At 64.1% G+C, this 55519-nt stretch carries 57 protein-coding genes, 1 tRNA gene and 2 pseudogenes (2 of these 60 cut by a window edge); 29 read left to right on the plus strand and 31 right to left on the minus strand.

Going from position 1 to position 55519, the window contains the following annotated elements; genetic code table 11:
* Window positions 1-442, plus strand: partial view of a TraB/GumN family protein gene (locus NMB41_RS01815; protein ID WP_494380788.1) — the 3' end only. Its footprint begins 596 nt before the window's first position; 442 of the gene's 1038 nt are visible here — the last part of the coding sequence; its start codon lies off the left edge, out of view; it ends in the stop codon at window positions 440-442.
* A gap of 44 nt (window positions 443-486) precedes the next feature.
* Window positions 487-560, plus strand: a tRNA-Gly gene (locus tag NMB41_RS01820).
* Between the two features lie 90 nt (window positions 561-650).
* Here the strand turns inward: NMB41_RS01820 and NMB41_RS01825 are convergent.
* From NMB41_RS01825 to NMB41_RS01835, 3 genes are all read right to left on the minus strand, one after another.
* Window positions 651-1730 carry an acyltransferase family protein gene (locus NMB41_RS01825; RefSeq protein WP_494380789.1) on the minus strand — a complete coding sequence of 360 codons (1080 nt, stop codon included), beginning with the start codon at window positions 1728-1730 and terminating at the stop codon, window positions 651-653.
* A gap of 109 nt (window positions 1731-1839) precedes the next feature.
* On the minus strand, window positions 1840-2130 hold the full coding sequence (locus NMB41_RS01830; protein WP_494380790.1) for a hypothetical protein: 291 nt from the start codon (window positions 2128-2130) through the stop codon (window positions 1840-1842).
* Entirely contained in the window at window positions 2130-2852 is a 723-nt protein-coding gene (locus NMB41_RS01835) for a S24 family peptidase (protein WP_494380791.1), read from the minus strand. The genes NMB41_RS01830 and NMB41_RS01835 overlap by 1 nt, the downstream gene beginning before the upstream one ends.
* Before the next feature lie 115 nt (window positions 2853-2967).
* Between NMB41_RS01835 and NMB41_RS01840 the strand changes: the two genes are divergently transcribed.
* From NMB41_RS01840 to NMB41_RS01850, 3 genes are all read left to right on the plus strand, one after another.
* On the plus strand, window positions 2968-3231 hold the full coding sequence (locus NMB41_RS01840; RefSeq protein ID WP_494380792.1) for a hypothetical protein: 264 nt from the start codon (window positions 2968-2970) through the stop codon (window positions 3229-3231).
* Between the two features lie 72 nt (window positions 3232-3303).
* Window positions 3304-4203 carry an aldo/keto reductase gene (locus NMB41_RS01845; RefSeq protein WP_494380793.1) on the plus strand — a complete coding sequence of 300 codons (900 nt, stop codon included), beginning with the start codon at window positions 3304-3306 and terminating at the stop codon, window positions 4201-4203.
* On the plus strand, window positions 4200-4868 hold the full coding sequence (locus NMB41_RS01850; RefSeq protein ID WP_494380794.1) for a DUF6064 family protein: 669 nt from the start codon (window positions 4200-4202) through the stop codon (window positions 4866-4868). Before NMB41_RS01845 ends, NMB41_RS01850 begins: the two co-directional genes overlap by 4 nt.
* 104 nt (window positions 4869-4972) lie before the next feature.
* Here NMB41_RS01850 and NMB41_RS01855 read toward each other — a convergent pair whose 3' ends face one another.
* Window positions 4973-6091, minus strand: coding sequence for a succinylglutamate desuccinylase/aspartoacylase family protein (locus NMB41_RS01855; RefSeq protein ID WP_494380795.1), 1119 nt, complete (start codon window positions 6089-6091; stop codon window positions 4973-4975).
* 200 nt (window positions 6092-6291) lie between these two features.
* Here NMB41_RS01855 and trmB point away from each other — a divergent pair, with 200 nt between their 5' ends.
* On the plus strand, window positions 6292-6972 hold the full coding sequence (gene trmB / locus NMB41_RS01860; protein WP_494382916.1) for a tRNA (guanosine(46)-N7)-methyltransferase TrmB: 681 nt from the start codon (window positions 6292-6294) through the stop codon (window positions 6970-6972).
* Window positions 6973-7186: 214 nt separating this feature from the next.
* Here trmB and recQ read toward each other — a convergent pair whose 3' ends face one another.
* Together recQ and NMB41_RS01870 are read right to left on the minus strand one after the other, a co-directional pair.
* Window positions 7187-9010, minus strand: coding sequence for a DNA helicase RecQ (gene recQ, locus NMB41_RS01865; protein ID WP_494380796.1), 1824 nt, complete (start codon window positions 9008-9010; stop codon window positions 7187-7189).
* A gap of 15 nt (window positions 9011-9025) precedes the next feature.
* A complete protein-coding gene (locus NMB41_RS01870) occupies window positions 9026-9871 on the minus strand; it encodes an undecaprenyl-diphosphate phosphatase (protein WP_494380797.1) in 846 nt (281 codons plus the stop codon).
* 125 nt (window positions 9872-9996) lie between these two features.
* Here NMB41_RS01870 and NMB41_RS01875 point away from each other — a divergent pair, with 125 nt between their 5' ends.
* Complete coding sequence (locus tag NMB41_RS01875; protein ID WP_494380798.1) at window positions 9997-10548, plus strand: hypothetical protein; 552 nt, start codon at window positions 9997-9999, stop codon at window positions 10546-10548.
* A 217-nt stretch (window positions 10549-10765) separates the two neighbouring features.
* Here the strand turns inward: NMB41_RS01875 and NMB41_RS01880 are convergent, their stop codons facing one another.
* Window positions 10766-11023 (minus strand): YkgJ family cysteine cluster protein, encoded by a 258-nt coding sequence (locus NMB41_RS01880; protein WP_494380799.1) that lies wholly within the window; start codon window positions 11021-11023, stop codon window positions 10766-10768.
* 174 nt (window positions 11024-11197) lie between these two features.
* Here NMB41_RS01880 and NMB41_RS01885 point away from each other — a divergent pair, with 174 nt between their 5' ends.
* The 4 genes from NMB41_RS01885 to NMB41_RS01900 all read left to right on the plus strand — a co-directional run bounded on the left by NMB41_RS01885 (window position 11198) and on the right by NMB41_RS01900 (window position 14440).
* Complete coding sequence (locus NMB41_RS01885) at window positions 11198-11860, plus strand: TetR/AcrR family transcriptional regulator (RefSeq protein WP_494380800.1); 663 nt, start codon at window positions 11198-11200, stop codon at window positions 11858-11860.
* Window positions 11861-12053: 193 nt separating this feature from the next.
* Window positions 12054-12707: a protein-L-isoaspartate O-methyltransferase family protein gene (locus tag NMB41_RS01890; protein WP_494380801.1), complete on the plus strand. Its 654-nt coding sequence runs from the start codon at window positions 12054-12056 to the stop codon at window positions 12705-12707.
* A gap of 10 nt (window positions 12708-12717) precedes the next feature.
* Entirely contained in the window at window positions 12718-13041 is a 324-nt protein-coding gene (locus tag NMB41_RS01895; RefSeq protein WP_494380802.1) for a rhodanese-like domain-containing protein, read from the plus strand.
* A 40-nt stretch (window positions 13042-13081) separates the two neighbouring features.
* Entirely contained in the window at window positions 13082-14440 is a 1359-nt protein-coding gene (locus tag NMB41_RS01900) for a TolC family outer membrane protein (RefSeq protein ID WP_494380803.1), read from the plus strand.
* Between the two features lie 94 nt (window positions 14441-14534).
* On the opposite strand, the gene NMB41_RS01905 is transcribed toward NMB41_RS01900, so the two are convergent.
* The 4 genes from NMB41_RS01905 to NMB41_RS01920 all read right to left on the minus strand — a co-directional run bounded on the left by NMB41_RS01905 (window position 14535) and on the right by NMB41_RS01920 (window position 17235).
* Window positions 14535-15773, minus strand: coding sequence for a hypothetical protein (locus tag NMB41_RS01905; RefSeq protein ID WP_494380804.1), 1239 nt, complete (start codon window positions 15771-15773; stop codon window positions 14535-14537).
* 188 nt (window positions 15774-15961) lie between these two features.
* Complete coding sequence (gloA, locus tag NMB41_RS01910; RefSeq protein ID WP_494380805.1) at window positions 15962-16375, minus strand: lactoylglutathione lyase; 414 nt, start codon at window positions 16373-16375, stop codon at window positions 15962-15964.
* A gap of 101 nt (window positions 16376-16476) precedes the next feature.
* The gene (locus tag NMB41_RS01915; RefSeq protein WP_494380806.1) at window positions 16477-16908 is read right to left on the minus strand and encodes an OsmC family protein; all 432 of its coding nucleotides are present in this window, start codon (window positions 16906-16908) and stop codon (window positions 16477-16479) included.
* Window positions 16909-16911: 3 nt separating this feature from the next.
* Window positions 16912-17235 carry a hypothetical protein gene (locus NMB41_RS01920; RefSeq protein WP_494380807.1) on the minus strand — a complete coding sequence of 108 codons (324 nt, stop codon included), beginning with the start codon at window positions 17233-17235 and terminating at the stop codon, window positions 16912-16914.
* Window positions 17236-17365: 130 nt separating this feature from the next.
* Here NMB41_RS01920 and NMB41_RS01925 point away from each other — a divergent pair, with 130 nt between their 5' ends.
* The 4 genes from NMB41_RS01925 (at window position 17366) to NMB41_RS01940 (ending at window position 22027) form a co-directional block, all read left to right on the plus strand.
* Window positions 17366-18340 carry a DUF3667 domain-containing protein gene (locus NMB41_RS01925; RefSeq protein WP_494380808.1) on the plus strand — a complete coding sequence of 325 codons (975 nt, stop codon included), beginning with the start codon at window positions 17366-17368 and terminating at the stop codon, window positions 18338-18340.
* Window positions 18341-18470: 130 nt separating this feature from the next.
* A complete protein-coding gene (locus NMB41_RS01930; protein ID WP_494380809.1) occupies window positions 18471-19373 on the plus strand; it encodes an NAD kinase in 903 nt (300 codons plus the stop codon).
* 27 nt (window positions 19374-19400) lie between these two features.
* Window positions 19401-21065, plus strand: a complete 1665-nt coding sequence (recN, locus tag NMB41_RS01935) for a DNA repair protein RecN (RefSeq protein WP_494380810.1) — start codon at window positions 19401-19403, stop codon at window positions 21063-21065.
* A 533-nt stretch (window positions 21066-21598) separates the two neighbouring features.
* On the plus strand, window positions 21599-22027 hold the full coding sequence (locus tag NMB41_RS01940) for an organic hydroperoxide resistance protein (protein WP_494380811.1): 429 nt from the start codon (window positions 21599-21601) through the stop codon (window positions 22025-22027).
* Between the two features lie 40 nt (window positions 22028-22067).
* On the opposite strand, the gene NMB41_RS01945 is transcribed toward NMB41_RS01940, so the two are convergent.
* Window positions 22068-22211, minus strand: a complete 144-nt coding sequence (locus tag NMB41_RS01945; RefSeq protein WP_494380812.1) for a hypothetical protein — start codon at window positions 22209-22211, stop codon at window positions 22068-22070.
* A 431-nt stretch (window positions 22212-22642) separates the two neighbouring features.
* On the opposite strand from NMB41_RS01945, the gene hemH reads away from it, so the two are divergent.
* The 6 genes from hemH (at window position 22643) to NMB41_RS01975 (ending at window position 29459) form a co-directional block, all read left to right on the plus strand.
* A complete protein-coding gene (gene hemH, locus NMB41_RS01950; RefSeq protein WP_494380813.1) occupies window positions 22643-23746 on the plus strand; it encodes a ferrochelatase in 1104 nt (367 codons plus the stop codon).
* 652 nt (window positions 23747-24398) lie between these two features.
* Complete coding sequence (grpE, locus tag NMB41_RS01955) at window positions 24399-24965, plus strand: nucleotide exchange factor GrpE (RefSeq protein WP_494380814.1); 567 nt, start codon at window positions 24399-24401, stop codon at window positions 24963-24965.
* A 101-nt stretch (window positions 24966-25066) separates the two neighbouring features.
* The gene (gene dnaK / locus NMB41_RS01960) at window positions 25067-27010 is read left to right on the plus strand and encodes a molecular chaperone DnaK (RefSeq protein WP_494380815.1); all 1944 of its coding nucleotides are present in this window, start codon (window positions 25067-25069) and stop codon (window positions 27008-27010) included.
* Between the two features lie 118 nt (window positions 27011-27128).
* Window positions 27129-28262, plus strand: a complete 1134-nt coding sequence (dnaJ, locus tag NMB41_RS01965) for a molecular chaperone DnaJ (protein WP_494380816.1) — start codon at window positions 27129-27131, stop codon at window positions 28260-28262.
* A gap of 148 nt (window positions 28263-28410) precedes the next feature.
* Window positions 28411-29088, plus strand: a complete 678-nt coding sequence (gene can / locus NMB41_RS01970; protein WP_494380817.1) for a carbonate dehydratase — start codon at window positions 28411-28413, stop codon at window positions 29086-29088.
* Entirely contained in the window at window positions 29085-29459 is a 375-nt protein-coding gene (locus NMB41_RS01975) for a nucleotide pyrophosphohydrolase (RefSeq protein ID WP_494380818.1), read from the plus strand. Before can ends, NMB41_RS01975 begins: the two co-directional genes overlap by 4 nt.
* A gap of 6 nt (window positions 29460-29465) precedes the next feature.
* On the opposite strand, the gene NMB41_RS01980 is transcribed toward NMB41_RS01975, so the two are convergent.
* The 5 genes from NMB41_RS01980 to NMB41_RS02000 all read right to left on the minus strand — a co-directional run bounded on the left by NMB41_RS01980 (window position 29466) and on the right by NMB41_RS02000 (window position 34114).
* Window positions 29466-31187, minus strand: a complete 1722-nt coding sequence (locus tag NMB41_RS01980; protein ID WP_494380819.1) for a carboxylesterase/lipase family protein — start codon at window positions 31185-31187, stop codon at window positions 29466-29468.
* Between the two features lie 141 nt (window positions 31188-31328).
* Complete coding sequence (locus NMB41_RS01985) at window positions 31329-31631, minus strand: DUF4844 domain-containing protein (RefSeq protein ID WP_494380820.1); 303 nt, start codon at window positions 31629-31631, stop codon at window positions 31329-31331.
* 18 nt (window positions 31632-31649) lie between these two features.
* Window positions 31650-33104 (minus strand): NADP-dependent succinate-semialdehyde dehydrogenase, encoded by a 1455-nt coding sequence (gene gabD, locus NMB41_RS01990; RefSeq protein ID WP_494380821.1) that lies wholly within the window; start codon window positions 33102-33104, stop codon window positions 31650-31652.
* Between the two features lie 80 nt (window positions 33105-33184).
* Window positions 33185-33595, minus strand: a complete 411-nt coding sequence (uraH, locus tag NMB41_RS01995) for a hydroxyisourate hydrolase (RefSeq protein WP_494380822.1) — start codon at window positions 33593-33595, stop codon at window positions 33185-33187.
* A gap of 24 nt (window positions 33596-33619) precedes the next feature.
* Window positions 33620-34114 (minus strand): GlcG/HbpS family heme-binding protein, encoded by a 495-nt coding sequence (locus tag NMB41_RS02000; RefSeq protein WP_494380823.1) that lies wholly within the window; start codon window positions 34112-34114, stop codon window positions 33620-33622.
* Window positions 34115-34232: 118 nt separating this feature from the next.
* Between NMB41_RS02000 and NMB41_RS02005 the strand changes: the two genes are divergently transcribed.
* A complete protein-coding gene (locus NMB41_RS02005; RefSeq protein WP_494380824.1) occupies window positions 34233-34919 on the plus strand; it encodes a heavy metal response regulator transcription factor in 687 nt (228 codons plus the stop codon).
* 44 nt (window positions 34920-34963) lie between these two features.
* A pseudogene (locus tag NMB41_RS02010) lies at window positions 34964-36226 on the plus strand (heavy metal sensor histidine kinase); the annotation flags it as partial.
* Window positions 36227-36257: 31 nt separating this feature from the next.
* Here NMB41_RS02010 and NMB41_RS02015 read toward each other — a convergent pair.
* From NMB41_RS02015 to NMB41_RS02025, 3 genes are all read right to left on the minus strand, one after another.
* Window positions 36258-36317: a hypothetical protein gene (locus tag NMB41_RS02015; RefSeq protein ID WP_494382917.1), complete on the minus strand. Its 60-nt coding sequence runs from the start codon at window positions 36315-36317 to the stop codon at window positions 36258-36260.
* An 81-nt stretch (window positions 36318-36398) separates the two neighbouring features.
* Complete coding sequence (locus NMB41_RS02020) at window positions 36399-36710, minus strand: DUF1540 domain-containing protein (protein ID WP_494380825.1); 312 nt, start codon at window positions 36708-36710, stop codon at window positions 36399-36401.
* 110 nt (window positions 36711-36820) lie between these two features.
* Window positions 36821-38353 (minus strand): L,D-transpeptidase family protein, encoded by a 1533-nt coding sequence (locus tag NMB41_RS02025; protein WP_494380826.1) that lies wholly within the window; start codon window positions 38351-38353, stop codon window positions 36821-36823.
* Window positions 38354-38681: 328 nt separating this feature from the next.
* Here NMB41_RS02025 and NMB41_RS02030 point away from each other — a divergent pair, with 328 nt between their 5' ends.
* The 3 genes from NMB41_RS02030 to NMB41_RS02040 all read left to right on the plus strand — a co-directional run bounded on the left by NMB41_RS02030 (window position 38682) and on the right by NMB41_RS02040 (window position 42416).
* Window positions 38682-39440, plus strand: coding sequence for a gamma-glutamyl-gamma-aminobutyrate hydrolase family protein (locus NMB41_RS02030; protein WP_494380827.1), 759 nt, complete (start codon window positions 38682-38684; stop codon window positions 39438-39440).
* A 128-nt stretch (window positions 39441-39568) separates the two neighbouring features.
* Window positions 39569-40939, plus strand: a complete 1371-nt coding sequence (locus tag NMB41_RS02035) for a glutamine synthetase family protein (RefSeq protein ID WP_494382918.1) — start codon at window positions 39569-39571, stop codon at window positions 40937-40939.
* A gap of 64 nt (window positions 40940-41003) precedes the next feature.
* Complete coding sequence (locus NMB41_RS02040) at window positions 41004-42416, plus strand: aspartate aminotransferase family protein (RefSeq protein ID WP_494382919.1); 1413 nt, start codon at window positions 41004-41006, stop codon at window positions 42414-42416.
* 71 nt (window positions 42417-42487) lie between these two features.
* On the opposite strand, the gene NMB41_RS02045 is transcribed toward NMB41_RS02040, so the two are convergent.
* Window positions 42488-43948: a high affinity choline transporter 1 gene (locus tag NMB41_RS02045; RefSeq protein ID WP_494380828.1), complete on the minus strand. Its 1461-nt coding sequence runs from the start codon at window positions 43946-43948 to the stop codon at window positions 42488-42490.
* A 130-nt stretch (window positions 43949-44078) separates the two neighbouring features.
* Here NMB41_RS02045 and NMB41_RS02050 point away from each other — a divergent pair, with 130 nt between their 5' ends.
* Together NMB41_RS02050 and NMB41_RS02055 are read left to right on the plus strand one after the other, a co-directional pair.
* Window positions 44079-45566, plus strand: coding sequence for an aldehyde dehydrogenase (locus tag NMB41_RS02050; RefSeq protein WP_494380829.1), 1488 nt, complete (start codon window positions 44079-44081; stop codon window positions 45564-45566).
* Window positions 45567-45835: 269 nt separating this feature from the next.
* The gene (locus tag NMB41_RS02055; RefSeq protein ID WP_494380830.1) at window positions 45836-47173 is read left to right on the plus strand and encodes a glutamine synthetase family protein; all 1338 of its coding nucleotides are present in this window, start codon (window positions 45836-45838) and stop codon (window positions 47171-47173) included.
* Window positions 47174-47182: 9 nt separating this feature from the next.
* On the opposite strand, the gene NMB41_RS02060 is transcribed toward NMB41_RS02055, so the two are convergent.
* From NMB41_RS02060 to hda, 10 genes and pseudogenes are all read right to left on the minus strand, one after another.
* Window positions 47183-48058: an extracellular catalytic domain type 1 short-chain-length polyhydroxyalkanoate depolymerase gene (locus NMB41_RS02060; RefSeq protein ID WP_494380831.1), complete on the minus strand. Its 876-nt coding sequence runs from the start codon at window positions 48056-48058 to the stop codon at window positions 47183-47185.
* 79 nt (window positions 48059-48137) lie between these two features.
* Entirely contained in the window at window positions 48138-49361 is a 1224-nt protein-coding gene (locus tag NMB41_RS02065; protein WP_494380832.1) for a sensor histidine kinase, read from the minus strand.
* Window positions 49354-50055 carry a response regulator transcription factor gene (locus NMB41_RS02070; protein ID WP_494380833.1) on the minus strand — a complete coding sequence of 234 codons (702 nt, stop codon included), beginning with the start codon at window positions 50053-50055 and terminating at the stop codon, window positions 49354-49356. The genes NMB41_RS02065 and NMB41_RS02070 overlap by 8 nt, the downstream gene beginning before the upstream one ends.
* 37 nt (window positions 50056-50092) lie before the next feature.
* Window positions 50093-50608, minus strand: a complete 516-nt coding sequence (thpR, locus tag NMB41_RS02075; RefSeq protein WP_494380834.1) for an RNA 2',3'-cyclic phosphodiesterase — start codon at window positions 50606-50608, stop codon at window positions 50093-50095.
* A gap of 3 nt (window positions 50609-50611) precedes the next feature.
* The gene (panB, locus tag NMB41_RS02080) at window positions 50612-51469 is read right to left on the minus strand and encodes a 3-methyl-2-oxobutanoate hydroxymethyltransferase (RefSeq protein WP_494380835.1); all 858 of its coding nucleotides are present in this window, start codon (window positions 51467-51469) and stop codon (window positions 50612-50614) included.
* Between the two features lie 76 nt (window positions 51470-51545).
* Window positions 51546-51909 (minus strand): annotated as a pseudogene (locus NMB41_RS02085) (DMT family protein).
* A 4-nt stretch (window positions 51910-51913) separates the two neighbouring features.
* Entirely contained in the window at window positions 51914-52387 is a 474-nt protein-coding gene (gene folK / locus NMB41_RS02090) for a 2-amino-4-hydroxy-6-hydroxymethyldihydropteridine diphosphokinase (RefSeq protein ID WP_494380836.1), read from the minus strand.
* A gap of 3 nt (window positions 52388-52390) precedes the next feature.
* On the minus strand, window positions 52391-53842 hold the full coding sequence (gene pcnB / locus NMB41_RS02095) for a polynucleotide adenylyltransferase PcnB (RefSeq protein WP_494380837.1): 1452 nt from the start codon (window positions 53840-53842) through the stop codon (window positions 52391-52393).
* Window positions 53835-54509, minus strand: a complete 675-nt coding sequence (locus NMB41_RS02100) for an HAD family hydrolase (RefSeq protein WP_494380838.1) — start codon at window positions 54507-54509, stop codon at window positions 53835-53837. The genes pcnB and NMB41_RS02100 overlap by 8 nt, the downstream gene beginning before the upstream one ends.
* Window positions 54487-55215: a DnaA regulatory inactivator Hda gene (gene hda, locus NMB41_RS02105; protein ID WP_494380839.1), complete on the minus strand. Its 729-nt coding sequence runs from the start codon at window positions 55213-55215 to the stop codon at window positions 54487-54489. Before hda ends, NMB41_RS02100 begins: the two co-directional genes overlap by 23 nt.
* 260 nt (window positions 55216-55475) lie before the next feature.
* Between hda and purM the strand changes: the two genes are divergently transcribed.
* Window positions 55476-55519 carry the 5' portion of a phosphoribosylformylglycinamidine cyclo-ligase gene (gene purM, locus NMB41_RS02110; protein ID WP_494380840.1) on the plus strand. It continues 1000 nt past the right edge of the window, so only the first 44 of its 1044 coding nucleotides appear in the window; it begins with the start codon at window positions 55476-55478; its stop codon lies beyond the right edge, outside the window.

Raw genomic sequence — 55519 nt, forward strand, 5'->3', positions numbered from 1 at the left:
CAACCTGAAGTTCACCGATGCCACCTACCGCGTCGCCATCAAGGATCCGGGCAAGGCCGCGCGCGATTTTAAAAAATCGGCCATGGACGATGTGCCTTGTCTGCTGAAAACGATTGAAAGCCTCGACACCGACGTCGAGGTCATGCGTTCCTATGCCAATGCCTGGGCGAACGGGGAGCTGGACGAAATCCGCAAGCTGAACTTCACCGACCGGGCCAATGCCTGCGTCCACGCGCTGGGTACGGGCTCGCTGGGCAAGAATCAGCCTGAACTGAAAACCGCGCAGGAGACGTCGCTGGCGCAATGGGTGGCCGCCGCCGAAAAGGCGCTCGCCACCAACGCGAGCACGTTTACGGTGGTGCACATCAAGGAGATTTTCAATCCGAAGGGCGTGATTGCCACGCTGCAGGCGAAGGGGTATACGGTCGAGGCGCCGCAGTAGCGGCTTGTCACTGTCGGGCAAAACCGCGTAGAATGCGGCCAGATGCGGGTGTAGCTCAATGGTAGAGCAGAAGCTTCCCAAGCTTACGACGAGGGTTCGATTCCCTTCACCCGCTCCAATGAAAAGATGGCGCACAGCGCACGTGTTGGACATACAGAAAAGCCCTTGAATCGACCAAGGGCTTTTTTTCGTTCCGACGCAGCGCAGCCTAGGTGATGACGGTTGCTGGGTCGGCAAACTCCGCGGCTTTCTTCTGCTTGCGCAACGCCCATTTTTCGTTCAGGTAAAGCCGCAGCGGATTCTCAAGGCAATAAAACGAAACGGCTCCGCAAGCGAGCGCGCCAATCACTGCCGGCGCGAGCGGCATCTGGTGCTTTACATAGGCCTGGTAAAAAGGTTGTTGCCAGAGGTAGAGCGAGAACGAGCAGGTGCCGAACCAGCACAGCACTTTAGAGGACAGGACTTTCAGAATCATGGCAGGCGCCTGCGCGAGATGGTTGATCGAGTAGGCGAGCAGGAGCGGAGCGAGCGTGTACTTCAGGGCCGGGATTGCGGATCCCAGCCACGCAAAAAGCCAGTAGCAGATGACCGCTATCGCCAATACGAGCATGGGCAAGGGCGGCCATGGGTGTTTCAGCCAGGCGAATCGCGTATGGGTGAGCGTAATGCGGTATGCAGCAGCTGCCAGCAGCCCGAGGGCTGCAGCTTCGCTGCGACGATGCCAGGGACTCGCGCCTTCGGGTGGGCGTACTGGATAGTAGAGTGTAAAGAATATAACGACCAGGACACTCAGCCACAGAAAGACCAGGGAAGCATTCTTTCGCCCGAGCGCGCGCACGACGAGCGCGCCGACAGCTAAAAATACGTAGCTGTGTTCCTCAACGTTCAGCGACCACATGTGGCCGATCTGCCATGTCCCTGCATTGATGCTGACGTCGGCCGGGAAATAGGTTCGGGCAAACATGAGCGTTGACAGGAACTCGTCAACCGGTACCGCGTAAGCCCTGGATTGCAAGGTCGCCGCGTAGACGGCCATCAAGATGACGAAGACGACAAAGGTTGGAAGCACCCGACTGAATCGTCGGGCGAAGAAGTCCTTCAGGGGCACTTCTTTGATGAACAGGAGCCCACCCATGAGGTAGCCGGACAGGACGAAAAAGAGCTGGACACCGAAGTTGCCCGCCCATTTAAAAATGTCTTGTTGAAAGTGCGCGAAAAGGACGACGACGATAGCGAGGCCACGCCAGCCGTCAAGATAAGCGAGATGCGGCGTGTTGTTCTGATTCATCTTTTTCCCCGGATCTATTATTTCAACATGGTAATAGATTTCCAGAACGAAAACTTCATGCAAGCTCGATCTGTTGGGTTTACGTTGAATCACTACTGATCACTTCATGCTAAAACGGCAGCGGCCCATCCTTCCCCGACGCCGGCAGCGAAATATCGATCTCCTGGAATTCCAGCGTCTCGAGCTGCAGCAAGGCCAGCAATTCCCCCGTCTGGAACGGCGCGTAGGCCCGAAAACCATTTGGCTCGACCGAGACCAGCATGACAGGTTGAAACGGGAAATGTTCCGCCACTTTTTTTAACACCGGTTCCGCCGCACCTTTCACCGTCAGCGTCGAGTCGACGATCGCCACGACAATGGGCGAGCCGTGCGGTGCGAATTGCGTGACGCGAATCCGCATCAGATGCGGTCGCTTTCCTTGCGCACGACGCGGCCGATGATCAGGCAGGTGTCGCTCTCGCAGGCGCGGCGGTAATAGGTGCGCTGGTCCGGGTTGTCGGAGGCCAGCCACCAGCGCCCGCCATCCTTCTGCATGCGCTTGACGACGGGCTCGCCATTGAAGTTCACCGCGAACACCTCGCCCACGGCCGGCTTCTTGTCGGCGGTATTGATGACGACGATATCGTCTTCGTACAGCGTCGGCTCCATGCTCTCGCCCTTGACGAGGATGGCAATCAGGCTGGCCGGGTTCAGGCGCTTGCGCTCGACCCAGTCGCGGCGCATGCCGACCGTGCCGCCGTCGTGCTCTTCCGGCTCGGTCTGGAAGCCCGTGACGCCCGCGGAGAGGCGCAGCTTGACCATCGGCACCTGAATAAACGTGGAGTCGGTGGCGTCGGCGACGACCACGCGCATGGCGCCGGGGAAGAGCTCGACCGGGTCGCTGCCGCGCAAGCCCTCGATCAGGACGGCGGGCAGGCTTTTACCCGTGACCTTGGCGATCGCCAGCATTTGCTGCAGGTTGGGGCTGTGTTTTTCGGTCTCCCAATGCGAAATATTCGCCTTGGTATGGCCGCGCACCGTGCCGAGCTCGAAGGCCAGTTTCGTGCCCAGCGCTTCGCCCGACAGGCCGGCATCGCGGCGGGCCTCCTTGATCCAGTTGGCAATCATCGTTTTGAGTTCCATCGTGAAAGTGTATAGCAAATCTACACACGCGAGTATAGAAAATCTTGACCAATAAGTATAGTATAACTATACCGCGGTTGATTTAACTCAACGACACGAGGAATGGAGACAGGTAATGAAATACAAGATTTTGGAATTCCCGAACATGGCGGCCGTGTTCGCATCGCTCGGTACGGCGCTCACGCTCGAGCGCGTCGGCGTAGCCATCGGCATCGCCAGCGGCGTCGTGACGCTGGCCCTGAACGTGTTCTACATGCTCAGGAAAGATGCGCGCGAACAGCGCCAGGCCGAGCTGGCCATCCGCGAGGCCGAGGCACGGCTGGCGGCCTCTGGCGGGACAGTCAAACGTGCCGCTATTGAATCCTCATCCAAACTGTGATGACATGGCGTGTCAGCTGGTCAGCAGCCTTGAATGGGAGTGAGCGTGCAGGATATTTTCAATGAACGCAGGATGCTGTTACGCGCCATGCTCGCCGCAAGCGGCATTGCCATGTGCGGCCCGCTGCTTGCGGCGCCGGGCCCGCTCCTCACGCGCCCGGTTCCCTCGTCCGGCGAAGCCTTGCCCGTGGTCGGGCTGGGCAGCTGGATCACCTTCAATGTCGGCGAGGATCCCGCCGCGCGCGCCAGGGCAACCGAGGTGGTGCGCGCCTTTTTCGACGCTGGCGGCCGCCTGATCGATTCGTCGCCAATGTACGGTTCGGCCCAGGCCACCATCGGCCATGCGCTAGCGCAATTAAAACAGCCGAAGGCGCTGTTCTCGGCCGACAAGGTCTGGATCGGTGCCGGCGCCCGCGGACCGGCCCAGATCGAGGCCTCGCGCGGGTTCTGGGGCGTGCCGCGCTTCGATTTGCTCCAGGTGCACAACCTGCTGGCCTGGGAAGAGCACCTGCGCACGCTGCAAGGCCTGAAAGCAGCAGGACGCCTGCGCTATGTCGGCATCACCACCTCGGAGGGCCGGCGCCACGGCGAACTCGTCAAGATCATGGAAGCCCAGCCGCTCGACTTCGTGCAAATCAGCTACAACGTGCTCGATCGGGAAGTGGAGGAGCGCATCCTGCCGCTGGCGCGCGAGCGGCGCATTGCCGTGATCGTCAACCGGCCATTTCGCCAGGGCGATCTCACCGAGGCGCTTGCCGGCAAACCTTTACCTGGCTGGGCGGCGGAGATCGGCTGCACCAGCTGGGCCCAGGCTTTACTCAAATTCATCGTGTCGCACCCCGCTGTGACCTGCGCCATCCCGGCCACCTCGAACCCGGCCCACGCGCGCGAAAACATGCTCGCCGCGCGCGGCCCGCTGCCCGACCAGGCCCTGCGCCAGCGCATCGCCAGCGACGTAAAGCGGCTCACATGAGCGAATGGTGGACCTACACCTTGTCGGACCTGCTGATGTTTTCAAAGGCGACCTATTTTCGCCTGTTCGAACTGCACAACCTGGCGCTGTGGCCGGGCCAGGTGCTGGCGCTGGCCGCCGGCATCGCCTTGTTCGCCTGCCTGTGGCTGGGCGGCGCCAGGGCCGGACGCAGCGCCGCGCTCCTGCTGGCTATTGCCTGGCTGTATGTGGCCTGGGGCTATTTTGCCCAGCGCTACGCGACAATCAACACCGCGGCGCCGTTCTTTGCGCTCGGGTTTGCGGCGCAGGCCGTATTGCTGCTGTGGCTGGCAAGCCGGCGCCAGGCGCCGCGGCTGACGGACGCCGTCGGCTCGCTGGGCAAGCTGGCCCTGGGCATTGCCCTGGTGGCGCTGGTGATCTATCCGCTGCTGGCGCCCCTGGGCGGGCGCCCGTGGACGCAAGCCGAACTGTTCGGCCTCGCGCCGGACCCGACGGTGGCATTGACCCTGGCCGCCTTGCTGCTGTGGCGGGCGCACTGGCTGCTGTGGATCCTGCCGCTGCTGTGGTGCGCGCTCAGCAGCGCGACGCTGATGGAATTGCGCTCGGGGCAAGCCTGGGTGCTGCCCTTGTCGGCATTGCTCGCGGCCGGCGCATGGTGGCTCGCTGCCACCCGCGCCCACAAGTAGCGACGAACAATGGCCCCATGGCTGCGTTGCATCGTCTCGCCGTACTAGCGTACTGTCTTCGACGGTGCGCCTTGCCCTGGGGCCATTGTTCGCCGCTACGGTAATTACGAACCGAGCAGGTCGCCCTCCCTAAACGCCTTCTCGCCCGCAATCTTGCAAACGTGCATACCGCGCAGCAAGTGGCGGTGCGCCGTGCTCGCGAAGAACACGCCGGCGTGTTTCGGCCGCACCGGCGTCACCTCGCCGGTCACCGGGTTGACGATCTCGGCCACGGTTTCCTCGGCCTCGACCCGGTCGCCCAGTTTTTTCCGGAAGACCAGCACGCCGGAGTGGGGCGCGAACAGCGGCTCGACCGCCTCGAGCGGTGTCGGGGCGCACAGCGCTGCCGGCAGCGGCGTGACTGGCATATCCAGCACGCCATTCATTGCCAGGTATTGCAGCAGTGCCGCGGCATCGGGCTTGGCCAATTCATAGCGCACGTCGCTCTCGCCGCGCAGCTCGACCGTGATCGCCACGCCGGCCGGGGGAATCGCGACCTCGGGACCAAAATGATCGGCCAGCTCCCACCACAGGCGCGAACACGCTTCGTCGAAGGGCTCGCCGCCCGACTCGCGCGCCAGCAGCAGCGCGTGTGCGCCCATCAGGTCTGCCAGCGGCTGCACGGCCTCGGCCAATGGCTCGCCGCAGTACATGTGCAGCACGGCTTCGTTGTCGCAATGCAGGTCGAGCATGATGTCGGCGTCGATCGCCATGGTCAGCAGGGTTTTTTTCAGCAGTGCGCCACTCGTGTTCGGCTCCCAGCTGTCGAGCGACTCGCGGGCGTGCGCGCGGATCAGGGCGACGTTAGCTGCGGCATCCCGGCCCAGCTTGCCTTCCAGCGATTTCTTGAGGTCGGCCGCTACATGTTTATAGGCGCGATTGAAATTCACGCCGGTGGACAGATCGTAGCGGCCGAAGGGCGTGCCGTGGATGGTCTGCGACAGGCCGATCGGGTTGGCGGCCGGCACCAGGATGATCTCGCCCTTGATCCGGCCTTCGGCGTCGAGCCGGTCCAGTTCCTGGCGCAGGAAATGGGCGACCAGCATCGCCGGCACTTCGTCCGCGTGCAGCGAGGCCTGGATGTACACCTTCTTGCCGGCACCTGGCCTGCCGTAGTGGAAAGAGGTGAGCTGAAACGTCGCGACATTGTCTTCGATCGCGATCGGGTGTTTGGTCGAATGCACGGCGGGGCCTCGGCAGTATTGGCGTGGAAACGTCGATTATCGCGCAGATTGCCTTCTTGACCACACACCGGTGCAGCCGGCGCCACAGGCGGTTCTATCAGGTAATGTCGCGGAAACGGTAGGCTATAATGTCCGCCGTTCTTTCCTCACTCCTATTCCTCATGTCCGCAGACACTCCCGACAACGGCCCGGCCCGTACGATGCTTTACGACCCGCTTGACCACCGCATCCGCAGTTTCGTCACCCGCGCCGGCCGCCTGTCGACGGGACAGGCGCGCGGGCTCGAGGAATTCGGGCCAGCCTTCCTGGTTCCGTACAAGAAAGCGATGCTCGATTACACCGCCGCCTTCGGGCGCGCGGCGCCGACCATCCTCGAAATCGGTTTCGGCATGGGCGACACCACGGCGCACATTGCGCGCCAAATGCCCGAGAAAAATTTTATCGGCGTCGAAGTGCACACGCCGGGCGTCGGCAGCCTGTTGAAACAGATCGGCGAGCAGGACATCGCGAATTTGCGCCTGATCCAGCACGACGCCTTCGAGGTGCTGAACCACATGATCCCCGACGGCTCGCTGGCCGGCGTGCACGTGTATTTCCCGGACCCCTGGCACAAGGCACGCCACAACAAGCGCCGCCTGATCCAGCCGGCTTTCGTGAAACTGCTGTGCGAGAAACTGGCGACCGGCGGCTATATCCACCTGGCGACGGACTGGGAAGATTACGCGGTGCAGATGCTCGACGTGCTGGGCGCCGAGCCTGCATTGGAGAACACGGCCGAGGGTTATGCGCCGCAGCCGGCCTACCGGCCGCTGACCAAGTTCGAGAACCGTGGTCTGAAACTCGGGCACGGGGTGTGGGACTTGGTGTTCACGAAGAAGTAAGCACGTAGGGTGGGCACTCCGTGCCCACGCGAAACGCCGATTGATGTTGGCCTTGTTATCGCGCGGCCGCATGCGAAAGAAAACGCCTCCAAATGATCATTTGGAGGCGTTTTCTTTTTGCGTAGGGTTCAACAGAGGCCTGTGCCAACATGACGCAAATTTCGGCGTGGGCACGGAGTGCCCACCCTACGGTAGAGCCGGCCGCAGCAGGCCGTCACACCATCTCATTGATGATGCCGACAATATCATCCCCATACGACACCAGCTTCTTCTCGCCCACACCCGTCACGCCACGCAATTGATCCAGCGAGGTCGGCTTCACCTTGGCGATCTCGCGCAGCGTCGCATCCTGGAACACGACATAGGCCGGCACGCCGTGCTCGCGCGCGCTGCCCATGCGCCAGGAGCGCAGACGCTCGAAGATCGCCTGTTCGGATTTCGACAGCTCGAGTTCGTCGTAACCCTTCGATGCGGAAACCGAGGCGCGCTTCGGCTTGACCGGCTTCTGGTACTGGCGCAATTGCACCTTCTGCCCGCCTTTGAGTACAGGCCGCGCAGAGTCGGTCAGTTTCAGCGATTGGTAGGATTCGTGGTCGACCGTCACCAGCCCCAGCGCAATGGTCTGACGCACGATCGCGCGCCATTCCTGCTCGCCGAGGTCGTTGCCGATGCCGTACACGGACAGGGAATCGTGATGCCACTGGCTGATGCGGTCGGTCTGGATGCCGCGCAGGACGTCGATCACGTGGCCGGCGGCAAAGCGCTGGTCGACCCGGTAGATGGTCGACAACAGCTTTTGCACCGGCACGGTCGCATCAAAACTGATCGGCGGAATCAGGCAGGTATCGCAATTGCCGCAAGGACCCGAGCGCTCGCCGAAATAGTCGAGCAGGCGCATGCGCCGGCAGGACAGGGTTTCGCACAGGCCGAGCATGGCATCCAACTTCACCCCCAGCACGCGCTTGAAGGTTTCGTCGGCTTCGGATTCGGCGATCATCCGGCGCTGCAGCACCACGTCCTGCAGCCCATAGGCCATCCAGGCGCTGGCGGGTCCGCCGTCGCGGCCGGCGCGGCCCGTTTCCTGGTAATAGCCCTCGATACTTTTCGGCAGGTCCAGGTGGCAGACGAAACGCACGTCCGGTTTGTCGATGCCCATGCCGAAGGCGATCGTCGCCACCATCACGATGTTTTCTTCGCGCAGGAAACGCGCCTGGTGGTCGGCACGCTTCGCGTATTCCATGCCGGCGTGATACGGAAGCGACCGGATGCCGTTTTCGTTCAGGAATTCGGCCGTCTCTTCGACTTTTTTACGCGACAGGCAATACACGATGCCGGAGTCGCCCGGATGCTCGGTGCTGATGAAATCGAGCAGCTGCTTGCGGCCGGTCGTTTTCTCGACGATCGAATAGCGGATGTTCGGGCGGTCGAAGGACGAGACGAATTTACGGGCATCGTCCAGTTGCAGGCGGTGCGCGATTTCGTCGCGCGTCTGCTGGTCGGCCGTGGCCGTGAGGGCGATGCGCGGCACGTCGGGGAACTGCTCGTGCAGGATCGACAGCCGGATGTATTCCGGGCGGAAATCGTGGCCCCATTGCGACACGCAGTGCGCTTCGTCGATCGCGAACAGCGAGATGCGCGAATCGTGGAACAGATCCAGGCAGCGCTGCGTCATCAGGCGCTCGGGCGCCACATACACGAGGTCGATTTCCCCGGTGCGCACCAGGCGCTCGATGCGCAGGGTTTCTTCGAAGGTCTGGGTCGAGTTCAGGAAAGCGGCGCGCACGCCGACTTCCTCCAGTGCATCGACCTGGTCCTGCATCAGCGCGATCAGCGGCGAGACGACCACGCCCACGCCCTCGCGCAGGAGCGCCGGGATCTGGTAGCACAGCGACTTGCCGCCGCCGGTCGGCATCAGGACCAGGGCGTCGCCGCCGCTGGCGACGTGATTGACGATGTCGGCCTGCTGCCCGCGGAAAGCGGGGTAACCAAAGACGGTCTCTAGCAGGTGAAGCGCGCGCGCTTCCAGTTCGGTGGTCATGGGATTGCTTTCGGCTTATTCCGCCCAGTGCACCAGGTCGTAATGCGCGGTGACGAGCACGATGATGCCGAACACAATACGGTACCAGGCGAAGATCGTGAAGCCGTGCGAACTGATGTAGCGCAGGAGCCAGCGCACACAGAGGAAGGCCGAGATGAAGGCGGACAGGCCGCCGAGGCCGAACATCGGCAGGTCGGCCACCGACAGCAGAGCCCGTTCCTTGTAGACCGAGTACGCGGTCGCGCCCAGCAGGGTCGGAATGGCGAGGAAGAAGGAGAATTCGGTGGCGGCTTTACGCGACAGGCCGAACAGCATGCCGCCGATGATGGTCGCGCCCGAGCGGCTGGTGCCGGGAATCAGGGCGAAGGCCTGGGCGCAGCCGATTTTCAAGGCGTCGAGCAGGGTCATCTCGTCGACGGTTTCAACGCGCGAAGCGTGCGGCAGCCCTTTCGGCACTCCCTTCGGCTTGCGCTCGACCCACAGGATCACCAGTCCGCCGATGATGAAGGCGAGTGCGACCGGCACCGGCTTGAACAGTTCAGCCTGGATCGCACTGGCGAAAATCAATCCCAGCACGGCGGCCGGGAGGAAGGCGACCACCACGTTGGCCACGAATTTCTGCTGGCGCCGCTCGGTCAGCAGGCCGCCAAACACGCGCGCCAGGCGCTCGCGGTATTCCCAGATCACGGCCAACATGGCGCCGGCCTGGATCGCGATCTCGAACACTTTGACTTTGTCGCCAGTGAAGTTAAGGAGGCTGCCCGCCAGGATCAGGTGACCGGTAGAAGAGATCGGCAGAAACTCGGTAAAGCCCTCGACCAGGCCCATGATGATCGCCTTGATGGCGAGAAGAATATCCATGAATTGCTTTATCTCATAATGCAGGAGTGCGGGATGGAAGAAGGATGCAGGCGTCGCGTAGCGGCGAAGCTTACCACGAGCGGGGGGCGCACCGCTGAGTCAGGCAGCGGCGAGGCCCCCATTTCATGCAAGAGAAATTGAGCTTCTGCCATGTTTTTTGTGGCGGTGCTGATGACGTGCACGATATCGCGGCGAAGTGCGTCACGGCGCGATTGTGCGTGCTAGACTCAATCCATGAATCACTCTGCCGCTCAACAATGAGTATTGTTGCAATCCTGGTCTTGCTGGCGGTTGCATGGTCCGCCCTTGCCATCGGACAAATCCCCAATCCTTTCCGTGCCCGGCCCTCTCAGGTCCGTCTCTGGCGCCGCGCTTTTCCTTCGGCCTCCAAACGCCAGATCGGCGAATTCCTCGCCCTGTTCTCCGACGCCTTTTCTTTCCGCGCCACCGAAACCCAGAAGTTCCGTCCCGACGATCAATTGCTCGGCGTGTACCGCGCCCTGAATCCGGCCAGGTGGATCCCGGAAGCCAAGGAAGTCGAGCGCCTGGCGAAAGAACTGCGCAACCGCTACGGCGTGGCGCTGGCCGACATTTGGGACGAACGCATGACGCTGGGCGCGCTGTTTGCGCATGTGCAGCAGAAGAAGCAGGGCACGGGACATCACGGCGCTGCCTGACGTGCGGCTGGGGTGGGGCTGTTGCCTGTGACGCTATTGGTGTTTTGAATCCGCGTGGGCACAGGTGCCCACCCTACGAAATTGGCACCGGGTTCGGCCTTCGGCCTCGAGGCCAAGGGCCGAGCCAGCGGCCTGATCCGTAGGGTGGGCATTCATGCCCACGCGGATTCAGAACACCAATAGCGGCACAGGCAACAGCCCCACAAACCTCAAACAATCACCCCGGCGCCGTCGCCCGCTCCAGCGCATCCAGCCACAGCATCGCCTGCCCGCGATCATTCCCGCACATCTCCATCGACGGCTGCAAGCCCCCACAAAACGCCGGCCGTTCCGGCTTGCCGAACACGCGGCAGCGATTGTCCTCATCGAGTTGCACGCAACGCACGCCAGCCGGCTTGCCGTTGGGCATACCGGGAATCGGGCTGGTAATGGAGGGGGCGGTGCAGCAGGCACCACAGTGGTCGCGGCAGTTCATCGGGCAGGGCGGGGGAAGAGGACCGCGCAGTATATCGCGCGCATGGCGGCGCCACCAGCGGCAAGGCGGCCAGGCGCGCGTCTTTACAGGCAGGGGCGCAGACGAAGCCTGCTTGACTACCCCCGAGCCCGGGTCTATATTCGATAACTTAATATCAAGTTGTCGGACAGAAGCATGGAATGCCCTTTTGACACCAAGCCGCGCTGGGAGCGCCGCAAGGATGCTCGTCCACATGAACTGCTGGCGGCGGCGATCGATCTCTTCGTCGAACGTGGCTTTGCCTCGACGCGCCTGGAGGACGTGGCGCGCCGCGCCGGCGTCTCGAAAGGCACCCTGTACCTGTATTTCGAGAACAAGGAAGAGCTGTTCAAGGCGGTCGTGCGCAACAGCATCGTGCCCGTGATCGGCGAGGCCGAATCCTCGGTCGCCGAATTCCAGGGCCATAGCGCTGACCTCCTGCAGAACGTGATGATGGCCTGGTGGGAACGGATCGGCGCCAACAAGGTGTCGGGCATCGTCAAGCTCGTCACTGCCGAGGCGGGCAATTTCCCCGAGCTGGCCAAGTTTTACCAGGATGAAGTCATCAATCGCGGCACGCGCATGATTTCCAGCATGCTCGAACGGGGCATTGCGCGCGGCGAGTTCCGGCCGGTAAACGTCACCCAGATGACCCGGGTCCTGATTGCACCGATGCTCATGCTCGTCACCTGGAAGCATTCGATCGGTCCCTGCGAACGCGGCGAGCTCGAGCCCCTGGCCTTCCTCTCCACCTTCCTCGACATGGCCTTGCACGGACTGTTGCCGGCGGCCGCTATGGCTGAGCCGGCGGCGGCATGACGGCAGGCTTCGCCGTAGCGCCGGATTCCCGGCGTTCACCCCCCTTAAACTGCAGACTGTCGCAATTTCGCGCGATCTGGCGTCCGTCCCGATAAGATTGCTTCCTGAGAGCGGGCGTGTTTGCCTATTTCACACGCTCTGAGACAGTTCAACGATAAAATATCGGATTATTTCTTTCTCACCGAGTAACAAGATGAATATCGAACAAGCCCGCTTTAACATGATCGAACAGCAGATCCGCCCTTGGAACGTGCTGGACCAGGACGTGCTCGACCTGCTGCATGTCGTCAAGCGCGAACAGTTCGTGCCGCAGGCCTATGGCAACCTGGCCTTTGCCGACGTGGAAATCCCACTCCCGGGTGGCGAGACGATGTTCAACCCGAAGATCGAAGCGCGCATCCTGCAGGAACTGAACATCAAGAAGGACGAGAACGTGCTGGAAATCGGCGCCGGCTCGGGCTACATGGCCGCCCTCATGGCGCACAAGGCGCGTCACGTGACCACCGTCGAGATTTCTCCGGAAATCAAGGCGCTGGCCGAGCAGAACCTCGCCAGAGCCGGTGTCCAGAACGTCACCGTGGTCGAGGGCAATGGCGCCAATGGCTGGGAAAAGGATGCGCCGTATGACGTGATCGTCATCTCGGGCGGCCTGGAAAACATGCCGGACACCTTCCTCAAGCAATTGAAGGTGGGCGGGCGCATCGTCGCCATCGTCGGCCAGGCGCCGGCCATGCAATGCGTGCTGGTGACGCGCGTGTCGGAAGCTGCCTACGACACCGTGACGGTGTTCGAGACCAACGTCAAGATGCTGTCGGGTGCACCGGTCGTGTCGCGCTTCACGTTCTGAGGATCGAACGATGCAGCACATGACCGCGCTTGAACTGGCCGAGCGCCTCGCCGACCCGGCGCAGCCACGCCCGCTCTTGCTCGACGTGCGCGAGAACTGGGAATTCGCCACCTGCCATATCGCGGGCTCGACCCAGATCCCGATGCACCTGGTCCCGATCCGCGCCGGCGAATTGCCGGACGATCAGGACATCGTCTGCATCTGCCACCACGGTGCGCGCAGCATGCAGGTAGCCGCTTTCCTCGAGCGTAACGGCTTCGAGAACGTAACGAATTTAACGGGCGGAATACACGCCTGGGCCCTGCAGGTCGATCCGGCAATGCCGAAGTACTGACCTGTTTTCCATACTTTTGATGACTCCGACGGAGACCGCAATGCAGAAATCCCTCATCGCCGTGCTGCTGGCCAGCGCTTTCGTGTCGCTCAATGCGCACGCGATCGACCTGATCCAGGTGTACCAGCAGGCCCTGGCCAACGACGCCACCTATGCCAGTGCCCGCGCTTCGCTGGCGGCGGGACGGGAACGCGTTACCCAGGGGCGGGCAGGGTTGCTGCCGACGGTCGGCCTGTCGGGTTCGACGATCAAGAACGACAGCGAATTTACGCCGTTCAATGAAGGCGAGACCGTGGTCGTGGGCGGCGTCCCGACCGTGGTGCGCACCGGCGGTTCGAACCTGACCACCAGCGAATACACGCTGGCGCTGAGCCAGCCGCTGTTCCGCTGGGACCGCTGGCAGACTTATGAGCAGAGCAAGCTGGCGCAGGCCATTGCCGAAGCCCAGTTCGCGCAGGCCCAGCAAGACCTGATCACGCGCGTGGCGCAAGCCTATTTCGACGTGCTGTCGGCCCAGGACACGCTCGAATCGACGCGCGCCCAGAAGAGCGCCGTGACCGAGCAGCTGGCCTCGGCCAAGCGCAACTTCGAGGTCGGCACCCAGACCATCACCGATACCCACGAAGCGCAGGCCGCGTACGACCTGGTCGTGGCGCAGGAATTCGCCGCGGTAAACGACCTGGAAAACCGCCGCACGATGCTGCAGATGATCATCGGCGCCGAGCCGGGCACGCTGGCGCCGCTGCAAAGCGGCGTCACGCTGGCGCCGCCGCAGCCGGCCGTGGTCGATCCTTGGGTGTCGTCGGCTGAAAACCAGAACTACGGCGTGACGGTGTCGCAGCTGTCGCTCGAGTCGGCCATGCGCGACATCAAGCGCAACCGCGCAGGCCACCTGCCGACGCTCGACCTGGTCGCCGCCTCGACGCACCGCGACACCGGCGGCCGCATCGCGAACGCCTCGGGCGAAAACCGCAACAATTCGATCGGCGTGCAGTGGTCGGTGCCGATCTTCAACGGCTTTGCCGTCACCAGCCGCGTGCGCGAATCGATCGCGCTGGAAGACAAGGCGCGCAACGACCTCGAAACCACGCGCCGCAACGCGGCCCTGCAGGCACGCCAGGCCTTCCTCGGCGTGAACAGCGGCCTGGCGCAAGTGAAGGCGCTGCAGGCGGCGGAAGTGTCGAGCCAGTCGGCGCTGGAATCGAACAAGCTCGGTTACCAGGTCGGCGTGCGCATCAACATCGACGTCCTGAACGCCCAGCGCCAGCTGTACTCGACCCGCACCGATCTGGCGCGCGCCCGCTACAACACGATCCTGAACGGCCTGCGCCTGAAAGCGGCTTCGGGCTCGTTGCGCGAAGCCGATCTGGTGCCGGTGAACAATCTGCTGCAGAAATAATCGTGCACATAAAATTTGCATCCTGAGCCCGGGATGCAAATAAAAAACGGCGCCTGTTCAGCTCGAACAGGCGCCGTTTTTTCGTTGGCGCGCCTCATTGACGCGGACGCAGCAAGCCCAGTCCGCCATTCGTGCGCACGACAATGGCGCCATCGTCGGCTACCGCCAATGAGGCCACCAGCACCACCCCCTTCGGCAAGTCTTTCACGCGATCGTTGAGGTCGACCAGGCCATAGGCTTCGGTCCAGGCAATTGCGTGCTGGCTGCTGGCCGCCGGATCGACCGAGGAGCCCACCACCAGGCCGGCCTGGTTGATGGCGACCGCGTCCGAGAAGCGGCTGCCGCCCAGCGTGCCGAGTTCGCGCAGCGTCGTGCCGTCGTGCAGGAAGGCAATCTGGCGCGCATCGCGGTAGTACACGTAGCCGACCGTCCAGCCGCCGGCATTGATGGCCCGCGCTTCCGCACCCTGGGCGTCCGCAGGCAGGCCGAGGTCGTGCATGGTGCCGCCGTCGAAGCGGAAGGCGCGCAGGTCGCCGCCCGCATCGCGCGAATAGCCGACCACTTGCCCGGCGTCGTTGATGTCCTGCGCCAGCGAACTATGGGACAGCGTACCGAGGTCCTGGATCGGGGTGCCGGTGCGGGCATCGTAGAGGAAAGCGTGGTACCAGGCATCTCCCGGGCCATAGGCATACCCGGCTACCTGGCCGGTATTGTTGACGGCCAGCGAGAACGAGCTCGAGCCGCCGAAGGTGCCGAGATCGCGCATCGCCGCCCCATCGTGATAGAAGGCATGCCACTGGCCGCCGGCGGTGGCCGCCCAGCCGGCCACCTTGCCGCAGGTATTGATTGCGTTACCGTAGGAGTCAAGCCCGTCCAGTGTGCCGAGGTCGTGCAGGCTGCCGTCGTAGAGAAAGGCGTGCGGCAGCCCGTCCGGGGTCGTGGCCCAGCCGGCCACGTGGCCGCAGCGCGATACCGAAAACGCCCGCGCGCCATTCCCGCCGAAACTGCCGAGATCGATATTCGTCTTGCCATTGTAGAAGAAGGCGCGCGTGTTGCCCGCTGCGTCCCACGAGGTGCCGGCCACCAGCCCACCGTTGGCAATGCCCTGGCGCACCACGTCGCCGTAGACGATGCCGGGCAGGCCGAGCGGCGTGTAGTCGTATAGCGGACTGCGGTCGGCGTGCGGCGGCGGCTCAACCGGCGGCCTGGGGCCGGGATGGCCGCCACCGCCACCACCGCCGCCGCCGCAGGCGGCAAGCATGCCCGCCAGCGCGCATGCCGCGATCGCGTGACGGGGGAGGGAAGTTGCTGTTACCGAACGGGTAGAGAACATGGCGCGCTCCATTGACGAGTTGACGGTTCAGTCTAGAACTGGGCTCGTGCGTTCGTTCCCTCATTGTAGAGTTTGCTTAACGTCGGTCAAACGGATCGTTGACGAGGTGTAATAACGGGAAAAAGCTTCTGAAAAGAAAACGGCGCCGCAGCGCCGTTTCTTGATCTGGATGCGTCCCCGTCGAGGACTTAGCTGCTCAAGCCGCCTGGAACGCCATCATCCTTGCGCTGGATGAACTCGATCTTGTAGCCATCCGGATCGGTCACGAAAGCAATCACGGTCGAGCCACCCTTGACCGGGCCCGGTTCGCGCGTGATGTTGCCGCCGGCGGCGCGCACGGCGTCGCAGGTGGCGTAGATGTCCTCGGCAGAAATGGCGATATGGCCATAGGCGGTGCCCATGTCATAGCTGTCGGTGCCGTAGTTGTAGGTCAGCTCGAGTTCGGCGTGGTCCGGGTTGCTGCCGTAGCCGACGAAGGCCAGCGTGTACTTGTATTCGGGATTGTCGCTGGTGCGCAGCAGTTTCATGCCGAGTACCTTGGTGTAGAAGTCGATCGAACGCTGCAGGTCGCCGACGCGGAGCATGGTGTGCAGGAAGCGCATGGGAGTGGTCTTTCTGATGAAATCGAAAACGGCAATTTTATGCGGTCAGGCGATTCCTTGCCGGACGCGGCGGTTAATGCCGGCCCGGCGGGTGCGCTAGATCAATTTTCCAGGCGCGAGCTCAGCGTGATATTGGCATTGAGCAGCTTCGACACCGGGCAGTTTTCCTTGGCGGTGGTGGCGGCCTTGTCGAAATCTTCCTGGCTGGCGCCGGGAATCTTGGCAACGAGGTCCAGGTGGACGGCGGTAATCGTGAAACCGTCGCCCTCTTTTTCCATCGAGACCGTGGCCGTGGTGCGCAGTTCCTGGGCCGTCATGCCGGCCTTGCCGAGCTGGCCGGACAGGGCCATCGTGAAGCAGCCCGCGTGGGCCGCGCCGATCAGTTCTTCCGGATTGGTGCCCGGGCTGTCTTCGAAGCGGGTATTGAAACCGTAGGGCGCCTCTTTCAGCGCGCCGCTGCCGGTCGAGACCGCGCCCTTGCCATCCTTGATGCCGCCGCTCCAGACGGCGCTGCCATTACGTTTGATCGTCATGATTTACTTTCCTTGTTCGTTGATTGGTCGTGGAACCGGACGCACCACATCGTGGTCGCGCATCGATTCGTGGCGATCGGGTTGCGGGTTGGCCTGGCCGGTTGCACCGGCTTTCGGGTCGACCGCTTCGCTGATGCCGGGCGTGTTGCGCAAGTCGGTATCGACCAGGCCTTGCGCCAGGTCTTCGGCGGCCTGCTTCATGATGCCGCGCGGCTCGGCATCCTGGCCGTCGGGCGACTCGTCGCGTTCGTGTGGCGAACGCTTGACGCCGTCGTTTTCGATCTTCGCATCGGTGTTGACGAAGCGATCTTTGGTTTCAATAACCATGGGGCTCTCCTTGACTGACTCTTGCATGAATCCTAACGCGTCGTACCGTGCGCAGTCGCGCAATTGGATGATGCTTTTTTGCAATTAAATAGTTACCATGGTGTATACGTCATCTTGCCGGGAATGCGCCGTGAAAAACGATCTTCAGTTAGACCAGGCTACAGCCTGCCCGAATTGCGGCACCGTCATTGCCGGCAATTTCTGCCAGGGATGCGGCCAGGCGGCGCATTTGCACGTGCCGAGCGCGCGCGAATTCCTGCACGAATTCATCGCGCACTATGTCGCGCTGGAAGGAAAGCTGTGGAAGTCAGTGGCGCTACTGATGTTCCGCCCCGGACGCTTGACGCGCGATTACATCGAGGGCAAGCGCGTGCGCTATGTCGAGCCGCTGCGCCTCTACCTGAGCTTCAGCATCATTTTCTTTGCGATCTTTAAACTTGGCGGCGCCATCAGTATCGGCAACGGCGCACCGGACACCGCACCCGCGCGACAGGTGCAAGCTGAGCAGAAGGCAGGCAACGCGAGGGAGGCCACCGTCTCGCCGGAGCGGCGTGCGCAGGAACAGGCAAGGGAAGAGCGGCGACTCGCTCGCCTGAAGAACGAAGACCGGGAGCTGCTCCACTTCGGTGAGGGCGATGATGCCAAGGCGGAAAAATTCGCGGCGGCTATCCATCCAGCCCTCGGCAAGAAGGTCGCGCGCTTCCTGCAACTGCCGAAAAAGGAGCAAAATGACGCGGTGCTGCGCGCCCTGTCGAGCTACACCCCCTACGCGATCTTCGCCCTGATGCCGGTCTTCGCGGCACTGCTGAAGCTGCTGTATCTCGGCTCGGGCCGGCGTTATGGCGAGCACCTGCTGTTCGCACTGCACACGAATGCCTTTGCCTTCCTGGTGCTGAGCCTGTTTATGATCCTGCCCGACTTCATCCCCCTGGTCGGGCTCGGGCTTGGGCTGTGGCTGGTGTTTTACCTGCCGACCGCGATGCGCAAGGTGTACGGGGGCGGGCGCCTGCTCACTGCCCTGCGCTGGATCGTGCTCGGGAGCCTCCATCTTCTCTGCATCGTCCTCGCAATCAGTGCCGCTGCCGCACTGGCAATGGTCTCGTGATCTTGCGGGATCGCGTCCACCCCATCTATACTGTGATTTTGTACAGTATTTGATGCGCGGCCGGGTGGCAACGGCCGGGATTATCGGTTAATCTCCCAGCGTGTTCGCCCATCCACCGCCGAGAGACCCTATGCCCGTTTTCCCCGAATCGCAATCGATCATCGCGCTGGTGGTACGGCAAAATACCGCCGGCATCGAAGAGCCGGTCGCGAGCATCGTCGCTTTCCTTCAGGAAGGCGGGCACCGCGTGGTGTTCGAAGCCGATACGGCGGCCCATCTCGGCATGCCGTACGTCGAGACCATGACGGTCGCCGAGATCGGCGAGCAGGTGCCCCTGGTCATCGTCATGGGCGGCGACGGCACCATGCTCGGCATTGCGCGCCAGCTCGCCAAATACGACATCGCCCTGATCGGCATTAACCTCGGCCGCCTCGGTTTCATTACCGATATCCCGGTCGACCGCATGCTGCCGGCGCTGGGCGAAATTTTGCAGGGCAAAGCCACCGTCGAAAAGCGCACGCTGCTGGAAGGGCGCGTGATGCGCGCCGGCGAGATGATTTATTGCGGCGTCGCCGTCAACGACGTGGTCGTGGCGCGCGGCAGCGGCGCCGGCATGGCGGAATTGCGCGTGACGGTCGACGGCCACTTCATGTACAACCAGCGTTCGGACGGTTTGATCGTCTCCACGCCAACCGGTTCCACCGCCTACGCGCTGTCGGCGGGTGGGCCCCTGCTGCACCCCAGCCTGCAAGGCATCGTGCTGGTGCCGATCGCGCCGCACGCGCTGTCGAACCGGCCGATCGCCATTCCCGACACCAGCGAGATCGTGGTCGAAATCGTCAGCGGGCGCGACATTTCGGTCAACTTCGACATGCAAACCTTCGCGAGCCTGCAGCATGGCGACGAAATTTTCATCTCGCGCTCGCCCAACACCATCACCTTCCTGCATCCGGAAGGCTGGAGCTACTACCACACGCTGCGCGAAAAGCTGCACTGGCACGAATACCCGTCGAACGACGGCAAATTAAAGTAAACCGAAACCCGGGAGACCCCTTTCTTCATGCTGCGCACTCTGACCATCCGCGACTTCGTCATCGTCGACGCCATCGAACTCGAATTCGCCCGCGGCTTCTCGGTTTTTACGGGCGAGACCGGGGCCGGTAAATCGATCCTGATCGATGCGCTGCAATTGGCCCTGGGCGGACGCGGCGACGCGAGCATGGTGCGCGAAGGCGCGGCCAAGGCCGACATCAGCGCCGACTTCGCACTCACCGAGGCCGCCACCAGCTGGCTCGAGCAGCACGAGTTCGCAGTCGACGAGGGCGGGGCCCTGCTGCGCCGCGTGATCGACAACGCCGGCCGCTCGAAAGCCTATATCAACGGCATCGCGGCCACCGCCGGCCAGCTGCGCGAGCTGGGCGAGATGCTGGTCGACATCCATGGCCAGCACGCGCACCAGTCCCTGTTGAAATCCGACGCCCAGCGCGCCCTGCTCGACAACCAGATTGCGGTGCGCGATCCGCTAGCGGCCGCCGAAGCGCAGGAAGTGGCGCTTGCCTGGCGCGCCTGGCGGGCGCTGTCGCGCCAGCGCGAGGAATACGAGACGAACGCGAAGAACGTGCTGATCGAACGCGAGCGCCTCGAGTGGCAGGTCAGCGAGCTGGATAAACTGACGCCGAAGGCCGGCGAGTGGACCGAGATCACGAACGAGCACAGCCGCCTGTCGCACGCGGCCAGCCTGATCGAAGGCGCGCAGGAAGCGCTCGAAGCGCTGTCCGAAGCCGACCATCCGATCCTGTCGCAGCTGTCGTCCCTGAACACCAAGCTGGGTAAACTGGTTGACGTCGACGCCGAACTGCAAACCGTGCTCGACTGCATGGAGCCGGCCCGCATCCAGCTGCAGGAAGCGGTGTACGCGCTCAACAGCTATATCGACAAGGTCGAGCTCGACCCAAGCCGCCTGCGCGAAGTCGATTCGCGCATGGACGCGCTGCACAGCGCCGCGCGCAAGTACCATGTGACCCCGGAAGAACTGCACGAAGAACACGCGGCCCTGGCCGCCAAGCTGCGCCAGCTGGCCGACGCCAGCGACATGGACGGACTGAAACGTCAGGAAGCGAAAGCCGAAGCGGCTTACCGCAAGGTGGCCGATCGTTTGTCTGCGCGCCGCATGACGGCTGCCCGCGCACTCAGTGAGCAGGTCACGAATGCGATGCAGGAACTGAGCATGGGCGGCGGCCGTTTTGAAGTGGGCCTGAATCCGGGCGAGCCGGGCGCACACGGTGTCGAGGTCGTGGAATTCCTGGTGGCCGGCCACGCCGGCGTCGTGCCGCGCCCGCTGGCCAAGGTCGCCTCGGGCGGCGAACTGGCGCGTATCTCGCTGGCCATTTCCGTCATCACCTCGAACGCCACCACCACGCCGACCCTGATTTTCGACGAGGTCGACAGCGGCATCGGCGGCGGCGTGGCCGAAGTCGTGGGTCGCCTCCTGAAACGCCTGGGCCAGGAACGGCAGGTGCTGTGCGTGACCCACTTGCCGCAGGTGGCGAGCCAGGCCAATCAACACTTCCAGGTGGCGAAAGGTACGACCGGCGAAGGCCGCACGGTCTCGCGCATCGAGGTCCTCAACAACCGCGCGCGCGTGGAAGAAGTGGCGCGCATGCTGGGGGGGATCGAGATTACGGAGACGACGAGGAAGCATGCTCGGGAGTTGCTGGCGTCTTGATGCCAGCGAACTGTCTTAATTGACTGGGACGAATGCAAGAGGGCTGGCCCAGCTTGCAAGACAAGTCAGCCCGGCTTGCGAGAAGGAGGCGTAACTGCAGGGCGCAGTTCTCTCGCACGATAGCGCTCGGGCTCGCGGCGGAATTGGTCGGCCAAGGATGTTGCGTACCCGGGCGTCGTCCGGATTCGTGCAAGCTCATCCGGGTTGAGCCGAATGCTCACCTCGTATAGACCGATACTCCCGGCTACGTAGGTGAGCAACCAATCTGTGCCATCGTTGAAAACGACGAAATTCCAGGCTTGTTCCTCAAGCACTTCGGTACGCATCGTGGTCCCTGACTACTGTTGGACGGCGCATAAATTCCCACAGTATTCTTTTCCCGCAGGTAAATTTTTGCGTTTCCGCAGGCGAAGGGCTTCGCCGTATTCGGTACGGTTTCTTTGGTGGAGCCTGTTCAGGCGAGCACCGTACCGGGCGCTCCACCCCTCACACCTCTGCCACAATCTCCCTCCAACCCAACCACGGAGGTTCGCATGACCATCGACAAAGTCCTGTACCGCGCCAAGGCCACCTCGCAGGGCGGCCGCGAAGGTAGTTCCCGCAGCGATAACGGTGTGCTGGACGTCAAGCTGACGACGCCGAAGGAGCTGGGCGGCAATGGCGCCACCGGCACCAATCCCGAGCAACTGTTTGCGGCCGGCTACTCGGCCTGCTTCCTGGGCGCGCTGAAATTTGTCGCCGGCCAGGCCAAGGTCAAGCTGCCGGAAGAGCTGACCGTGACGGGCGAGGTCGGCATCGGCCAGATTCCGACCGGTTTCGGCATCGAGGTCGACCTGGCGATCAACGGTCCCGGCATGGAACAGCAGCAGTTGCAGGAACTGGTCGACAAGGCCCACATCGTCTGCCCGTATTCGAATGCCACGCGCAACAACATCGACGTGCGCCTGAAGGTCACGACCTGAGTTGTACGCCGTGCCTGGAAAACGCCGGCTGAGGCGTTTTCTAGCGCCGCAGTTTGGTCCTGGGCGAGCGCAAGACGCGCTGGACGACGGTGGCTTCCACCCGCATCAGCTGCATGAAGAGATGCGCCGCGCCAGTCCCGAAGACATCGCGCACCACCTGCGATCGGTAGACCAGCTTCGACATCCGCTGATCGCGGCGGGCGTAGGGCCGGGCGTCCCCCTCCTGAAGATGTTCTAGCACGGGTTCCGGCCCTGCCCACAATCGATTCCACGGTGATGATCCTTGTCAGGCCGGCAGGCAAAGGCAGCGGCAGAGCCAGGACAGACCATGGCGGCAAGTGGGGGAGCTTGAATTTTCATCGTGGGGGCGGGGACCGAATTGGGCAATCAGCGCATTACAAACGAATCCCGGCACCAGAACTAGGCGCGCGCCTGTAAGAAACGTTACGAAACGTTAAGGCGACCAGCCATGACCGCGGCCATGGACGCATTCCGTGCGCTAACACAACAGCAAGATTGCCGAACGGCTGGCTTTACGCGCCATTCGCAAATATCGGCTCGGCCCCTTAAGCAGCACACATATAATGAAGGCCCTGTGCCGCCTCTTGCTTGCTCATGCCTTTCAGAAAAGAACCCGCCCACACCCACGGCAACATCTCCCGCAGCGCCATTGTGCTGGTGAACCTCGGCACGCCCGATGCGCCGACCCGCTCGGCGGTCAAGCGCTACCTGAAGCAATTCCTGTCCGACCCGCGCGTGGTGGAAATTCCGCGCCTGGTGTGGTGGTGCATCCTGAACCTGATCATCCTGCCGTTTCGCTCCGGCGCCTCGGCGAAGAAATACCAGATGATCTGGACCCGGGAAGGCTCGCCCCTGAAGGTGCACACCCAGAAGCAGGCCAACCTGCTGGGCGAAGCGCTGGAGGAGCGCGGCCACGAAGGCGTGCAGGTCCGGATGGCGATGCGCTACGGTTCGCCCTCGCTGCCGGAAGTGCTGGATGAGTTGAAGCGCGAGAATTGCGACCGCATCGCCGTCCTGCCCGCCTATCCACAGTATTCGGGCACGACCACCGGCTCGATCTGGGATGCCGTCTTTGCCCACTACAAGGACATCCGCAACGTGCCCGAGCTGCGCCTGGTCAAGCACTACCACGACCACGATGGCTATATCGACGCCCTGCGCGACATCGTGCAGGCGCACTGGGACATCCATGGCCGCGGCGAGAAGCTGGTGATGAGTTTCCATGGCGTGCCGAAGCGCACCCTGATGCTGGGCGACCCCTATTTTTGCGAATGCCAGAAAACGGCGCGCCTGCTGGCCGAGCGCCTGCGCCTGGCGCCAAACGACTATCTCGTCACCTTCCAGTCACGCTTCGGCAAGGCCGAATGGCTGCAGCCGTACACGGCGCCCACCGTGCAAGAGCTCGCCCGCCAGGGCGTGCAGCGCGTGGACGTGATCTGCCCTGGGTTCACCAGCGACTGTCTGGAAACCCTGGAAGAGATCTCGATGGAAGTGAAACACGATTTCGAGAGCGCCGGCGGCAAGGAATTTCACTATATCCCCTGCTTGAACGAGTCGCCGACCTGGATCGTCGGCCTGGCCGAAATCGCCGAACAGCACCTGATCGGCTGGCCGACGATGATGAGCCCGTCCCAGCGCGAGGCCGAGCGGCGCGATGCCGATCTGGGGCGCGAAAACGCGGCGCGGCTGGGGGCCTGAGCTTATAGCCTGTGGGGCTGTTGCCTGATACGTTATCGGCAAGTTGAATCCGCGTGGGCACAGGGTGCCCGGTGAAGCTGTCATGGAGGCCATTGGCCTCCATGACCCCGTACGGATGAGGCCGCTGACTCAAGGTAGCAGGAGTATCGACAGCGCCAGTCCGCGGCTTTTCTCGTAGGGTGGGCACGCGTGCCCACGCGGATCATGCGGACCGATAACGCCGCAGGCAACAGCCCCACGTCCGTCTGCAAAACGCGCGACAGCCCGGCCGCCGACCCTGCCCCCAAGCCCACCTGTTAAAATGGCATGTTTTGACGGCGTGACCTACATCCCGGCGTAGCAGATGCACGCTACCGCAAGCGCGGTGTAGACCACGACGGCGCTGCTGATTATCCGCAATTTCATGATGGCTCCCTCAGCCCTGGTTCTTGTTCAAATGACGTCGTTACGCGTCTTGAAAACATGGTAGAGCGCCAGGCTCAGGAAAGAATCAGCTCATCGGTAAATGTTGTAACAAGAGTTGTCAGACTTTCTGCTTCCCTGCGTTTAATACCCCTTGAATTTGTAGGAGATCGCCCCATATGCGGCGCTGTACGACGAGGTGTATCCGTCTCATTATTCAGTCAAGTATTTGATTTCAGGAGTATTTTCGATGCATGATCAAGAAAATCCAGAGGTGATTCCCCAGCCGGAGAGCGATGCTGCTCCGGCAGCTGCCCCCCAGGCAGCCGCCCCCAATGCCGCTCCGGCAACCGGTGAACCCGGCCTCGAAGAACAGCTGAGCGCAACCGAAGCCAAGCTGGCTGAAATGCACGACGCCTTCATGCGTGCCAAGGCCGACGCCGAGAACATCCGCCGCCGCGCCCAGGAAGACGTCAGCAAGGCCCACAAGTTTGCCATCGAAAGCTTTGCAGAAGCCATGGTCCCGGTGCGAGACAGCCTGGAAATGGCCCTGAAGGTCGAATCGCCGACGGTCGAGGCGATCAAGGAAGGCGTCGAAATGACGCTCAAGCAGCTGACCTCCGCGTTTGAAAAGAACCGGCTGGTCGAAGTGATGCCGGCGCCGGGCGACAAGCTCGATCCGAACAAGCACCAGGCGGTGGCTCTCGTGCCGGCCGACCAGGAAGCGAATACCGTGGTCAGCGTGCTGCAGAAGGGTTACATGATCGCGGACCGCCTGTTGCGTCCGGCCATCGTCACTGCTGCACAGCCAAAATAAGAAAAACATCCTGTGCTAGGTGGCAACCCCCCCTTGAAAGCACACCGTTTTTCCCAATATTACAAAAAACATCCGAAACTTAGCATTCAAAGGAAAAAATCATGGGCAGAATTATCGGTATCGACTTGGGCACCACCAACTCGTGCGTTGCAATCATGGAAAACGGCCAGCCTAAGGTCATTGAAAACGCGGAAGGCGCGCGTACCACGCCGTCCATCATCGCTTACCAGGAAGATGGCGAGATCCTCGTCGGTGCACCTGCGAAACGCCAGGCGGTCACCAACCCAAAGAACACCCTGTTCGCCGTCAAGCGCCTCATCGGCCGCAAGTACGACGAAAAGGAAGTCCAGAAGGACATCGGCCTGATGCCGTACGCGATCGTCAAGGCCGACAACGGCGACGCCTGGATCGGCGTGCGCGACAAGAAGCTGGCGCCTCAGCAGGTGTCGGCTGAAACCCTGCGCAAGATGAAGAAGACCGCCGAAGACTACCTCGGCGAAGAAGTCACCGAAGCGGTCATCACCGTGCCGGCCTACTTCAACGACTCGCAGCGCCAGGCAACCAAGGATGCCGGCCGTATCGCGGGCCTGGACGTCAAGCGCATCATCAACGAGCCGACCGCGGCCGCGCTGGCATTCGGCCTGGACAAGACCGACAAGGGCGACCGCAAGATCGCCGTGTATGACCTGGGCGGCGGCACCTTCGACGTCTCGATCATCGAAATCGCGGACGTGGACGGCGAGAAGCAGTTCGAAGTGCTGTCGACCAACGGCGACACCTTCCTCGGCGGCGAAGACTTCGACCAGCGCATCATCGATTACATCATCGACGAATTCAAGAAGATCAACGGCCTCGACCTGTCGAAAGACGCGATCGCCCTGCAGCGCATCAAGGCTTCGGCCGAGCGCGCCAAGATCGAACTGTCGTCGTCGCAGCAGACCGAAATCAACGAGCCCTACATCGCCATGGCGAACGGCGCGCCGGTCCACCTGAACCTGAAAATGACCCGCGCCAAGCTCGAGTCGCTGGTCGAGGAACTGATCGCCAAGACGATCGAGCCATGCCGCATCGCCATCAAGGATGCCGGCGTCAAGGTCAGCGACATCGACGACATCATCCTGGTCGGCGGCATGACCCGCATGCCGAAGGTTCAGGAAAAAGTGAAAGAATTCTTCGGCAAGGATGCACGCAAGGACGTGAACCCGGACGAAGCCGTCGCTGTCGGCGCCGCCATCCAGGGTTCGGTCCTGTCGGGCGAACGCAAGGACTTGCTGCTGCTGGACGTGACGCCTCTGTCGCTGGGTATCGAAACCCTGGGCGGCGTGATGACCAAGATGATCCACAAGAACACCACGATTCCGACCAAGTTCTCGCAGGTGTTCTCGACCGCCGACGACAACCAGCCGGCAGTGACGATCAAGGTCTATCAGGGCGAGCGTGAAATCGCGGCCGGCAACAAGGGCCTGGGCGAATTCAATCTCGAGGGCATCCCGCCAGCATCGCGCGGCACCCCGCAGATCGAAGTGACCTTCGACATCGACGCCAACGGCATCCTGCACGTCGGCGCCAAAGACAAGGCCACCGGCAAGGAAAACAAGATCACCATCAAGGCGAATTCGGGCCTGACCGAAGCCGAGATCCAGAAGATGGTGAAGGACGCCGAGCTGAACGCCGAGGAAGACAAGAAGGTCAAGGAGCTGGCGGAAGCCCGTAACGAGGCAGACGCGAAGGTGCACTCGACCCGCAAGTCGCTGACCGAACACGGCGACAAGCTGGAAGCGGGCGAGAAAGAGAAGATCGAAGCGGCCATCACCGACCTCGAAGGCTCGATCAAGTCCGGCGACAAGACCGACCTCGACAACAAGACCGCGGCCCTCACGACCGCTGCGCAAAAGCTGGGCGAGAAGGTGTATGCCGACATGCAGGCGCAGCAGGCGGGCGGTGCGGGCGCCGAAGGTGGCGCGCAGCAGGGCGGCGCCGAATCGTCGGCCCAGGCTGACGACGTCGTCGATGCCGACTTCAAGGAAGTCAAAGACGCGAAGTAATCCATTCGCGTACGGGAGGGGCGACCCTCCTGGAACGGCCGAGCCGACGCAAGCTTTTTTGCTCGGCTCGGTTTTTTTGTCAGACAGTTTGATTCAGTAGACAACAGCAAGGTGCCCAATGGCAAAGCGTGATTTTTACGAGATCCTTGGGGTCGCAAAGGGTGCTTCGGAAGAAGAAATTAAAAAGTCTTATCGCAAGCTGGCGATGAAGTTCCACCCTGACCGCAATCCGGACAACAAGGAAGCGGAAGAGAAGTTCAAGGAGGTCAAAGAGGCCTACGAGATGCTCACCAATCCGGAGAAGCGCGAGGCCTATGACCGTTACGGTCACGCCGGCGTCGATCCGAACATGGGCGGCGGTGGCGGCTTTGGCGGCGGCGCCGGCGGTTTCGGCGATGCCTTTGGCGATATCTTCGGCGACATCTTCGGCGGCGGCCGCGGCGGACGCGGCGGCGGCGGACCCCAGGTCTACCGCGGCGCCGACCTGCGCTATAACCTCGAGATCACGCTCGAGCAGGCAGCCAATGGCTTCGACACGACGATCCGCGTGCCGAGCTGGGACAAGTGCGACACCTGCCACGGCAGCGGCGCCAAGCCGGGCACCCAGCCCGTCACCTGCACCACCTGCGCCGGCCACGGCCAGGTGCGCATGCAGCAGGGCTTCTTCAGCATCCAGCAGACCTGCCCGAAGTGCCACGGCAGCGGCAAGATGATCCCGGAACCGTGCGCAGCCTGCGCCGGCGCCGGACGCATCAAGCGCAACAAGACGCTGGAAGTGAAGATTCCTGCCGGTATCGACAACGGCATGCGCATCCGCTCGACCGGCAACGGCGAACCGGGCACGAATGGTGGTCCGTCGGGCGACCTGTATGTGGAAATCCACATCAAGCCGCACGCGGTCTTCCAGCGCGAAGGCGACGACCTGCATTGCGAAATGCCGATCTCGTTCTCGAAGGCGGCCCTGGGCGGCGAAATCGAAGTGCCTACGCTCACCGGCAAAGTGTCGTTCACGGTGCCGGAAGGCACGCAGACCGGCAAGACTTTCCGCCTGAAAGGCAAGGGCATCAAGGGCGTGCGTTCGGGCTATGCGGGAGATTTGTTCTGCCACATGATCGTCGAGACCCCGGTGAAACTCACCGAGAAGCAGAAGGACCTGCTGCGCGAGTTCGAACGCTCGACCAGCGAGGGCGGTGCCAAGCACAGCCCGCAAAGCAAGGGCTGGATGGACAAAGTGAAAGACTTCTTCGAGTAAGAGGTTGACGAAGAACCGCCGGGCGGCGCGAGCCCTCGGCGGTTTTTTTATGCCCGGTGCGCTTTCCTTGTTGCGTTTACAATACGCAAAATTCACAGAAAATCACGGAATGGCGTCAGCCGGCGCCTTCCCCCAGCAGGAGAATCAGATGGCGAAAACACCGACCGGCCTGACGGCAAACGACCTTTTCCAGCGCAACCGCGAATGGGCGGCCTCGATGGTGGAACAGGACCCGGGCTACTTCAAGGACCTGGCTTCGCAACAGGCACCGGAATACCTCTGGATCGGCTGCTCGGACAGCCGCGTGCCGGCCAACGAGCTGCTTGGCATGGCGCCGGGCGAGCTGTTTGTGCACCGGAATATCGCCAACGTCGTCGTCCATTCCGACCTGAACGCGCTCTCCGTGCTGCAGTTCGCGGTCGACGTCCTGAAGGTCAAGCACATCATCATCTGCGGCCACTACGGCTGCGGGGGCGTGCACGCGGCACTGACCGATGCGCGCGTCGGGCTGGCCGACAACTGGCTCGGCCACGTGCGCGACGTACGCGACAAGCACGGCAAATACCTGGGTAATGTGGCTGGTATATCGGCCACCAACCGCCTGGTCGAACTGAACGTGGCCGAGCAGGTGATCAACGTGGCGCAGACGACGATCGTGCGCGACGCCTGGGAACGCGGCCAGCCGGTCACCATTCACAGCTGGGTCTATGGCGTACACGATGGCCTGCTGCGCGACCTCGGCATCACCGTCAGCAGCCACGCCGAGATCGCCCCAAAACTCGCCGTCGTGCTCGACGGCTACCGCGACCGCGGAGAAGACCTGTGAGCGATGCAGGCGGACAGGGAGATTTGGCCCGCCTGCGCGAACTGGTCCGCGTATTCGTGAACGAGCGCGACTGGGACCAGTTCCATACGCCGAAGAATCTGTCGTCGGCGCTGTCGGTCGAGGCGGCCGAACTGCTGGAACACTTCCAGTGGCTGCAGCACGGCCGCATCGACGAGCTCGGCGCGGACAAGTTAATCGAGGTGCGCCACGAGATGGCCGACGTGCTGGTCTATCTCGTGCGCCTGGCGGATAAACTCGACGTCGACCTGATGGCGGCGGTCGAGGAAAAGATGGTCCTCAACCGCGCCAAATACCCCGCCGACAAGGTGCGGGGTGACGCGCGCAAGTATCACGAGTACAAGGACGCGTGATACACCTCAGAAGGTCACAATGCTCCCCCAGGCGCTCGTGCACTTGTGATCCGCATCGAACGTAGCCAGGGCTTTCACACCGCCGCCCGACGCCACGTCCAGCCCCAGCACCGTGCCAGGCCCCGTAAACGCCGGCCACTGCGCCGGCACCTCGCCACCGCTGTTCGGATTGCCCGTCTTGGCGAAATTGCTCCAGTAGCGCGTCATCGCGGTCTGCAGGGCGCGCCGCTCGGCATTGCCCAGATCGCCCAGGTTGTACAAATACTGCAGGTCATACGAGTGCGCCGCCCCTTGCGGGAAGCTCAGGAAATAGCTGCCGTTCGCCACGCCTACCGTGGGCAGCGCGGTCTGGTCGCGGAACTCGTACATCCAGACCGGCGAGCCCTGCGCGGCGATGCGCTGCGAGGTGCGCAGGGCAGGGCAGGAGAAGCCCAGGTCGGTCGCCAGGCTGGACGCCGCCAGGCTCGGCTGCACCGCCGGGTTGGTCCCGTAATTGGCGAGTGGGTAAAAGTTCGCGATGACGCTGGCGACGTTGATGCCGGTTCCCGCGGTCAGGCCGGCGATCGTCGGGGCATAGCCCGCGGCCGGCAGCGAGAAGCTGGTGTTGGCCGGATCGAAGTTTCCTGCGGCTGCGCGGCGGCCCGCCTCGTTGATCGCGATGTAGAGCGCGTATTCGTCTTCATTGGTGCCGTTGACGGTCGGGACCTTGATGTTCTCGCCGGCGGCAAAGGTTGCCTTGACCGACTTCGGCAGCACTTTGCCGTCGACCGAGGGCACCATGATCGGCAGGGCCGTGCTGATGGCGTTGGCCAGATAGGTGCGGATCACCGAGTCCGGCAGGCTGCGCAGGCAGGCAGCCGTGACCGCCGCACCCGGGGCGCAGCCGATGCCGGTGACGCCCGCAGCAGTGGCGGCATTGATGGCCGTGTCGACGATGGCGCCGCTGACGGCACCCATTTGCGCAGCACTCAGCTGGCGGTCGTTGCCGTAGTTGCCGCTCTGGATCATGGCCTTGTTGAACAGGCCTTTCGAGCCCGGCGAGGCCAGGTGCGTCATCACGCTGAAGCCGCCGGCCGATTCGCCAAAGACCGTCACATTGTTCTTGTCGCCCGCGAACTGGACAATATTGTCCTGTACCCACTTCAATGCCGCCTGCTGGTCCATGATGCCGTAATTGCCCGCAGCGCCGTCCGCCGCCAGGGTCGGATGCGCGAGAAAGCCCATTGCTCCGAGCCGGTAGGCGACGTTGACGACGATCACGCCCTTGGTCACCAGCGGCGACGGGTCCGCGTAGACCGCGGTGCCGCCCGTGTTGAAGGCGCCGCCGTGCAGGTTGACCATGACCGGGAACGGGCCCTGGCCGGCCGGCGCGTGCACGTCGAGGTACAGGCAGTCCTCGCTGTCGCCGCTCATGCGGAAGGGGCTGGCGCTGGTTTGCAGGCAGGGCGCCGCCGATTTGGTGGCGGCCAGGGTCGTGGTCCACGGCTGCGGCGCTGAAGGCGCCGTCCAGCGCCGTTCGCCTGTCGGGGGCGCGGCGAAGGGGATGGCGAAATAGCTGCGCATGTCGCCGCGGTCGACGGCGCGGACTTCACCGCCGGCCGTGCGCACCACCTCCATGGCGGTGCTGGGCTCCGAGTCGAAGCCGCCACAGGCGGCAAGCAGGACGACGACGCTCGATGCGAGCACGGGTTTCATGTGGCGGGGGGAATACGGCGCTTTCTTTTTCACTGCGTGTCTCCTGGTGTTGTTGGCTTGTTGGGCGTGCTGAGTCGCCCACGCCTTTATGGCATAGGTGCAATTGATCATAACGAGAAATTGAACGGCGCGGCACGCAGACGCCGCCCCTAAGGCCATCGACGGGAAAGTTCGCTACCTGCGCCCGATGCCGAGCACCCCATCCGAGCTGCGGATGCCGAGCACATCCATCAGCTGTTCCAGCTCGCCAATGAGAAGGTCACGGGTGGCCGTGTCGGCGCTGTCGAGCGCTTCCAGGGTGGTGTGAAACTGCTGCATGACCCAGAATTTGGTCGGATGCGCTTCGATCCCCGCCAGCAGGGTATCGGCCAGGCGCGCCCCGCTGGGCGAAGCCGCCCGATACGCCCGCAAGCCATCGAGCACCCGCGGCACGATGAACAGGGGCGCATCGACGACGTCGGCCAGCGGATCACGCACGTGTCAAAGCGGCGCCATTCACACGCCGCCCATGCAGATGTACTTGATGACCAGGTAATCATCCATCCCGTGGGTCGAGCCTTCGCGGCCCAGCCCGGACTGCTTGACCCCGCCAAACGGCGCCACTTCGGTCGAAATCAGGCCGGTATTCACGCCCACCATGCCGGTCTCGATCTGCTCGGCGACACGCCAGACGCGGCCGATGTCGCGCGAATAGAAATACGAGGCCAGCCCGAATTCGGTGTCGTTTGCCAGCGCAATGACCTCGTCCTCGGTCTTGAAACGGAACAGCGGCGCCAGCGGGCCGAAGGTTTCTTCGCGCGCCACCATCATGTCGGAAGTAACGTCGGCCAGCACGGTTGGCTGGAAGAAGCTGTGGCCGAGTGCGTGGCGCTTGCCGCCCAGCAGCAGTCGCGCGCCTTTATCCAGGGCGTCGGCGATGTGCTGCTCGACTTTGAGCACCGCCTTTTCCTCGATCAGCGGCCCCTGGTTCACGCCCGGTTCGACACCATTGCCGACCTTCAGTTTTTCCACGGCCGCGACCAGCTTTTGCGCGAATGCGTCATAAACGCCGTCCTGCACATACAGGCGGTTGGCGCAGACGCAGGTCTGGCCGGCATTGCGGTATTTCGAGGCGATCGCCCCTTCCACGGCGGCGTCGATGTCGGCGTCGTCGAACACGATGAAGGAAGCGTTGCCGCCCAGCTCGAGCGAGAGCTTCTTGATGGTCGGCGCGCATTGTTCCATCAACAGGCGCCCGACCGCGGTCGAACCGGTGAAGCTGAGTTTGCGTACAGTCGGGTTACTCGTCATTTCGCCGCCGATGGCCTTCGAGTCGCCGATCACGACGCTGAACACGCCTTTCGGCACGCCGGCGCGCTCGGCCAGCACGGCCAGGGCCAGCGCCGAATACGGGGTCAGTTCAGCCGGTTTCAGGACGATCGGGCAGCCGGCGGCCAGCGCCGGGCCGACCTTGCGCGTGATCATCGCCGCCGGAAAATTCCACGGGGTGATGGCCGCGCAGACGCCGATCGGCTCGCGGGTGACGACGATGCGGCGGTCCGGCCAGGGCGACTGCAGGGTTTCGCCGGCGACGCGCTTGGCTTCCTCTCCGAACCACTCGAAGAACGAAGCCGCATACGCCACTTCGCCCTTGGCTTCCGCCAGCGGTTTGCCTTGCTCGGCCGTCATGATGAGCGCCAGGTCGTCGGCGTTTTCCAGCATCAGGTCGTTCCACTTGCGCAGGATCAGGCTGCGCTCGCGCGCGGTCTTCTTGCGCCAGGCCGGCCAGGCGGCGGCTGCGGCGTCGATCGCGCGCCGGGTTTCTTGCGCGCCCATGTGCGGCACCGTGCCCAGGGTTTCGCCGGTGGCCGGGTTGATCACGTCGACCGTGGCGGCGTCATGCGCATCGCACCATTCGCCGTCGATAAAGGCTTGCTGGCGCAAGAGCGTCGGGTCTTTCAAAGTCAGCATGGGATCCTCGTTAGTATTCAGACACGTTCGATCCCACATGGTAGACCTTTTCGGGCGCGTTTGCCCCGCAGCGCTGCGCTTCAGTTGCCGCGGTAGGTCGAGTACCCGTAAGGGCTCAGCAGCAAGGGGATGTGGTAATGCTGGGCGGTATTTTCGACCTTGAATTCGACCGGAATCTGGTCGAAGAAGGTCGGCTGTCCCAGGCGTGCGTAGTGGTCGCCGGTCTTGAAGACGATGCGGTAGGCGCCCGCGGTGAGCGCTTTGCTTGCCGGATACAAGGCGCGCACGCGGCCCTGGGCATCGGTGACGGCCTGGCCGATCGTGCGCCACTGCTGGCCGTCGCGCGCTTCGAGGACGACGCCGACGCCTGCGCTGGGCTGGCCGCTCTGCAGGTCGAGGATGTGGACGCTGAGCGGATTCTCGGCCGCGGCGGCGTGCAGGCAGGCGCAGGCAAGGGTGGCGGCGAGGAGGGTACGGGCGATGCTGGTCATGGTGGTTTTCCTTGGGTGGGTAGATCAGGGAGCGCGCGGGCGCTCGAGTTCCGGGACGGCGGACAGCGCCGCCAGGGCGCAGGCATCGTCGTTGACGGCGCCGCCGCCGCCGGCCACGCCGATGGCGCCGACCACCTGGCCCTCGACACGCAGCGGCACGCCGCCGCCGAGCAGCAGCAGCTCGGGCAGGGTGGTCAAATTGCGCGCGTCAAGCGTGGCGGCGGCATTGCGCGCCAGGTCGAGCGTGCTGGTGCGGGTCGACAGCGCCGTATAGGCTTTCTTGCGGCTGGCCTGCGTGTTGTGCGGACCGACGCCGTCGGCGCGCTGCACGGCCACCAGGTTGCCGCCGCGGTCGACGACCGAGACGACGATGGCGCGGCCCTGGGACTGGCAGGCGGCGACGGCGGCGCCGGCCAGGCGGTTGGCGGCGTCCAGCGACATGTCGACGGGACGGGGCAGGGCCGCTGCGGCGTTCCCGGCCAGCAAGGCGGTGCACAGCATCAGAATGGATTTGGTCATGGTGCGCTTTCGTTCGGATGAAGCCGCTACTCTACGAAAGCGCCGGCTACGCCAGCCTGACGCGAAGATGACAATCCCGTCATGTTCGGCATCCTGTACCCGGCTTAGAATGCTGCCCATGCACATCCTCATCATCGAAGACGAACCGAAGACCGGCGACTACCTCCAGCGCGGCCTGCGCGAGTCCGGTTTTACGGTGAGCCTCGCGCGCAACGGACGCGACGGCCTGCATCTCGCATGCGAGGAAGAGGTCGACCTGGTCGTGCTCGACGTCATGCTGCCGCGCATGACCGGCTGGGAAGTGCTGGCTGAACTGCGCGCCCGCGAAAAAACGGCGCAGCTGCCGGTGCTGTTCCTGACCGCGCGCGACGAAGTGCAGGACCGGGTCAAGGGACTCGAGCTGGGCGCCGACGACTACCTGGTCAAACCCTTCGCCTTCGTGGAACTGGTGGCGCGCATCCGCACCCTGTTGCGGCGCGCGCCGGTGCGCGAGGACGCGCTGCTGTGCATCGGCGACATGGAGATCGACGTCATCGCGCGCAAGGTGCGGCGCCAGGGCAAGCCGGTGCTGCTGACGGCCCAGGAATTCAATTTGCTGCACTTGCTGGCGCGGCGCGAGGGCCAGGTGCTGTCGCGTTCGCTGATCGCTTCCCAGGTATGGGACATGAATTTCGACAGCGACACCAACGTCATCGATGCCGCGATCCGGCGCCTGCGCCGCAAGCTCGACGACCCGTTCCCGCTCAAGCTGATCCATACGCGGCGCGGCATGGGCTATGTGTGCGACGCGGAGCTGGACGGGTGAAAGGTTCGCTCACCCTGCGCGTCTGCCTCGCCTTCGTCCTGATCGTGGCGCTCAGCGCGGCCGGCATCGGCCTCTACCTGTACCAGGCCCTGGTCGGCGAAATCGTGCGCCGCGACGACATCGCCCTGCTCGGCAAGCTGCGCCAGGTCCAGCAGCTGCTCGGCAGCGCGGACGCCCAGGACCTGCTGCGCGAGCGCCCGCAATACTTCCGCGACACGATGAGCGGCCAGGAAAATTCGCTGGTGCGCATCGTGGACGCCGGCGGCCGCCTGCTGCTCGACATCAATCCGCTTGGGGAACGCTATCCGGCCCCGCCGGCCGTGGCGGCGCCGTCGCGTGCGGCCATCCTGGCCTGGACCGGCCGCGCCGGCACGCCGGGCCAGGTCGTGTCCGGCAGCGCGCGCCTCGGCGCGCAGCCGGTGCGCATCACCGTGGCGCGCCTGTACGCCGACCGCACGGCCATGTTCGCGCGCTACCGCCAGCAGATCGTCCTCGCTTGCGCCGCGGCGGCGTTGCTGGCAGGTCTGTTGGCAGCGCTGCTGCTGGTGCATGGCTTGCGGCCCCTGCGCACGATCGCCGCGCACGCGGCCCTGGTGCGCCCCGGGCGGCTCGACAGCCAGCTCGACAGCGCAGCGGCGCCGAGCGAGCTGCGCCCGCTGATCCTGGCCCTGAACGCGATGCTGGCGCGCCTGCACGACGGCTACACGCGCCTGTCGGGCTTTTCCGCCGACCTGGCGCACGAGTTCCGCACCCCGGTCAATAACCTGCTGGGCCAGACCCAGGTGGCGCTGGCACAGCGCCGCAGTCCCGACGAGTACGAAGAACTGCTGGCGTCGAACGTCGAGGAACTGGAACGCCTGTCGCGCATGGTCGACAGCATGCTGTTCCTGGCGCGCGCCCAGCAGGAGGACGTGGTATTGGCGCGCGTCCAGCTGGCGGTCGAGGACGAATTCGCGCGCATGGCCGAATTCTTCGAGGGCATGGCCGAAGAACGCGGCGTGACGCTGCACTGCGCCGGCAGCGGCACCGTGCAGGCCGACCCCCAGCTGCTGCGGCGGGCGCTGGCGAACCTGCTGTCGAATGCGATCCGCCATGCCGACGGGGGCAGCGTGGTCACGCTGGCAGCGGCTAACCGCGATGGCTGGACCGAACTCCTGGTGACGAATGTCGGCGCACCGATCGATGCGCACGACCTGCCGCACCTGTTCGAACGCTTCTACCGCGCCGACGCGGCGCGCAGTGCGGGCGCCGGATCGACCGGGCTGGGGTTATCGATCGTGCATGCCATTATGGAACTGCACGGCGGCCGCGCCGAAGTGCGCCCGACGCCGGGCGCGGTCACGTTCGTGCTGTTGTTCCCGCTGCGTGATGGTGTCCCCGCCCATGCAACACGTGCATGAGCGGGCAGGCGAGCAGCAGGAGGCGAACTGCTCTGGCTGACGCAGCGTGTTTCCCTGCCCTGTTGGCGATGCGCCGCGCTCAGTTCGGGGTGCCCCGTTGCCGGTACGTCAGGCAGGAAACGCCATTGTCGGCGTGCCCCACTGCGATCTGCTCGGTCATGCACTCGTAATCGTCGTTGTACTGGCAGGCCGACACCTTGCAGGCGCCCACGCCTGCCTGGCCTTGCCTGACACGCGAATGGGGCATCGCGTTGAGAAACGTGTCGCAGCCGGGGTGAATGCCGTTCCCGATCGTAATGGCGCGGGCGCGGCAGCAGTTGTCCGTGTTGTAGGCGCACTCGCCGACGAAGCACTCTTCGACGACGGGCATGTCGATTGCAATCCTCATCATGACGACCTCCACGTGCAGAAACAAAAACGTTCGTCCAGCTTAGATGTTTGGCCTGGCCGAAAGTGCAGCGCGACAGGCACGCCGCGCTGCCGGTTTCCGCCGTGGGTGTGTCAGGGCCTGGCGAGTGCCGCGAGCAGGGGGCCGTCAAGCCCGTAAATATCCTCGGCGAACAGCACGCGGCCATCGCGCTCGGTGACGGCGGTCGCATAAAACAACACCACTGGCACGGGCGTGCGCAGGGGCACGGTGCGCGTCTTGCCGGTGCGTATCGCCGCCTCGATGGCAGCCGCGTTCCATGCCTGCGGATCGGCCAGCACGAACTGCGCCAGCTCGACCGGGCGCTCGACGCGGATGCAGCCATGGCTGAGGTCGCGCCGGCTGCGGTCGAACAATTCCGTCGATGAGGTCGAGTGCAGGTAGATGTTCATCGGATTGGGCATGGCGAATTTGAGGGCGCCGAGCACATTGCGCGCGCCTGGCCGTTGCCGGATCCGGGCCGTGCCCGCGCGCAGCGCCGCCAGGGCCGCGCCCGTGTGGGCGAAGACCTGCCCCTGGGTCCCGACCAGTTCCATGTCGTTCTTCCGAAGGTAGGCCCTGTCGCGCGCCAGCTTGGGAAGAATTTCGCCAAGCGTAATGCTGCGCGGCACGTTCCAGTACGGATTCAAATCGAGGGAGCGCATCTGGCCGATGAAGAGCGGCGTCGGCGTCTTTGCCGCGGTGCCCACGATGATGCGCATTTCCAGCGGTACCGCGGCCGCGCCGGCGCTGCTGTCAAAGGCCCACAGCCGGTAGGCCGGCAGATTCACCGCGACCATGCGTCCGCGCGGCAGCGGCGGCAGCCAGCGCAGGCGCTCCAGGGTCAGCGCCAGTTGTGCGGCGCGGTGCGCGAGGGGCACCGCCAGCGCCTTGCGGGTCTGGGGTCCCAGCACGCCGTCCTCGGCCAGGCCATGGCGCGCCTGGAAACGCCTGAGCGCCGCCGCGAGCTCTTCCGTATAGAGGTCCCCGGCGGTGGAGGCATCGGCGTCGAGGTCGCCCAGCACGTATAGGCGGTCGCGCAACAGCCCGGCGCCGGCATAGGTGTCGCCCACGGCGACCGCGCGCGCAGCCTCCGGTAGCGGCGGCCACGCGGGGTGCAGGTTCGCCAGCGCGCGGTAGTGCGCCAAGCTGGCCATCACCCTGCGGTACAGGGGAATGGGCGGCGCGGTGTCGTTCACCAGCTGTTCCAGCCGGCCCTCGCGCACGGCCTGGGCCAGGCGCGGCGCCAGGCCGGCAGCGCCTTGTGGATCCGGCGTGCGGTAGGCGGACGGGGTGCGCCCCGCATGCAGCTCGCCCAGGTAGCGCAGCATCGCGTCCCCAAGGTCGCGCTCGAGCGCCGCCGTGGCGGCCGCGTCGCCTGGCGTATCGAGCCGGCGCGCCAGGTCCGCGGCGCCATAGCGCTCCGGATCGAGACCATGCGCCTCGGCCTGGCCAAGGAGCCGTACGGCCCCCCGTGCCTGCGCGGCCTCGTCGGCCAGCCAGGGCAAGCCCGGCGCGGGCGCGATGTCCTGCGCCGCGCCGGCAAGCGCATGGACCAGGATGAAAAGGACGGCGTACAGGCGGCGGACCGATGCGGGCAGGAGGCGCCGCGGTGGCGTGGAAAGCATGTCGTGGGCGGCTCGAAAAGAACGAATGTGGACGTCACGATAGTGATTTGGTCGGCCTCCTGTCGTTGATATAGGTCAAATATCAGCCAGGGCCGGAGCGCCGCATAGTGCCACCGTCGCCAAACGCCGCGCCCTGGCTCAACCGTTCGTGTTGGCACCATCCTTGAGTTAACGTTAAGCTTTTGTTATGAAACCGCGAATTTATTAGCAGATCGGCACGGCGCTTGCAAGTTATCGGCGTCCCGATTGATTTGGATTAATGGCTACTCGCGCTCCGACCAGATTGCTCGTATGATGGTCTCAGTGCGCTCACGACAAGGTAGAAACCATGCGCCCCATCGTCATCGTTCCAGCATGCACCCGTGATTTCGGCGAACACCCGTATCACGCGGCCCAGCACAAGTATGTCGACGCCATCGTCCTTGGCGCCGACTGCGCGCCCATGATTTTGCCGTCGCTCGGCAAGGATCTGGACCTGGAAACCATGCTGCAGTTGTGCGACGGGATCATGCTCACCGGTTCTGCCTCGAATGTGCACCCCAGCTATTACTCGCAAGAGGTGCTCGACCCGTCCCTGCCGCAAGACCCTGCGCGCGACGAAACGACCTTGCCGCTGATCCGTGCGGCGGTTGGACGGGGTATTCCGATCATCGCGATCTGCCGCGGTTTCCAGGAGATGAACGTCGCACTGGGCGGCTCGCTGCACCAGGCGGTGCAGCTGGTGGAAGGCAAGTTCGACCACCGCGAAAAACCCGAGCTCGGCATGGATGAGCAATATGGCGATGCCCACAAGATTTTGCTGACGCCTGGCGGCATGCTGCACGGGATCCTCGGCGCCGACGAAATTCCCGTCAATTCCCTGCACGGGCAAGGCGTCAACGAACTGGCGCCGGGACTGGTGACCGAAGCGACCGCCGAAGATGGCCTGGTCGAAGCGTTTTCGGTCGGCGCCGCCCCCGGCTTCACGCTGGCGGTGCAGTGGCACCCCGAGTGGCGCATCACGCACAATCCGTATTCCATGAAGATGTTCGGGGCCTTCGGCCAGGCCTGCCGCGACTACCGCGCCAAACGATTGGAACGCTCATGACCGCCAGCCGAAAATCGCCCATGCGATGGACGGCCCGCGCCGTTCCTTAGCTTGCCTCGTTCTCTCCCCCGCACACGTGCAGGGCGCCGCTTTGCGCCCTGCGAATCCCGAACAGACGAGAGGCAATGATGGCAATCCGCGAGAATTTTTCTTACACCGACATGGACGAGTGGCTCAATGCCAAGCGCGTCACCGAAATCGAATGCCTGGTGCCCGACCTGACCGGCGTCGCCCGCGGCAAGATCCTGCCCCGGGTTAAATTTACCGAAGAGCGCGGCATGCGCCTGCCGGAAGCCGTGCTCGGCATGACCGTCACCGGCAACTCCCCGACCCACGACGACGCCTACGACCGCGCCATTTCGGCCACCGACCGCGACATGATCCTGAAGGCCGATCCGACCACCATTACCATGGTGCCGTGGGCGGTCGACCAGACCGCGCAGGTGATCCACGACTGTTATTTCGCCGACGGCACCCTGGTCGACTTCGCGCCGCGCTCGGTGCTGCGCCGGGTCCTCAAATTGTACGAGGAAAAAGGCTGGAAGCCGATGGTCGCGCCCGAGCTCGAGTTTTATCTCACGGCGAAAAACATCGACCCGGACCTGCCGCTGGCCGCCCCGATCGGCCGCAGCGGGCGCGCCGAAACCAGCCGCCAGGTCTACAGCATCGACGCCGTCAACGAATTCGATCCGCTGTTCGAGGACATCTACGATTACTGCGACCTGATGAACCTCGACGTCGACACCCTGATCCACGAGATCGGCGCCGGCCAGATGGAAATCAATTTCCAGCACGGCGACCCGCTCGGCTTGGCCGACAAGGTGTTTTACTTTAAACGCACGCTGCGCGAAGCCGCGCTGAAGCACGACATGTACGCCACCTTCATGGCCAAGCCGATGGCGGGCGAGCCGGGTTCGGCGATGCACGTGCACCAGAGCGTGGTCGACGCCAAGACCGGCCGCAATATCTTCAGCGACAGCGACGGCAACGCGTCCAAGCTGTTCCACCAGTACATCGGCGGCCTGCAGCGCTACATGCCGTCGGCGATGGCGATCATCGCGCCGTACGTCAATTCGTACCGCCGCATCGTGCGCCACACGGCCGCGCCGATCAACCTGCAATGGGGCATCGACAACCGCACCGTGGGCTTCCGCGTGCCGGTCTCGGGCGCGCAGGACCGCCGCATCGAAAACCGCATCATCGGCGCCGACGCCAATCCCTACCTCGCCTTGGCCGTGACCCTGGCCTGCGGTTACCTGGGCATGATCGACGCGCTCGAGCCGACCGCGATCGTCGAAGGCAGCGCCTACAAGATGCCGGTCGAACTGCCGCAAGGCTTGCCGGAAGCGCTGAGCCTGTTGCGCAACGAAGCGCGCCTGCGCGAAGTGCTGGGCGACCGTTTCATCGATGTGTATTCCGCGATCAAGGAACTCGAGCACCAAGAGTTCATGACCGTGATCAGTCCCTGGGAACGCGAACATTTGCTGCTGCACGTGTAATTTTTAAACTAAAAAACGAGGTGCCATCATGGCAGCCGATGATACGGCGGTGCTTGCCGCCAGCATGACTACCGCGCGTGTGCCGGACACGGAAGCGTTCGACACCCGCGCCATCCAGGAACTCGACGCGGCGCATTTCCTGCATCCGTTCACCGACCACGCGGCGCTGCGCGACAAGGGCGTACGCGTGATCGTGCGCGGGCAGGGCGTGCACTTGTGGGATTCCGACGGCAAGCAGCTGATCGACGGCATGTCGGGGCTGTGGTGCGTGAACGTGGGCTACGGCCGCACGTCCATCTCGCAGGCGGTCTACCGCCAGATGGAAACGCTGCCCTTCTATAACAGCTTCTTCAACACCACCAATGTGCCGGCCGTGCAGCTCGCAGCCGAACTGGTGGCCCTCGCGCCGCCGCAGTTCAGCCACGTGTTCTTCACCGGTTCCGGCTCGGAAGCGAACGACACCATCGTGCGCATGGTGCGGCGCTACTGGGACATCCTCGGCCAGAGCGATCGCCAGGTCATCATCAGCCGCAAGAACGCCTACCACGGCAGCACCGTGGCGGGCGCGTCGCTGGGCGGCATGGCCGGCATGCACGCCCAGGGCGGACCCATGCTTCCCGGCATCCGCCACATCGGCCAGCCGAATTACGCCGAGCACGGCCAGGGCATGAGCGAAAACGCCTTCGGCCTGGTGGCGGCGGCCTGGCTCGAGGAAGAAATCCTGGCGCTGGGTGCGGACAAGGTCGCCGCCTTCATCGGCGAACCGGTGCAGGGCGCGGGCGGCGTCATCATTCCGCCGGCCACCTACTGGCCGGAAGTGCAGCGCATCTGCGACAAGTACGGCATCCTGCTGGTGGCCGACGAAGTCATCTGCGGCTTCGGGCGCCTCGGCACCTGGTTCGGCTCGGAACTGATGGGCATGCGTCCCGACCTGATCAGCTTTGCCAAGGGCGTCACCTCGGGCTATGTGCCGCTCGGCGGTGTGCTGGTGGGCAAGCGGGTGGCGCACGCGCTGGTGGAACAGGGCGGCGACTTCAACCACGGTTTCACGTATTCAGGCCATCCGGTCGCCTGCGCCGCGGCGCTGGAAAACCTGCGCATCCTGAAAGGCGAGCGGCTGGTGGAAAAGGTGGCGCTGGAAACCGGGCCGCATCTGAAAGCGGCTTTCAATCACCTGGCAACGCACCCGCTGGTAGGCCACGCCGAGAGCTGCGGCATGGTGGCGGGGCTGAACCTGGTGCGCGCGAAGGGCGCCACGGTGCATGAATGCGACCGTTTCGACCCCGCGCTGGGCGTGGGCATGGTGTGCCGCGGCCATATGTTCGACAACGGCGTCATCATGCGCGCCGTGGGCGAGCGCATGATCGTGGCGCCGCCGCTGGTGATGACGAAGGCCGAGATCGACGAGATGGCGGGGAAGATCTGGGATTGCCTGGACCTGACGCTGGCCGATGTGCGGTCGCGCGGCTGGATCTGATTCGTTAGCTTCAAGCGCAGGGACGTAGGGTGGGCGGGTCCCCCGCCCACGCGTTCAACTACGTCCCTTCGTTACGCACCCACCTGAATCGTCTTCGACGGCTCGGTACGATTCTTGAGCACCTGCGGCGCCAGCGAGCCGATGAACATGCCCGCGAACGCCGCCAGCAAGCCTGCCAGCTGCCCCGGGAACTGCTCGCCCAGCGACGAAACCTGCGGGAAGAACAAAATCCACACGAACATGCCGGCGCCGATCGACAGGATCGCGCCCTGGGTCGTCGCACGGCCCCAGTACAGGCCCATCACCAGCGGGACAAACGCCGCCACCAGGGTTACCTGGTAGGCCGAGGACACCAGTTCGTAGATCGAGGTGCCTTCCATGGCGATCGCATAGGCCAGCACCAGGGCGGCGAAGACGACGATGGTCACGCGCATGGCGAACAATTGCTGCTTGTCGGAGAGGCCCGGGCGCAGGTTTTTCAGGATGTTTTCCGTAAAACTGGTTGATGGCGCCAGCAGGGTCGCCGACGAGGTGCTTTTAATGGCCGAGAGCAGGGCGCCGAAGAACAGGATCTGCATGATCAAGGGCATCTTGGTCATCACAAACGTCGGCAGCAGGCGCTGGTAGTCGTTCTTGGCAATGTCGAGGGCGTTGTCGCCCATGACGACGACGGCGGCGGCGACGATGAACATCGGCACGAAGCCGAAGACGATGTAGCTGGCGCCGCCGATCACGGCGCCGGTGCGCGCGGTGGGGGCGTCTTTCGCCGACATCACGCGCTGGAACACGTCCTGCTGCGGGATGCTGCCGAACATCATCGTGATGGCCGCGGCGAAGAAGAAGACGATGTCGGTGAAGGTCGGCTCCGGCCAGATGCGCCACAGGTCGGCGCTCTGCGCCATGTCGAAGACGCGGTCGGCGCCGCCGGCGAGATCGGCGGCGAAGAAGGCAATGATCGACATGCCGATCACCAGCACGATCATCTGGATGAAGTCGGTCAGCGCCACGGCCAGGAAGCCGCCCACCACCACATAGATCAGCACGGCGAGGGTGCCGATCACCATGCCGACGGCGGGCGCCATCGCGCCATTCGTCAGCACCGAGAACACCAGGCCGAGCGCCGTGATCTGGGCCGCGACCCAGCCAAGATAGCTGAGGATGATGGCGACCGAGCAGAAAATCTCGATGCCCTTGCCGTAGCGCTGGCGGTAGTAGTCGCCGATGGTGAGAAGGTTGAGTTTATACAGCTTGGTCGCGAAGAACAGGCCGACCAGGATCAGGCAGGTGCCGGCGCCGAACGGGTCCTCGATGACGGCGTTCAGGCCGCCCTGCACGAACTTCGCCGGCACCCCCATCACGGTCTCGGCGCCGAACCAGGTGGCAAAGGTCGTGGTAATCACCATGATCAGCGGCAGGCTGCGCCCGGCTACGGCGAAGTCGCTGGTATTCTTGATGCGCGTACCCGCCCAAACCCCCAGCGCCAGCGTGCCCAGCAAATAGATCGCGACACAGGTAATCAGTGTGTAGTTCATGGTGGTAACGGCTCCGGGGCGGGAAAATTATCTGGCGGAAAATCGGCGATTATAGCGGCAGAACTCCGCTACCGGCTCAGGTCACCCCCGTTTTTCCTCGTGTTTTATTCACTTTAGAAGGAACACTGGCATGCGAACAACATCATGGCACGAACGTGCCGCCGAACTCACCATCGACGGCCGCGCTTTCATCGACGGCAAGCGTGTCGACGCCCGCTCGGGCGCGCGTTTCGACTGCCTGTCCCCGGTCGACGGCCGCAAGCTGGCCGAGGTCGCCCGTTGCGATGGCGCTGACGTCGACGCGGCGGTAGCGAGCGCCCGCGCCGCCTTTGACGACCGGCGCTGGGCCGGCAAGGCCCCGGCCGAACGCAAGAAAATCCTGATCCGCTTCGCCGACCTGATGCTGGCCAAGCGCGACGAACTGGCGCTGCTCGAAACCCTCGACATGGGTAAACCCATCCGCTACAGCCGCAGCGTCGACGTCCCGGCCGCGCAGAACTGCATCCGCTGGTATGGCGAGGCAATCGACAAGCTCTACGACCAAATCGCGCCCACGGCCGAATCGAGCCTGGCCCTGGTCACGCGCGAGCCGGTCGGCGTGGTGGCGGCCATCGTTCCCTGGAACTATCCGATGCTGATGGCGTCCTGGAAGATCGGTCCGGCCCTGGCCGCCGGCAACAGCCTGGTGTTAAAACCTTCCGAAAAATCGCCGCTTTCCGCGCTGCGCCTGGCCGAACTGGCGCTGGAGGCGGGTGTGCCGCCCGGCGTCTTCAATGTCGTGCCCGGCTTTGGCGACGAAGCCGGCCGCGCGCTCGGCCTGCACATGGACGTCGACTGCATCGCGTTTACGGGGTCCACCCGTACCGGCAAGCAGATCCTGCAAATGGCGGGCCAGTCGAATTTGAAACGTGCCTGGACCGAGCTGGGCGGCAAGTCGGCGAACATCGTCTGCGCCGATTGCCCGGACCTCGACAAGGCGGTGGCCAGCGCCATCGGCTCCATCTATTTCAATCAGGGAGAGAGCTGCAACGCCCCGTCGCGCCTGTTCGTGGAAGCGTCGATCAAGGAGGCCTTCCTCGACAAAGCGTTAAAAATGATCCCGGATTTCGCGCCGGGCGATCCGCTCGACGAGGCCACGGTGATGGGCGCGATCGTCGACCCGATCCAGATGAAAACCGTGCTCGGCTATATCGAGGCGGGCAGTGCCGACGGCGCGCGCCTGCTGGCCGGCGGCCGCGCCGCACGGGTCGACAGCGGCGGCCTCTACATCGAGCCGACCCTGTTCGACGGCGTCGAGCAATCGATGCGCATCGCGCGCGAGGAAATCTTCGGGCCGGTGCTCTCGGTGCTCTCGTTCACCGACCTCGACGAGGCGGTGCGCCAGGCCAATGCCACCCCCTACGGCCTGGCGGCGGGGCTGTGGACGGCGGACTTGAGCAAGGCGATCCGCACCTCGCGCGCGCTGCGGGCTGGCACCGTGCACGTGAACACCTACGACAACGACGACATCACGGTGCCCTTCGGCGGCTATAAACAGTCGGGTAATGGAAGGGACAAGTCGCTGCACGCCTTCGACAAGTACACGGAGCTAAAAACGACCTGGATTCAGGTCAAGTAGAAGGCATTCGCGGCCTCGACAAGCGTACCTGTAGGGTGGGCGGCTCTACCCCGGAAATCGGTCATTGTTGACGCTGGCGCCGCCCACGCGTTCAACCAGCTCCAGAAACCTCGCGTCGTCTCACGCGTGCGTTGAACGCGTGGGCGGCGCAGAAGCCGCGTCTGTTCATATTGCCGGGTGGAGCCGTCCACGCTACATCCTGCTGCACACGTCGCGCAGGAGCGGCCGCCATGCTACATTGACCGGTCCGGAAAACGCCGGGGCCTGAGATGAACGACGCGATGCGCGAGTTTCTGCGCGAGCACAACATCCACGAAGTCGAGTGCGTCATCGCCGACATGACGGGCATCGCACGCGGCAAGATCCTGCCCAAGGATTTATTCCTGAACGGCGAGCACATGCGCCTGCCGAAAAGCGTGCTGCTCAACACCGTCAACGGCGAGCAGCCGGACAATCTGCCGTATGTGGGCGCGACCGATCCCGACATGGTCTGCGTACCCGACGCAGCCACGATGCGCGTCGTGCCCTGGGCCTCCGAAGCGGTGGCGCTGGTGATCCACGACTGCCGCAATTTCGACGGGTCCCCGGTCGAGCTGGCTCCTCGCTCGGTGCTGCGGCGCGTGCTCGACCTGTACGCGCAGCGCGGCTGGAAGCCGGTGGTGGCGCCGGAAATGGAGTTTTACCTGGTCGCGCGCAACACCGATCCGAATGTGCCTCTGAACCCGCCGATGGGCCGCACCGGCATGACCGAACTGGGACGCCAGTCCTACTCGATCGATGCCGTCAACGATTTCGATCCCTTCTTCCTGGAACTGTCGGCCTTCTGCAAAGCCCATGCGCTGGGCGTGGAAACCCTGATCCACGAAGCCGGCGCCGGCCAGATGGAAATCAATTTCGCCCATGGCGACGCGCTCGAGATGGCCGACCGCGTGTTCCTGTTCAAGCGCGCGGTGCGCGAGACGGCGCTACGCCACGGCATCTTCGCCACCTTCATGGCCAAGCCCATGGAAACCGAGCCCGGCAGCGCAATGCACGTGCACCAGAGCGAGGTCGACACGGTCAGCGGGCACAACGTTTTTACGATGCCCGATGGCGGACCAAGCCCGCTGTTCTTTCACTTTATTGGGGGACTCGAGCGCTACGTGCCGTCGGCCCTGCTCATGTTCGCGCCGCATGTGAATTCCTACCGGCGCCTGTCGCGTTTCCAGTCGGCGCCGACCAATGTGCGCTGGGGCTATGACAACCGCACCTGCGGCATCCGGGTACCGAACTCGTCACCTGACAACCGGCGCGTCGAAAACCGGGTGCCGGGCGTCGACGTGAATCCCTACCTGGCCATGGCGGCGGCGCTCAGCTGCGGCTACCTCGGCATGGTCGACGGGATCGAACCGTCCGCCCCGACCGGGGACAGCGCCGAACACATCCATGACGACCTGCCGCGCAACCTGGAAGACGCGATCCTGCGCATGCGCCAGTGCCCGGCCCTGTCGAACATGCTGGGCGACTTGTTCGTGCAGGCCTTCTGCGAAGTGAAGGAACTCGAGTTCGCGACCTTCAGCCGGGTCATCAGTTCATGGGAGCGCGAACACCTGATGCTGCTGGTGTAGTCCGCCCTCCTAACGGCTGTGCTTGCTGAAGAACTCCCAGATGAGTTCGTTCGCATCGATATCGCGCGTGGTCTTTCCAATGGGGAGGCCGACATTGAACGGGTCGGCGCCCGGCCAGGTATGGCCACCCTCGCGGACCGTGGCCAGCGCCACGCTTTGCTTGCCATTGCCCTGCTCGACCCAGGTGACGTCGGTGCCGTCCCCAGTGTCGCGGTCGAAGGCGCGCCGGCTGGTCACGGCGTTGCGCAGGTCGTTGTGCTTGACCCAATAGTCATAGCTGTCCTGCGCCGACAGGTAGCTGGCGGGCTTGCCTCCATACGCCACGACCTGGTCGGCCGTGCCATGCACCAGCAGCACGCCGGCCTTGCCGGGTTTCGCATGGTGCGCAATCACCGGCTCGGGCATCGGCGCGCCGACCGAGGCGACGGCCGCGAACAGGTGCGGCAGCTCTGCCGCGATGCGCAGCGCAAAGAAGCCGCCGCGCGACAGGCCGGTGGCATACACGCGCCCGCTGTCGACCCGGTAATCCTGCTTGAGTTTGGCGAGCACTGCTTCGGTAAAGCCGATGTCGTCGCTGCCTTCGAGGTAGGACATGCCGAAACCCACATTCCAGTCCTGCTTGATGCCGGCCGGATAGACCACGATGAAGCCGTGGCGGTCGGCGGCACGGTTCATTTGTGTATACAGCATCTGCTCGGCCATGCTCATGCCGCCGCCGTGGAAGTTGAACACGACCGGCAGCGCCTTCTGCGCGCCGCTGGCGTAGGAGGCCGGGGTGTAGACGAGGTAGCGGCGCTTTTCCTCCTTGTGGACGAGGGATTTGACTTGCGCGAGCGCCGGCAGGCTGGCGCATGCGAAGAGGAGGAAGCCGATCAGGAGTTTCATGGTGCGTGCTCGAATAAAGTGGAGGAGCACGCAGGATAGGAAAGCAGAGGTGAAAGCGCGGTGAAATCCCGCGCGTTTTTCATTCGGGACGCAGCGGAACGATATCGACCCGGTAAGCGTTCGCGCCTGCTTCGAAGCGCAGTTCCCACCCCATCGCCGCGGCAATACGGCGCAGAAGGTTTTGCCCGTGCAGGAAACCATGCATCGTCGCGCTGCGGCCTGGATCGATCGTGTTGGCGATGCCGAGCACCCCGTCCGCAAACGACAGCGCCAGCCTGGCCTCCTGCCCGCCATGGAACAGGGCATTCCCCAGGCAATTATTCACGAGCAGCCGGCTCAAATGCGGGTTGCCCCTCACTTCCAGCCGTTCAGGCAGGTCGAGCGCCAGCCGGTCCTCGTCCCACCCGCCGCCGGCCAGCAGGCGCAGCAGGATGTCCTCGATACAGCCACGCAGGTCGAACACCTCGTTGCCGATGTGCTCGGCGCGCGCCAGTGCGAACAGGACGTCGATGGTGGCGCCGATTTCCTTCAGGCCTGCCTGCAACTGGTCCACGTCCTGCCGCTGCAGGGGCCGGGCGGCGGCCTGGCCAAGTGTGTTGTGCATGACCGTGAGCGGCGTGCGCAATTCATGGCTGACGTCGCGCGTGAATGCGTGTTCGCGTTGCAGCGCCGCCTGCAGTTCCCCGATCGTGGCGCCCAGCTTGTCGGCCAGGTAGCCGATCTCGTCGCGGCGCGCGCCGGCACTGAAGCGGGTGGCACCGCCGGGCTTCAGGCTGCGCACTTCGTCGGCAAGTACCTGGAGCGGCGACACCAGCCGGCGCGACAGCAGCCAGGCCAGCAGCAGGGCCAGGCCGATCAGGCCCAGCGCAAAAAAGATCAGCACGCCGCCGACGTCCTGGACGATTTTCGATACGACCAGCAGCGGGCCGACGTCGGCCAGCAGGTAGACACGCCGCGGCGCGGAGCCGGCCTGGAGGTCGAGCGTGCGCAGGTGATAGTGCTGACCTGTGTCGGTGAATATTTCAGCACGCCGCTCGCCGGCGGCGACATGCTTGCGCACGACCGGCGGCAGCGCATCGGGATTGCGGGAGATAACGATCAGGTCGTTGCCGGACGCCTTGACTTCGCCGTGCCGGCGAAAATGCGCCGTCATGGCAGCGGCCTCGCGTTCCAGCAGCCGCTCGACCAGCATGTCTTCGGTCACATACGAAATGACGAGCGCCAGCCCGGTGTAGCAGACGCAGATGAGCACGGTAAAGCCGGCCAGCGCCGCGAACAGGCCGTGCCGGATCGATCTAAACATGGTCTGCCGCTGCCAGGTCGAGCCGGTAGCCGAGCTGGGGAATCGTCACGATCAGGTTCAGGCCGCCTACCCGTTCCAGCTGCTTGCGCAGCGCATATATGTGCGATTTCAAGGCATCGCTGTCCGGCGGATCGGCGCCCCACAGCGTGTGCATCAGCGCCGAACGGGAGACGGCCCGCGGGTAGGCCGTGCACAGCGCGAGCAGGATAGTGAAACCGGCCTGGGTCAGCGGGACCGGCGCCGCCGCGTACAGGGCGCGCTTCTCGCGGGGCAGGAGCGTCAGCGGGCCGACGCACATTTCCTGGCTGACGTGCAGTTGCCCGCGCCGTGCCAGGGCTTCGCAGCGCAGGGCAAGCTCGCGCAGGTCGAAAGGTTTGGTCAGGTAATCGTCGGCCCCGCAATGGAAGCCGCTGGCCTTGTCCTCGAAGGCGTCGCGCGCGGTGAGCATCAGCACCGGTACGTTGCGCGGCGCCTGCGCCTTGATGACACGGCAGACTTCCAGCCCGTCGAGGTCGGGAAGATTCAAATCGAGCAGTACCACATCGTAGGTGTTGTCCGTGGCCAGCGCGATGGCGAGCGCGCCGGTGGCGGCGTGGTCGGTCTGCCATCCCAGTCCGTCCAGGAAGCCGACGACCTGGCGTGCGATCGTGGGGTGGTCTTCCACCACCAGTACGGTCAGGGCGCCGCGGTTCACGACGCGTTTGCCTTGCGCGGACGGGGCGCAGCACGCATCAGCTGTATTCCTGGAGTACCGTATAACCGCCGCCATTGCCCGGGCGCGATTCGACGAGGGCGTAGCCAGCGATGTCCCACACCAGCTCGGGCGCTTCCGGCGGCACGAGGGCGTTGTTCGCACGCCGCGCCAGCGTCACATGCGGACGGAACTTGCGTGCTTCCGGCTGCAGGCCGAGCGCGACCAGGGCAGCGGACAGGTTCGCATGCAGTTCCAGCAATCCGGGCGGCTCGTCGTGTGGCTCGAGCACGGCAATCCCGTGCGGCCACAGCTTGGGCACCCCGATGGATAAGGTAAACGGCGTGAACGGCACGGCAAACCCGCGCCGCAGTTCCGGCACCCGTTCGCTCGGTATCTCGCCCAAGAAATGCAGGGTCACATGCAGTTTGTCGGCGTGCACCGGACTGGCGCCGCGCGGCCAGTCCCAGGCGTCACGCCGCTCGCGCAAGGCATGCCGGATCGCGGGATCCGGCCACAGCGCCAGGAACAAGCGGGTGTTCGCGGCGCTTTCCATTTTTTAGAAGCAGTGTTCCTGCGCGGGGAAGCTGCCGTCCTTGACGCCGCCGACATAGGCGCGCACGGCCGCTTCGATGCTGGTTTGCCCTTCCATGAAGTTCTTCACGAATTTCGCTTTATGGCCTGGGAAGACGCCCAGCATGTCGTGCATCACCAGCACCTGGCCCGAGCAGTCGGGGCCGGCGCCGATGCCGATGGTCGGCACTTGCAGCAGCTCGGTCGTTTCCTTGCCCAGCGCCGCCGGCACCGCTTCCAGCAGCACGATCGCCGCACCCGCCGCCTGCAGGGCCAGGGCGTCGTTCTTCAGGCGCTCGGCGCCTGCATCGGTTTTACCTTGCACCTTGAAGCCGCCCAGCTGGTGCACGAATTGCGGGGTCAGGCCGATGTGGGCGCAGACCGGAATGCCGCGCTCGACGAGGAAGGAAACGGTTTCGGCCAGCCAGGCGCCGCCTTCGATCTTGACCATCTGGGCGCCGGCGCGCATCAACGCCGCGGCGCTTTCAAACGCGATTTCCTTGGTGGCGTAGGCGCCGAAGGGAACGTCGGCCACCAGCAGCGCGTTCTTGTTGCCGCGCGCGACAGAGGCGGTGTGGTAGGCCATGTCGGCGAGCGTGACCGGCAGCGTCGACGAATGGCCGGCGCAGACCATGCCGAGCGAGTCGCCCACCAGCAGGATGTCGACGCCGGCGCGGTCCATCAGCGAGGCGAAGCTGGCGTCGTAGCAGGTCAGCATGGCAATCTTGGTGCCGGCCGCACGCATTGCCTGCAGCGCCGGAATCGTGACGGCCTTGGGCGTGGTTTTTACCGGCGCAGGTGCGTCGCCGCCCGTCATTTCCTTGCCCTGCAAATAAGCGCTCATAGTGGTCCTTTTGAAAACAAATAGTTCGACGGCGTAGTGTAATGCGACGCCGGAAATCTTGCCGACATGTCTTTGATCAGCTGCGGAAGATGAAATACACGGCGCCGACCAGGCACAGCGCGGCCCAGATGTAATCGAGCTTGAAGGGCTGGTCCATGTAGAACATGGCGAAGGGCACGAACACGCTCAGGGTGATCGCTTCCTGCATGATTTTCAACTGGGCCAGGCTGTACTGGGTGGCGCCGATCCGGTTCAGCGCCGCGCCATGCGGCGCGGCCCTGCAGCAGGTATTCGAACAGGGCGATGCCCCAGCTGATCAGGGCGGCGATGTACCACGCGCGGTTGTTCAGGCTTTTCAGGTGACCGTACCAGGCGAAGGTCATGAAGATGTTCGACAGCACGAGCAGGCCCGCGGTCTGGAAGAAAACAGGAATCTGCATTGTGCTAGCCGAGGCGGTGGATGGCTTGATCGGCCACATTGGCCAGGTAGTCGGCGGCGCGTCCGCGGCCGGGGATGGCGATGTCGGGCATGACTTCCAGCAGCGGCGCCAGCACGAAGGCGCGCTCGTGCATGCGCGGGTGCGGCACCGTCAAGTCCGGCGTGTCGATGACCGCGTTGCCGTACAAGAGCAAATCGAGGTCGAGCGTGCGGGGGGCGTTATGGTAGGGCCGTTCGCGGCCGTGGGCCGTCTCGATCGCCTGCAGGACAGCGAGCAGTGCGTGCGCATCGAGGGCGGTGTCGACCAGGGCGACGGCATTGATGTAGTCGTCACCGGAGGAGTCGATCGGCGCCGTGAGCCACAGGCTGGAGGCGGCCACCAGGCGGCAGCCGGGCTGGGTCTCGAGGCGCGCCACGGCGTCGGCCACGTTGGCGCGCGCATCACCCAGGTTGGCGCCGATGCCGACGAAAGCGATCATGCGTCAGCCAGCTTCGCGCTTGTAGGAAGCCGAGCTGTAATCCGAGCCGGAACTGGAAGCAGAACGCGGCGCCGGATCGACTGAATCCGCGACCGAATCCGCCCCTGCGCCGGTGTCCTCGCCACCGCGGTTGCGCGGTGCGCGGCGCGGCGGGCGCTTCTTCTTTTCACCGGCGACCGGGGCCGGACGGTTGGCTTGCGTTACCAGGCGGTCGCGCTCGTTCGCCTCGGCTTCGTAGAAGGCGGTCCACCATTCGCCGATTTCCATCTCCAGCTCGCCCGACTCGCAGCGCAGCAGCAGGAAGTCGTAGCCGGCGCGGAAGCGCGGATTTTCCAGCAATTTATACGGCGCCTTGCCGGTACGGCGCTCGAAGCGCGGCTGCATGGCCCAGATGTCGCGCATGTCGGTGGCGATGCGGCGCTGCAGGGCCAGGTTGTCGGTCTGGGTGTCGAGCACGTCGTCGGCGGCCAGGTGCAGGGCCGGGATCGGCGCTTCGCCGGCGGCGCGGTAGGCATTCCACTTTTCCAGCACCTGGTGCCACAGCAAGGAGGCGAACAGGAAGCCGGGCGACACGCCCTTGCCGGCTTTGACGCGCGAGTCGGTGGATTCGAGTGCGAGCGTCACGAACTTCATGCCGATCGGCTGTTCCAGCACGACGTCGAGCAGCGGCAGCAGGCCGTGGTGCAGGCCGGCCGAACGCAGCTCTTTCAGGCAGGCCAGGGCGTGACCCGAGAGCAGCAGTTTGAGCATCTCGTCGAACACGCGCGCGGCCGGCACGTTGTCGATCAAGGGGGCCATCACGGGGATCGGCGCGCGCGTGGTCGGCTCGATGGTAAAGCCGAGCTTGGCGGCGAAACGCACCACGCGCAGCATGCGCACCGGATCTTCGCGGTAGCGCGCTTCCGGCACGCCGATGATGCGCAGGGTTTTTTCGCGGATGTCGGCGATGCCGCCGTGGTAATCGAGCACCGTCTGGTTGGCCGGATCGTAGTACATCGCGTTGATCGTGAAATCGCGGCGCTCCGCATCCTCGTGCTGGGGACCGAAATTATTGTCGCGCAGGACGCGCCCGTGTTCGTCTTTCGGGGCGTTGTTGCTGCCCTTGCCGCGGAAGGTCGTCACTTCCAGCAGCTCCTGGCCGAACATCACGTGCACAATTTGAAAACGGCGGCCGATGATGAAGGCGCGCCGGAACAGCTTTTTTACCTGCTCGGGCGTCGCATCGGTGGCGATGTCGAAGTCTTTCGGTTTCACGCCCAGCAGCAGGTCGCGCACGGCGCCGCCGACGACAAAGGCTTTGAAACCGGCTTCCTGCAGGGTTTGCGTCAGGCGGATCGCGTTCGGCGACACGAGTTTCAGGTCGATGCCGTGTTCCTCCGCGCCGAGGATGCTCGGCTGGGTGGGATCGCGCTCGTCTTTCACGCCAAGGATTTTACGAATGAATTTTTTAATCATTGAAGAGATGGAGTAAAGGCCAGCCTTGGGTGCGTGCGTGCGTGGCGAGCGCTGCGCTCGGGTTGGTCGCGACCGGATCGGACACGACCGACAGCAGCGGAATGTCGTTGTGTGAATCGCTGTAAAAATAACTGCGCTCGAAGCTGTCGAACGACAGCCCCAGTTCCGCCAGCCAGGCATGCATGTGCACGACCTTGCCCGGCCCCGAGGTGGGCGTGCCGGCCAGCCTGCCGGTCAGGCGGCCGTCGGCATCGTATTCGGGCATGGCGGCGATATGGTGTTCGACGCCGAAAATACGGGCGATCGGCGCGGTAAGGTAGTGGTTGGTGGCGGTGATGATCGCCACCAGGTGGCCGGCGTCCAGGTGGCGCTGCACCAGCGCCCGCGCTTGCGGCAGGACCGCCGGCTCGATCACTTCTTCCAGGTAGCGCGCGTACAGGTCATCGAGCGCGTCCGGCGTGAAGCCCGCCAGCGTGGCGAGCGCGAATTCAAGGTATTCGACGGGGTCGAGCACGCCTGCCTGGTATTGAGCGAAGAATTCGTCATTGCGGCGCGCGTATTCCAGCGCGTCGACCGCCCCGACGCGCACCAGGAACTGGCCCCACTCGTAGTCCGAGTCGATCGGCAGCAAGGTATGGTCGAGGTCAAACAGGGCGAGCTTGTTCATTGTTTACTTGTTCATTGTTTGATGTCGGCTGCGTCGATTCCGATTGGGGATGTGCCAGCAGCAGGTCGCGTAGCAGCGGCAGCGTGACCGGGCGCTGCGTCTCCAGCGAGTACTGGTCGAGGGCGTCGAGCATCGTCGCCAGCGAGCGCATGTCGCGCTTGAAATGGGACAGCAAGTAGGGTAACACGCTGGCCGACAGGGTCAGGCCGCGCGCTTCGGCCGCCTGGGTCAGCGCTGCGATCTTCTGGTCGTCCGACAGGCCGTGGATCAGGTAGATCAGGCCCCAGCCCATGCGTGTCCTGAGGTCTTCGCGCACCGGCAGCACGGCCGGCGGCACCGGGCCGGTCGAGACCATGTAGGCGCCGTGTTCGCGGATTTGATTGAACAAGGCAAACGCGTCGATCTGGGCGGCGGGGCCGAGGCGGTCGCAGTCGTCCAGCAAATACAGTGTGATGCCTGGCGTAAACACGAAATCGGCGGCCGGCGCATCGGCGGCGATGTAGCGCGAGTGCGGGGTGGCGGCCAGGGCTTGCAGCAGATGGGTCTTGCCGGCGCCGGTATCGCCCCACAGGTAGGCGAAATGCTCGCGCGATGCGCGCTGCGCGAACTGGTGCATCAGGTGCGCCAGTTCGGCATTTTCCCCGACCTGGAAGGTATCGAGGCTGTGCGCCGGCTCGGCGCCTAAATCGAGCACCAGTTGTTTCATGGCGACCGTGTCATCCTGGAAGTTTCATTCGCATCATGCATTATAGATGCGCTTGCGCCAGTACCGCCGGGAGCGCCGGCGCGGGGGCCGGCAAGATGAGCTCCGGATGGCGGGAATGAGGGCATGTTTTTATTGTTATCTCGGGTTAGCGCGTGGTTGGCAACTTGGGGCCGGGCCGTTTTGTTAGAATAGCGGATTGACTGGAATCAGCGATTGTTCAGTCTACGCCTTCTATTTTACCGCCTCCGCCGCCAAATACCATGAGCCAACCATCTAATGTTTCTCTCTCTTACCGTGACGCAGG

This window comes from Massilia sp. FBCC-B171 (assembly GCF_059134155.1).

Bases quoted from the DNA above. Each gene is read 5' to 3' on its own strand.
- can (WP_494380817.1), top strand. From the start codon at position 28,411: ATGGCGAAAACACCGACCGGCCTGACGGCAAACGACCTTTTCCAGCGC.
- uraH (WP_494380822.1), bottom strand. From the start codon at position 33,595: ATGACCAGCATCGCCCGTACCCTCCTCGCCGCCACCCTTGCCTGCGCC.
- NMB41_RS02025 (WP_494380826.1), bottom strand. From the start codon at position 38,353: ATGCTTTCCACGCCACCGCGGCGCCTCCTGCCCGCATCGGTCCGCCGC.
- thpR (WP_494380834.1), bottom strand. From the start codon at position 50,608: ATGGAAAGCGCCGCGAACACCCGCTTGTTCCTGGCGCTGTGGCCGGAT.
- NMB41_RS01920 (WP_494380807.1), bottom strand. From the start codon at position 17,235: ATGGTTATTGAAACCAAAGATCGCTTCGTCAACACCGATGCGAAGATC.
- NMB41_RS02045 (WP_494380828.1), bottom strand. From the start codon at position 43,948: ATGAACTACACACTGATTACCTGTGTCGCGATCTATTTGCTGGGCACG.
- NMB41_RS02055 (WP_494380830.1), top strand. From the start codon at position 45,836: ATGAACGACGCGATGCGCGAGTTTCTGCGCGAGCACAACATCCACGAA.
- trmB (WP_494382916.1), top strand. From the start codon at position 6,292: ATGCTTTACGACCCGCTTGACCACCGCATCCGCAGTTTCGTCACCCGC.
- NMB41_RS01890 (WP_494380801.1), top strand. From the start codon at position 12,054: ATGAATATCGAACAAGCCCGCTTTAACATGATCGAACAGCAGATCCGC.
- NMB41_RS01840 (WP_494380792.1), top strand. From the start codon at position 2,968: ATGAAATACAAGATTTTGGAATTCCCGAACATGGCGGCCGTGTTCGCA.
- NMB41_RS01830 (WP_494380790.1), bottom strand. From the start codon at position 2,130: ATGCGGATTCGCGTCACGCAATTCGCACCGCACGGCTCGCCCATTGTC.
- NMB41_RS01945 (WP_494380812.1), bottom strand. From the start codon at position 22,211: ATGTCGAAGCTGGTCTACCGATCGCAGGTGGTGCGCGATGTCTTCGGG.
- NMB41_RS01835 (WP_494380791.1), bottom strand. From the start codon at position 2,852: ATGGAACTCAAAACGATGATTGCCAACTGGATCAAGGAGGCCCGCCGC.
- NMB41_RS01845 (WP_494380793.1), top strand. From the start codon at position 3,304: ATGCTGTTACGCGCCATGCTCGCCGCAAGCGGCATTGCCATGTGCGGC.
- NMB41_RS01895 (WP_494380802.1), top strand. From the start codon at position 12,718: ATGCAGCACATGACCGCGCTTGAACTGGCCGAGCGCCTCGCCGACCCG.
- NMB41_RS01885 (WP_494380800.1), top strand. From the start codon at position 11,198: ATGGAATGCCCTTTTGACACCAAGCCGCGCTGGGAGCGCCGCAAGGAT.
- NMB41_RS01930 (WP_494380809.1), top strand. From the start codon at position 18,471: ATGCCCGTTTTCCCCGAATCGCAATCGATCATCGCGCTGGTGGTACGG.
- NMB41_RS02100 (WP_494380838.1), bottom strand. From the start codon at position 54,509: ATGAACAAGCTCGCCCTGTTTGACCTCGACCATACCTTGCTGCCGATC.
- pcnB (WP_494380837.1), bottom strand. From the start codon at position 53,842: ATGATTAAAAAATTCATTCGTAAAATCCTTGGCGTGAAAGACGAGCGC.
- NMB41_RS01825 (WP_494380789.1), bottom strand. From the start codon at position 1,730: ATGAATCAGAACAACACGCCGCATCTCGCTTATCTTGACGGCTGGCGT.
- NMB41_RS01880 (WP_494380799.1), bottom strand. From the start codon at position 11,023: ATGAACTGCCGCGACCACTGTGGTGCCTGCTGCACCGCCCCCTCCATT.
- gabD (WP_494380821.1), bottom strand. From the start codon at position 33,104: ATGCTGACTTTGAAAGACCCGACGCTCTTGCGCCAGCAAGCCTTTATC.
- NMB41_RS01875 (WP_494380798.1), top strand. From the start codon at position 9,997: ATGCAAGAGAAATTGAGCTTCTGCCATGTTTTTTGTGGCGGTGCTGAT.
- hda (WP_494380839.1), bottom strand. From the start codon at position 55,215: ATGAAACAACTGGTGCTCGATTTAGGCGCCGAGCCGGCGCACAGCCTC.
- grpE (WP_494380814.1), top strand. From the start codon at position 24,399: ATGCATGATCAAGAAAATCCAGAGGTGATTCCCCAGCCGGAGAGCGAT.
- recQ (WP_494380796.1), bottom strand. From the start codon at position 9,010: ATGACCACCGAACTGGAAGCGCGCGCGCTTCACCTGCTAGAGACCGTC.
- NMB41_RS02005 (WP_494380824.1), top strand. From the start codon at position 34,233: ATGCACATCCTCATCATCGAAGACGAACCGAAGACCGGCGACTACCTC.
- NMB41_RS01900 (WP_494380803.1), top strand. From the start codon at position 13,082: ATGCAGAAATCCCTCATCGCCGTGCTGCTGGCCAGCGCTTTCGTGTCG.
- NMB41_RS02000 (WP_494380823.1), bottom strand. From the start codon at position 34,114: ATGACCAAATCCATTCTGATGCTGTGCACCGCCTTGCTGGCCGGGAAC.
- NMB41_RS01850 (WP_494380794.1), top strand. From the start codon at position 4,200: ATGAGCGAATGGTGGACCTACACCTTGTCGGACCTGCTGATGTTTTCA.
- NMB41_RS01915 (WP_494380806.1), bottom strand. From the start codon at position 16,908: ATGACGATCAAACGTAATGGCAGCGCCGTCTGGAGCGGCGGCATCAAG.
- NMB41_RS02060 (WP_494380831.1), bottom strand. From the start codon at position 48,058: ATGAAACTCCTGATCGGCTTCCTCCTCTTCGCATGCGCCAGCCTGCCG.
- NMB41_RS02030 (WP_494380827.1), top strand. From the start codon at position 38,682: ATGCGCCCCATCGTCATCGTTCCAGCATGCACCCGTGATTTCGGCGAA.
- hemH (WP_494380813.1), top strand. From the start codon at position 22,643: ATGCCTTTCAGAAAAGAACCCGCCCACACCCACGGCAACATCTCCCGC.
- NMB41_RS01870 (WP_494380797.1), bottom strand. From the start codon at position 9,871: ATGGATATTCTTCTCGCCATCAAGGCGATCATCATGGGCCTGGTCGAG.
- NMB41_RS02040 (WP_494382919.1), top strand. From the start codon at position 41,004: ATGACTACCGCGCGTGTGCCGGACACGGAAGCGTTCGACACCCGCGCC.
- panB (WP_494380835.1), bottom strand. From the start codon at position 51,469: ATGAGCGCTTATTTGCAGGGCAAGGAAATGACGGGCGGCGACGCACCT.
- recN (WP_494380810.1), top strand. From the start codon at position 19,401: ATGCTGCGCACTCTGACCATCCGCGACTTCGTCATCGTCGACGCCATC.
- NMB41_RS02050 (WP_494380829.1), top strand. From the start codon at position 44,079: ATGCGAACAACATCATGGCACGAACGTGCCGCCGAACTCACCATCGAC.
- NMB41_RS02035 (WP_494382918.1), top strand. From the start codon at position 39,569: ATGGCAATCCGCGAGAATTTTTCTTACACCGACATGGACGAGTGGCTC.
- NMB41_RS01905 (WP_494380804.1), bottom strand. From the start codon at position 15,773: ATGTTCTCTACCCGTTCGGTAACAGCAACTTCCCTCCCCCGTCACGCG.
- dnaJ (WP_494380816.1), top strand. From the start codon at position 27,129: ATGGCAAAGCGTGATTTTTACGAGATCCTTGGGGTCGCAAAGGGTGCT.
- NMB41_RS01940 (WP_494380811.1), top strand. From the start codon at position 21,599: ATGACCATCGACAAAGTCCTGTACCGCGCCAAGGCCACCTCGCAGGGC.
- NMB41_RS02020 (WP_494380825.1), bottom strand. From the start codon at position 36,710: ATGATGAGGATTGCAATCGACATGCCCGTCGTCGAAGAGTGCTTCGTC.
- dnaK (WP_494380815.1), top strand. From the start codon at position 25,067: ATGGGCAGAATTATCGGTATCGACTTGGGCACCACCAACTCGTGCGTT.
- gloA (WP_494380805.1), bottom strand. From the start codon at position 16,375: ATGCGCTTCCTGCACACCATGCTCCGCGTCGGCGACCTGCAGCGTTCG.
- folK (WP_494380836.1), bottom strand. From the start codon at position 52,387: ATGATCGCTTTCGTCGGCATCGGCGCCAACCTGGGTGATGCGCGCGCC.
- NMB41_RS02065 (WP_494380832.1), bottom strand. From the start codon at position 49,361: ATGTTTAGATCGATCCGGCACGGCCTGTTCGCGGCGCTGGCCGGCTTT.